We start from the raw sequence: 57,671 nt of genomic DNA, 5'->3' as shown, positions 1-57,671 counted from the left end.
GCAAGCAGCATATCGACCGTACAGAACAGCTCGCAACGCGCAGCAAGGCGTCCGCCGGGTTTGCGGGCACCCTTTGCCACGGCACGAACCTGCCGCCCCCGCTCGTCAAGCATCGTCAAGATCAGGTCGGTCTCTTTGAGCTTAGTCTTATCGAGCACGAGCACTTTCGTGCGATATGTCCGGGAGCCTGCCATGCGCGCCGCGCGTCCTTAGTCCTCGGCGTTGTAGCCAAAGCGGCGAATCTGGGCCTCGTCGTCACGCCAGCCGGCCTTGACCTTCACGTCCAGCTCCAAAAAGACCTGCGTGCCAAAGATGCGCTCAAGATCGCGACGGGCGTCGATACCGATATGCTTGATCATCTCGCCGCCCTTACCGATGATGATGCCCTTTTGGCCCTCGCGCTCGACGTAAATGGTGGCGTGCACGCGCAGCACCTTCTTGGTCTGCTCGAGCGCATCGCAGATCACGCCAACGGAGTGCGGAATCTCATCACGAGTACGGCGCAAAACCTTCTCGCGCACAAACTCAGCAACGAGCGTCTCGTCAGAAGCGTCAGTGCCCATGTCCTCGGGGAACCAACGCGGGCCTTCGGGCAAAAAGTGCGCAACGGTCTCGATAAAGGCATCGACGTTGAAGTTCTTGACCGACGATGTCACGATCTCGTCGTCATATTCCATGAGCTCGTGGGCGGCCTTAAGCTGCTCCATGACCTGTGCGGGGTCGGCCTCATCGGCCTTGGTAAGCACCAGGACCTTCTTGGAACGAGCGTTCTTGACACGCTCGGCAACCCAGGCGTCTCCCCTGCCGATGGGCTTGGTGGCATCAATCAAAAACGCGACGACATCGACATCGTTCAGCTCGAACAACGCGCTCTTGTTGAGCTCGGATCCCAAGCCGTCCTTGGGCTTATGAATACCGGGGGTATCGACAAAGACTAGCTGGTAGCCGGGGCGGTTGACGACGGCGCGCATGCGGCGGCGGGTCGTCTGGGCCACCGGCGAGGTGATGGCGACCTTTTTGCCATAGCAGGCATTAAGCAGCGTAGACTTGCCAGCGTTGGGACGACCGACCAGGGCCACAAAGCCGCTGCGGAAACCGGGCTCAACGTCACCAAAGCCCGCGAGGTTGTCGTCCTCGTCGCACAGGGCGTCGAGTTCCTCGTCGCTCATACCCTCAAACGGGTCGAACTCCTCGACATCCTCGAGCTCCTCGGTATCCACCGCGTCCAGGGACTCGTCGTCCAAAATCTCATCGGTAGGCTGCATATTGTCGGACATGGGAATCCCTTTCTAAATAAAGTCGAGCGCGTGGGCAAATACCAGTACGCCCACAATCGCGGCGGTGATGGAAAGCACGTATACAGAGGCGGCGGCGATGTCCTTCGCACGCTTGGCCAGCGGATGGAGCTCCTGGGTCGCTAGGTCGACGATAGCCTCCATAGCGGTGTTGCACAGCTCGCCGTGAATCACCAGGCCGCAGCAGATGATAACCGTGGCCCACTCGGCAATGTCGAGGCCGACGATGCAGCCGGCAATGACGGTACACACGCCGGCCGCGAGCATGACCTTGATATTACGCTCGGTTTTAACGGCGGTGACAAAGCCCTCCATGGCGTAGGAGAACGACTTTAAAAAAGACGGATGGTCCTTGTTCGATCCGGGAATCATAGACGGCTCCTAGTCGTGGGCATGGTTGGTGATGGGACCGACGTGGACCAACTTGGGGTCCTCGCCGCGCTCGAGCGCCAGATCGCGCAGGATGGCGTCCTCGCGGGCCTCCATGACCTCGGCCTCGTCGTCCTCGATGTGGTCATAGCCCAGCAGGTGCAGCATGCCGTGTACGAGCATCAGACGGCTCTCGTCAGCGGGGCTATTGCCAAAACCGGGGGCCTGACGGGCAATAACCTGCGGGGCCAAGATAATATCGCCGAGCTCGAGCGTCTCATCGGCGGGAATGTCATCGTCAAAGGCCGAATCGCACTCAAACGAGAGTACATCGGTGGTGCGATCGATACCGCGCCACTCGTGGTTGAGCTCGTGCATCTCGTCCTCGTCGACATACGAAAGGGAAATCTCGACTTCACGCTCAACGCCCTCGGCGGCAAGCACGACCTCGCAGATGTGCTCCACCTCCTGCGCGTCGAGCAGCGTATCGAGCTCGGCATCGTTGCTGATCAATACACTCAACGGGACTCCTTTCGGTCACGAACGCGTTTCTCGCGCACATCATCATAAGTATCGTATGCCTCGACGATACGACCCACCAGGGCATGACGCACCACGTCGGCACGCTCCAGATGAGAGAATGCGACATCATCGACGCGGCCTAAAATCCGCTCAACATCGGCAAGGCCGCCACGACGACCCACCAGGTCGCGCTGACTCAAGTCGCCGGTAATCACGAACTTGGAGTTGAAGCCCAGGCGTGTCAGGAACATCTTCATCTGCTCGGGCGTGGTATTTTGCGCCTCGTCGAGCACCACGAAGGCATCGCTCAGCGTGCGGCCGCGCATGTAGGCAAGCGGGGCGATCTCGATCACGCCACGATCCATAAGCTCATCGGTGCGCTCGCGATCCATCATGTCAAAAAGGGCGTCGTAGAGCGGACGCATATACGGATCGATTTTCTCCTCGAGGGTGCCCGGCAAAAAGCCCAAGTTCTCCCCCGCCTCGACGACGGGGCGCGTCAAGATCAAGCGGCCCACCTCGTGGCGCTTAAGCGCGGCGACGGCAAGCGCCATAGCCAGATAGGTCTTACCGGTGCCGGCGGGACCCAGGCCAAAGGTAATCGTATGCGAGCGGATGGCATCAACGTAGCGCTTTTGGCCAAGCGTCTTGGGACGAATGGCACGACCGCGATACGAAAGCAGCACGTCATCGCGCAGCGACGTGGCCTCGTGCTCGCCGTCGCGCAAGACGGCCAGGCAGCGCGAGACATCGTCTGCAGACAGCGTGCGCCCGGCGGCAGCCTCGCGAAAAGCATGTTCGAAAAAGCGCGCCACGAGCTCGACCTCGTCCGGGTCACCGCTCACGGCGATGCTATCGCCACGGGCGACCACATGGGCGCGGACCAAGCTCTCGAGCGCACGAAGGACGCCGTCGCCGGCGCCCAAAACGCGCGAGGGGTCAATCCCCTCGGGAACAGTAAGTCTAATCTTCGAGGCTTCCATGAACCTCCCTGCGCGCATGGACCAAGCCGGAATCATCGACTCCGATGATAGCAACATCGAGCAGGCACGGGGCTGTAAGTCCACAGGTATCGTCAAGACGGGCATGATGGAACGAACCGAGCGTCAGGTTGTCACCATACTCGAGCACGGCGCGCTCAACGGTTCCCACGCGACGACGAGCGTCGGCAATGGCGAGCTCCTGAGCAGCCGCGCGCATGCGGCGGCTGCGCTCGGCCATGACCTCAGGTGGTACCTGGTCGGCCATGTCGGCGGCGAGGGTGCCGGGGCGCTTGCTATAGCGGAACACGTGCATGCGCGAAAAGCCCACGCGACGGCATAGCGCCAGCGACTCCTCGAACTCCTCATCCGTCTCACCAGGAAAACCGACGATAACGTCGCACGAAAGAGACGCCTGCGGCAGGTTGGCGCGAATCATACGCACCGTGTCCTCAAAGGCCTCGGCGCTATAGGGACGGCCCATGCGATGCAGGGTCGCCGTGCAGCCAGACTGCACGGGCAGGTGCAAAAACGGGGCGATACGCTGCGGATAGCGCGCCATAACCTTAAGCAGGCGCTCAGAGATATCCATGGGCTCGACCGAGGAAATGCGCACATGCGGAATAGAGGTGCGCTCCATAATGGCCTCGAGCAGCTCATCGATTTCGACATGCTCGTCGGTCGCGCTCTTGCCGTCATAGGCGCCCAGGTTCACACCGGTCAGCACCACCTCGGGCACGCCGGCCTCCTGGGCCTCGCGAACTTGCTCGAGCACGGACTCGACGGGCACGGAGCGCTCGGGGCCGCGCGCCTTCCACACAATGCAATAGGTGCAGCGGTGGTTGCAGCCGTCCTGAATCTTCACGCCCAGGCGAGAGCGACCGAGCGCATCGACCACCTCGCCATCGCTGCAGGCGGGAACGCTATCGGACTCAACGCCCAGCACCTCGCAGACACGTTCGGCGACATCGATCTTGGACGGCTCGGCGATCACGCGATCCGAAAGCTCAAGCAGCTCCTCGGGATGCAAATTGACCACACATCCGGTCACGACCACATAGGGCTCGTTTTGATGGGCCAGCGCATGGCGGACGGCCTTACGGGTCTTGGCCTCGGCCTCACCCGTAACGGCACAGGTGTTAATGACAATCAGATCGGCATCCTGGGGCTCCACAATAGCAAAGCCCAGGCGCATAAGATCGGCAGTGATACGGTCAGACTCAACCCGGTTGACGCGGCAGCCGAGGTTGACGACGGAAATATGGGGTGCGAGCACGCGGGCTCCTTAATCGAGGATATCGTCGAGGGCACTCTTGATACGGTCGGTCACCGACTTCTTACCGGAAGCGACGTCATCGCCCATCTCATCGGCAAAAGCACGGAGCAGCTCGCGCTGCTTATTGGAAAGATTGGTGGGAACGACCACACGCAGTTGCACGATCAGGCGGCCACGCGAACCGCCACCGCCAATGCGCGGCATGCCGTAATTATTGACGCTCACGGTGTCGCCGTACTGGGCGCCGGCGGGAACCGTCACCTTAACAACCTCGTCGGGCATAATGCCCTCGACCTCGATCTCGCAGCCGAGCGCAGCCTGCGCAATCGAGATATCGCTCACCAGGTACAGGTCGTCACCGTTGCGCTTAAAGCGCTCATGGTCGGCAACGCGCACGTTGACAATCAAGTCGCCCGAAGGCTCGCCGCGAAGGCCGGCCTCGCCAAAGCCGCTCACACGCAGCTGGCGACCGGTCGAAACGCCGGAGGGAATATCGATGTCGATCTTTTCATGCGAAGGCGTGCGGCCCTGACCGTCGCAAGTCTCGCAGGGATGGTCGATAACCGTGCCCTCGCCATGGCAATCGGGGCAAGGCGAGGAAGACTGAACCTGGCCCAGGAACGAACGCTGAACCGTCGTGACATAGCCCGTACCGTGGCAGCGGCCGCACTGCTTTTCCTGTGCGCCCTCTGCCCTACCGGTACCATTGCAGTCCTCGCAAGGAGCAAGGCGATCATAGCTGATCGTCTTTTTGCAGCCGAGTGCCGCCTCCTCGAGCGTCACCGAAAGCGAAATGGCCATGTCACGTCCGCGACGACGCTCACGACGGCTGCGGGCGCCACCGCCGGCACCGCCGCCAAAGAACGACGAGAACAAGTCGTCCATGCCCATGCCACCAAAGATATCGTTGATATCGACGTAGCCCGAACCACCAGGGCCGTCCGCAGTGCCGTAACGGTCGTAGTTAGCACGCTTCTGCTCATCGGAAAGAACGGAATAGGCCTCGTTGAGCTCCTTGAACTTGGCCTCGGCCTCGGGGTCGTCCGAAACATCCGGATGTACGGTACGGGCCTTCTTTAGAAACGCACGCTTAATCGTCCGCGCGTCGGCATCCTTGTCGACGCCAAGCACCTCGTAGTAATCCCTATTTTCCGACACGACCGAATCCTTCCGACTTTCATTATTGTCACAGTGCGTCCTATACCCAAGCTGGGCCGACCGCAAACAGAGGGTTTAATGTTATTGCATTCCGTAAGGCGAAAGCATGGCCCGTTGCGAGCAGCTCGCAAACCAAACCGACACGAGCGCGAACATGAAGCCGTTGGCAAAACCGTTGGCAAACTGCATCGCACCGCGCTTCCACCACAGCAGGCTGCGATGAAGCACACCGTCCGAAAGCACCATGAACAGGCCCATGGTAAACGGAATAAAGCACATCACGGCAAAGGCCGAGAACACGCCCGAGATGGCCGACAGCACCAAAAACGGCGCCACGATGCCCATCAGGTAAAAACCGGTACGAGCTTTGCCTTCCAAGCGCTCGGCCTCAACATGGGCGCGGCCGACCAGGTCGCCGCCCGCGGCACCGTTGGTGCCAGCATGACCCATGCCGCTAATGCGGACCTCGTCGCCATCGTGCGTGCCGGCAGGAAACTCAATCGTCTGCTCGGAGGTTACGCGAGTACGACCGCTGCCACCGCAATCGGGGCAGGGGTCGGCCACGACCTTACCGGAACCGCCACACTCGGGACAGACCGACTGGAACGTGCCCGCACCAAACAGGAAGGACAGGTCGACGTCGATGTGGCCGCGGCCGCCACAGCTCGGGCAGGTATGGGCATGCTCGGAGGAGACAGAACCCGAGCCGCCACAGTGACCACAGGTATCGAAGCGCGTATAGCGGACGGTCTTGCGGGCACCGCCCTTGGCCTCCTTAGCGTCCAGTTTGATATCGACGACCACGTTGGCGCCGTTCTCGGGATTGTAGGCAGCCTGGCCGCGACGCTGCTGGCCCCAGGCGCCACCAAAGGGAAAGCCGCCCTCAAAGGGATTGCCATAGCCCGTGTTGCCGGCGTAGCCGCCACCATAGGGCGAAGCTGTAGGAGCACCGGTAAAGGGATTGCCAGAACGCATGGCGTCATAGCGCGCACGTTTTTGCTCATCCGAAAGCACGGCGTAGGCCTCGGAAACCTCTTTAAACTTTTCCTCGGCATCCGGCTCTTTGTTGACGTCCGGATGGAGCTTGCGAGCCTTTTGCTGGAAGGCCTTCTGTATATCACGCGAGGTAGCGTCCTTGGAGACACCCAGAATCTCGTAATAATCTTTTTCGTTCATCGTCGCCATGCGCGGCAACCTCCTGCTCACAGCAGCGTATATATTCCGGTAATTCTACCCGAGCGGCCTAAGCTAGATCCCAAAACAGCTCGAACAGAACATTTCCATCGAGCCAGCCCAGGTGTGTCGGCGCCAGACGAGCTCGAACATGGCCCGCGACGGCATCTGCCGAAGTAAAGGGCCCCTCATGGACCCCGAGCGTCTCGGGAACCCAAGTGGCAAGACCCAATTCGAGCGCGCGATCGCAGGCAGCTGTCAGCTCATCGGCCGGGATGACACGAGCCACGCGAACAAACAGGTCGGACGCGACACCGCGCGTCATGCGGCAAGAAAGTATCAGGTCTTCGGCCGCAGCCTCGCGCTGCGAGAGATATTCGGTCTCGAACGCCGTCGCGTCATCGTCACGTTGCACCAGACGCACGCGGTACGCATCGCCTCGAGAAGACGCGCCGGGGAACAAACCTGCAAGACGGTCGAAATCCTCGGTATCGAGCATACCGGCGGCAGAGCGACCCAAGCCCAGATAGCCCTGTCCAGACCAATAGGCAATGTTGTGGGCGCACTCATGGCCGTCGAGCGCGTAGCTCGCCACCTCATACGGGTGATAGCCGGCGGCACCCAGGAGCTCGCGTGCCAAGTCCATGCACGAAGCCTGAAAATCCTCGTCGGGCTCGAGCGACTCGTCGCGGCACGCCATGCGATAAAGGGGCGTCCCCTCCTCAAGCGTGAGCGGGTAGACCGACACATGATGCGGGGCCGCCGCCAGCACGCCATCGAGCGTGCGCTTCCAACTCGCTGCGGTCTGCCCGGGAAGTCCGCACATAAGGTCGCACGACACATCAAGCCCAGCGTTCTTGACCGTCGCGATGGCGGCGAGCGCCCGATCGGCATCGTGAATACGGCCGATGGCAGTAAGTTCGGCGTTATCGAGCGTTTGCACGCCCAGAGAGACGCGTGTGACACCAACCTTGACAAGTGCAGTAGCAAGCTCGGCGGTCAGCGACTCGGGATTGGCCTCGCAGGTAAACTCAACGGGGGCACACCACGCACGAATACGCCGCGCCAGCTCCACCAGGCGCTCCCCCGCCAGCGACGGCGTACCGCCACCAACATAGACGGTGCGGATCTGGTCAAGGGCATCAGCCTTGCCAAAAGCATCGAGACGCGCGAACAACTGCTCAAAATAGGCATCGAGCGCAGCGCTCAGGTCGCACGGAGCAAAACTGCGCGAGTCAAAGTCGCAGTACCGGCACTTTTGGGCGCAAAACGGCACGTGCACGTACAGTGCGGTAACGGCCACCCTTAAGCCTCCAGCGGATGAGGGGGCACCGATTCGCCGGCGGCAAGGGCAGCCTCACAGGCCACCACATCATGCTCGATCTCATCGACCAGCGCCATAAACTCCTCATACGTGGAGCAGCGCACCACCTGCGCGCGCCAGGCTGCAGCATGGGGCATGCCTTTTAAGTACCAGCTTGCGTACGTGCGGGCACGCGACATGAGCGGCAGGAGCTCATGCGTCAGCGTTAGGTGCTCACGCAGGGCGTCCAGGCGCTCAACGGAGCTGCGAGCCGGCACCGGTATGCCATCGAGCGCAAGGGCGCGAGCATCGCCAAACACCCACGGGTTCCCATAGATACCGCGCGCAATAAACACCGCGCTGGCACCCGAGTTGCGCAGATGCTCCGCGGCATCCTCGGCCGAGAACACATCGCCCGAACCAATCACGGGAATCTCAACGGCGTCGGCAACCTCATCGACGACCGACCAATCGGCCTGGCCCGTATAGAGCTGCGTGGCGCAGCGGCCATGCACCGCCACCGCGGCGGCACCGGCGCCTTCGAGCATCTGGGCAAATGTCGCGGCATTACGGTCCTCGGCATAAAAGCCCTTGCGGATCTTTACGGTCACGGGTACATGCGCCGCGCCCACCGCCGCCTCGACGATCTTCTCGGCCAAATCGGGCGTGCGCATGAGCGCCGAGCCCTCGCCCTTGGTAACAACCTTGCGGGCGGGGCATGCCATATTGATATCGATGAGCGACAGGCGATCGCCAACGCGCTCCTCGACGGCAGCGACGGCGCTCGCAAACTGATCGGGCTTGGAGCCAAAGAGTTGCACGCAAATCTGCTGCTCCTCGTCGGCCGGTAGCACCAGGCGCCAGGTCTTGTTGCTGGCATAGGCAAGGCCCGCCACGCTCACCATCTCGCTGTAGGCAAGGTTGGCACCGCGACGGCGGCACATGATGCGGTAGGCAGGGTCGGTCACGCCCGCCATGGGAGCCATAAGGAACGGCTGCTCGGCATAGGCGCCCAGCAGCCGCTTGCTGTATTCAGAAAGCGCCATAGACCTACTCGTCCACCTTGAGGATCGCCATAAAGGCCTCCTGCGGGACCTCGACCGATCCGATGGCCTTCATGCGCTTCTTGCCCTCTTTCTGCTTCTCGAGCAGCTTGCGCTTACGCGAGATATCGCCGCCGTAGCACTTAGCAAGCACGTCCTTGCGACGCGCCTTGACGGTGGAGCGGGCAATGATCTTATTGCCGATAGCACCCTGGATGGGCACCTCGAACAGCTGACGCGGGATGATCTCCTTAAGCTTGTCGCACAGGCCACGGGCCAGACCATAGGCCTTGTCCTTGTGGACGATAAACGACAGCGCGTCCACCTCGTCGCCCGAAAGCAAGATATCGAGCTTAACGAGCTCGGAGGGACGGTACTCGTTGAACTCGTAGTCGAGCGAGGCATAGCCCTTGGTACGACTCTTGAGCTGGTCAAAGAAGTCCAGGATGAGCTCGGCGAGCGGCATGTCAAAGCGCATCTCGACCGATTTGCTCGTGAGATGGATCATGTCGGTTGTAATGCCACGGTGCTCGATAGCGAGCTGCATGACGGCACCCGTATACTCGGGCGGGCAGATGATCTTAGCCTTGAGGTAGGGTTCCTCGATACGCTCGATGCGCGTGGCCTCGGGAAGATCCTGCGGGCTACGGACATCAATCATCTCGCCGTCAGTCTTGTAGACGTGATAGTCCACCGAGGGGCTCGTGGCAATGAGGTCCAAGTTGAACTCGCGCTCCAGGCGTTCCTTGACGACCTCCATGTGCAGCAGGCCCAGGAAGCCCACGCGGAAGCCAAAGCCGAGCGCCACCGAGGTCTCGGGCTCCCACACCAACGACGGGTCGTTGACGTGCAGCTTATCGAGTGCGTCACGCAGGTTCTCGTAGTCCTTGTTATCGATCGGGAACAGGCCCGTATAGACCATGGGCTTGGCCTCGCGGTAACCGGGAAGCGGCTCGGGGCAGGGGTTCGACGCCCAGGTAAGGGTGTCGCCCACGCGAACGGCCTCGGGGTCCTTCAGGCCCGTGACCACGTAGCCGACCTCGCCAACCGTCAGCGCGTCAACCGGGGTCTCGGCAGGACGCTTGACACCCACGCCGTCGACCAAAAAGTCGCCCTCTGCCTGCATCATGCGCAGGGTATCGCCCTTTTTGATGGAGCCGTCAAAGACGCGCACCGTGGCCACCACGCCGCGATACTCGTCAAAGTACGAATCCAGAATGAGCGCTTTGAGCGGAGCATTTGCATCGCCCTTAGGCGGAGAGATCAAAAAGACGATGGACTCTAGCAGATCGTGAATACCCTCGCCGGTCTTGCCCGAGACACACACGGCATCATCGGCAGGGATCGCCAGGTCATCCTCGATCTCGGTCTTGACCTCATCGGGATGGGCCGAGGGCAGGTCGATCTTGTTGATGGCCGGCACAATGTCCAAGTTGGCGTTCATGGCGAGCGTCGCGTTGGAAACGGTCTGCGCCTCGACGCCCTGCGTGGCGTCGACAACGAGCACCGCGCCCTCACAGGCTGCCAGCGAGCGCGAGACCTCGTAGGTAAAGTCAACGTGGCCCGGCGTATCGATCAGGTTGAACTGATACGTCTCGCCATCGTCGGCGTCATAGGAAACGCGGACGGCATTGGACTTGATCGTGATGCCGCGCTCGCGCTCGATATCCATAGTGTCGAGCAGCTGCGACTCCATGTCGCGCTCGTCGACGGTATGGGTGAGCTCGAGGATGCGGTCACTGATCGTGGACTTGCCATGGTCGATGTGCGCAACAATCGAGAAGTTACGGATGTGGGAAATATCAATTGAAGTATTCATGCGGACTATCTTACCCGAGCGGTACAAAAAATGGAGCCTGTTCCATAAAACAGGCTCCATTTATGCGCGTAATCTGTGTGATGTGAAATTTACAACTTAGGCGTTGATGCTGTTCACGAGCTTGGCAAGACCGGACTTACGGTTGGAAGCCTGGTTCTTGTGGATGACATGCTTAGCGGCAGCCATGTCGAGACGCTTGGTGACGGTCTTGAGGGCAGCCTGGGCCTTCTCGGCGTCGCCCTCGGCGACGGCGGACTGGACGTGCTTGGTCAGCGTCTTGAGCTCGGACTTGACAGCCTTGTTACGCATGCGAGCTGCCTCATTGGTGCGGATACGCTTCTTCTGAGACTTGATGTTTGCCACTTCTGGAGTTCCTTTCGAGTTCCTTGCAAAAAATGTATGACACCTCTGAGACACGGTGAGGTCATGCAAGCGCCTACTATAGCACGCTCCCCCTCAAAGGGATAGAACGAATTTGTCAAATAGGCAGGTATCATCACGATTTTCTCAAGATGTTCGTAATCCAGAGCAAAAGCGCGGTCTGAGAATCGGCCGAACCCTTCAGCGCGAGCTCCACATCGACCGCGCCCTCGAGCGCGGCAACGAGCTCTGCCATCGAAAAGCGACGTGCCCAGGTCAGGTGATTCTTGACCTGCCAGGACTGGAGCTTAAGTGTTGCGGCCAACTCACGACCCTGTCCGCGCGCCTCGAGCGCCTTGGCAACGATAAGCTCGCGGATGCGGCCGCACAGCAATGTGTAAGTCCACACGTAGCTCTTGGCGGGCAGTAGATTGAAGAGCTCGAGCGAGCGTCGCATGTCACGGGCCGAGACCGCATTGAGAAAGTCCCAGGGTTGAGCCTCGGCCGTACGTACAATCCAGCGCTCAACGTCGGCAAGCTCAATCTGCGGCGCCTCGACCATCTGGGCAAGCTTAGCCAAGTCGTTATCGAGCATGCGAGTGTTTTCACCCGAACGCGAGACAAGTTCCTCGGCGGCCGCCGTCGAGATCGACTTGCCATGCTGCGTCGCCATCTGCTGCACGCGGCGCGGAAGCTCCCAGCGCTTGGTGCCGGAGCAATCGATCACGGCCTTCTTGTCAATCTTGGCGATCGCCTTGTACAGGCGCGTGTTCTTGGCAAGCGAATCGGCGATTATGAGGCAAACCGTTGTGGGGCTGGGACTCGCCAGATACTCGGCGAGCGGCTCCGAGACCGCCTTGGCGAGCTTTGAGCAGCCATCAAGGATTACCAGGCGAAACTCGCTGCCCATCGGAAAGGTGTTAAGCGATCCGATAATCGACTCGATATCGGGGTCCTTGGTCATGTCGCGCTCGTCGAGGTTGAACTCGACCATACCCGACTTTTCCAGACGCGCTTTCATACGCGAGACGGCGTGATCGCGCTTGACTCCGTCGGTACCGACGATCAGATATGCCGGCAGCAGACCGGTTTCGGACATTGCGCTCCCCTCCCGCAGGCCTTCGTATTCGCTCCGTGCCATTCTAGCCCAGGGGCCCACCACACGCCAACGACGTCGTCACGGTCGCTGGCATCGCATCGCAAAGCCATTCGCAGTCGGCGTGACGGTAATGTCGCCGTGTTCGATAGTGCACGCGAACACGCCGCCCGCTTCCTTAACGGCATCGATGCAGGCGTCGGACGGATGGCCGTATCGATTCTCCTCGCCCGCGCTCGCGAGGGAAAGCTCGGGCTTCAGGACGTCCAGCAACTCACCATCGACTGAAACCTTAGAGCCGTGATGCCCAAGTTTAAGGACATCGATATCCCCCACCTCCTGAACGAATTCCCGTTCTTGGTCGAGCTCGGCATCGCCGGTGAGGAGCATACGCAGGCCCTTGCCTTCCTGAATATAAGAGAGCAGCAGGACAAGCGAGTCCTCATTTCCCTCGCCATCCACGGACTCGAATGGCCACATCACGCGGGCGCAAAATGAGCCGATGTCGACTGTATCCCCACGGCGCACCTGCCGATACTCCACGCCAGGTCGGTTCAATACCTCGGCAGGAGCATCCTCCAGCGCATCAGCCGCCGCGGCAATCGTTCCGACCGAAAACTGTTCGAGCACGGCAGGCAGACCACCCCAGTGGTCCTCATCCCAATGCGTCACAAAGACGGCATCGATATGGTGCACGTTATTGCGGACCAACGCCGCCACCACGCGCTCGTCGAGCCCGCAGTCGACGAGTGCTACTGCGCCGCCCTGGCGGATAAGAATCGCATCGGCCTGGCCCACATCGAGCACCGTCACCGAAGGCGGAGCGAATCGATCCCAGTAGACGTACGGAATCGCAGCCAAGAGCACCAGGCATGCAAGCCCCACCGCCATAGGACGTGCACGGGGACGCGGCCACCGGACAAGCAGAACCGCCAGCAAACACGGCACTAGGTAAATCCACATGCTATCGGGCGGCACGCTCACGGATGCACCCGGCACGGCGGCAAACAGCTGCTCGAAAAACAGCGCGCAACGGGCGGCAATCATGGGCACAACGAGCGCCCAAGTCCGCAACGGTCCCACGAGCGAAAAGGGAACCAGCACGATGGACACAGCAAGCAGTACGCTCACCACCGGACCGATGACCGCATTTGCCAACGGAGCAATGAGCGAGAACGTACCGAATGCAGGAATGGTAATGGGGAGCGTCGCCAGTTGCGAGCACAGCGTAACGGAAAGCATGCTGGCAACGCCCGTCGGCACACCCAGCTCACCCAAAGCGTAGGTCGCATAGGGGCAAAAGCACAGAATGGCTAAGACGCTGGCACATGAAAGCTGAAAGCCCATCTCGAACAGCACCGTCGGCCTCAGTAGCACAAAGATCGACATGGTTACGAAGAGTGCCGATGCGCCGTGCCGGCGACGCCCCGCGCCGTTTACGACAAGCGTCGCGAACACCATGCAGCACGCGCGCACGGCCGAGGGAGATGCGCCCGTAAAGGCAGCGTAGCCCACAAGCGTTATCGCCAATATCGCCCGCTGAAGGCCACGTGAGCACCGAGTCTTTTGCAATACACCCTCGATTACAAACCCCACAATAGCCAAATGGCTGCCCGAGACGGCGATAAGATGCGCCGTTCCCGTCACCGAAAACCAATCACCCGCCGACTGGGCGCGCAGCTCGGCCGAACGACCGCAGACGACACCGGCTATGAGCGCACGCGCCGGGTCGGTCGCAGGCGCGATGGACGCAAGCAGCCCTTTTCGCAGCCGAAGCAGCGTCCACGGAGAGCCCTCATCGACGGACAAAATCCGAACGGCTTTAACCTTACGCACCTCGCCTCGGAGCGCGCGCGATCGTCCATACGCATCGTTCTCAAAACGTGAAACGCGACCGATAACGCGCACGTGCGCCCCGACCTTGAGCTCGCGGTCACACGATAGGCGAACCGTTGCCAAGTTCTTACCGTCCGCGCGTGCCTCGCAGGTATAGGAATACACGTCGTCGTTTATGGATGGATCACCCTGCACAACAAACTCGAGGCTGCTTGCCGCTCGACCATCGAGCGCCTTCGAGGCACTGAGCGCGCCCACAGCCCACCACGCCGAGACGACCGCTCCCGCCACGAGACCGACGGACGCGGCATACAGCCACCGCTTCCAAGGGGCAAGCCGCGCACAAGATTGGGCCAGCACAACGAATACCGCCGCCGCAACGGGAATGGCCCATAGCAGCCCGACCGCCGGCGCCTGCTCCCTCAGCAGCGCATCAGCGGCCACGTTGAGCACCAAGGCGCAGCTCATGCACATGCCGGCACACAGGGCCATCGTCCACGGCATCAGGGGCCGCGGAGGCATCACATGTTCACGCTCGGTCGCACTCATACGCAGATGAAATCTTTGATTTTGGCAAGCTTCTTCTCGCCGATTCCCGACACACGCATCAGGTCGTCAACCGAGGCAAAAGCACCGTTCTTTGTCCGTTCATCGATAATCGACTGGGCCATGGAGGGACCGATGCCCGAAAGCGTCTGCAGCTCTTCTGCGCTTGCCGTATTGATGTTTACTAGGCCTGTTGCGCCACTCACGCCCGATGATGTGGAAGCCCCACCATCAACACCGGCTTCCGCAATGGACGCCTGCTGCTCCCCTACCATTGGAACGTGAATCTTCTGTCCATCGACGACCTTAGATGCCCGATTGAGCCCCGTAACGTCTGCCTCGGGCGCCAGCCCGCCGGCGGCATCAATCGCCTGAGCCACCCGCGCGCCGTCCTTGAGACGATATACACCGGGCGACACAACGGCGCCATCGACATCGACATAGACCTCTGCCGCGGCAGAAGCCTTAGTCGAAGAACCTTCGGATGTCTTTCCGCTCGAGGCATCACCGGATCCCGACTCCACCAACGAGCCCGAACCGTCAGTGCGCTCAAACGACACGCCACCGGCACCGCCGCCAAGGTTCGCCATCGCCAGTCCACTCGCCATCGCAATGACAACCAGTATCGCCATCACCACTGCCTTATGACCGAGCAGCTTGTCCGCCCAGCGGTCCATCTTTTTGACTCGTTCGTGTTGTTCGCGCTGCGCCATAGCAAAACCTCCCAACAACATCGTGTCAGGAAAAGAGCCCTGCAACAGCCACGCTCCAAAACCGGTTTTAGCGGTCAAACCAAAAACCGACCAAAACCTTGCACAAATCTGTCCATTTATTCAGGCACACGTCAGCAAATGAACACTTAGCCGCAAAATGCCCAGATAGCAAAAGACCGGCGATGCAGAAGCATCGTCGGTCTATGCACAAAATTACTCGTGATCTTGGTAAATCTCACGCGGAGCAAGCTCCGAATGTTTGCGTTTTAAGGTCTTAGGGGCCTTATACGTGTTGCTCTCGAAGTCGATGTACTCGGTCTGCTTGAGCAGGCGCTCGATCATCTCCTCGTGGTCGAACAACTCCCAGGCCTCATGCACGGCATCAAGTTTGGCATGCGTCTCGGGACGGCGCGGCATAAATAGCGTGCAGCAGTCGGGAGCGGCCTCAGTCGAGATATCGAACGTACCGATCTCCTCGGCGCGCGCGATGATCTCCTGCTTGTCCGAACCGATGAGAGGGCGGAACACGGGGATCTTCACGGCCTCGTTGACGGCCATGATGTTCTCAAGCGTTTGAGAGGCAACCTGCCCAAGCGATTCGCCCGTAACGATGGCCTTGGCGCCCTCGATGTGTGCAATGCGCTCGGCAACCGAATACATAATGCGGCGATACATGATCACGCGCAGGTTGCTGGGGCAGGTGACCGAAATCTCACGCTGGCAGTCGCCAAACGGCACCACGTACAGGCGGCCGATCTGGACACCCGGCTCAAGCGCACGGATGATGTCCTGCACCAAATACTCGCTCGTATCGGGCGTCTGCGGACGACCAGAGAAATGTACCGGCACGCACACCGCGCCGCGACGCGCGAGCATCCAGGTCGCCACCGGAGAATCGATACCCGACGACAGCAGCGTCACGACCTTGCCGGCAGAACCCACCGGCAGACCGCCCACGCCGCGCTCGGAGCGCGCATACACGTAGACACTACCCTGGACCACCAATACGTGCACCATCGCATCGGGGTCGTGCATCTGAACCTTTTTATCAGGAAACGCCTCACACAGCACCTCGCCCACCTGGCGATTGATGTCAATCGAGGTGAGCTCATAGTCGGTATTGGAGCGCTTGGCGTGCACCTTAAACGAATCGAAGGAACCAAACTCGCGCAGCGCCTTCACGGCGGCGGCACAGTACTCCTGAGGGTCGCGATTGGTGTGATACGCCAAAGACACGCGAGCAACGCCGGGAACGGTGCGAATGACACGCGCCGCCTCGTCGGCCTGATGCTCGTTAAAGGTCACGAGGATATAACCGGAAATTCGAGACACGGCATTCACGGAAAAGGCGGCCAAGGCCGCCTTGATGTTATCCATGAGGATATGCTCAAAATGTGCGCGGTTCTTGCCCTTCAGCCCAACCTCGTGATAGTGGACTAGGCAGACGCGAGCCGCCATTTAGGCTTCAGCAACCTTGTGGCCGAGCGCCTTCTCGTAACGGGCCTCGTCGTAAGAGATGTCACCGTCGACAATCTCGTCCATAGCCATCGAGATGGTATCGGCACCGGAAAGCCCGATGGTGATGTCATCGACATCCTGGACGGCAAGCACGCGGTTGTGCTGGCCACGCAGCATGCTATTGATGTCGCAGGCGCGCTTGGAGGCAAGCGAAGCGAGCAGGAAGCGGTTGTGATCGGTCTTCTCCAGAAGATCGTCAATGCAAGGCTTTACAACGGACACGGACCTCAGATCCTTTCATGCATATCGAGAACGCGAACGAGCTCATCGGTCGCGCGGTCGAGATCGTCATTCACCACGACGTCGTCGTAGCGGTCGGCAAGGGCAAGCTCATCGGCGGCGTTTGCCATACGCAGCTCAATCGTCTCGGGCGTCTCGGTACCGCGACCGACTAGACGCTCGCGGAGCACCTCAAGCGAAGGCGGCTTGATAAAGATCAGCACGGCCTCGGGGAAACGCTCCTTCACCTGCAGGGCGCCCTGGACATCGATCTCCAAAATCAGAGACGCGCCCGAGGCGAGCTTGGATGTGACCTCGCTCACCAACGTGCCGTAGCAGTTACCGTGGACCTCGGCCCACTCAACAAACTCACCGTTTGCCACGCGGCGGTCGAACTCCTCGCGCGTCAGAAAAAAGTAGTTGACGCCGTCGACCTCACCTTTGCGTGGTGCTCGCGTGGTAGCCGAAACCGTCAGACCCAGGTTCGAGCGGCGCTCGCGCACACGAGTGACGAGCGTACCCTTGCCTGCGCCTGACGGTCCAGAAATCACAAAGAGCTTGGAATCCTGAGCGCTCACTTATTTGGTCAGCTGCTCGAGGAGCTGCTCGCGCTGACGGACGCCGAGGCCCTGGACGCGACGAGTAGCGGAGATACCGAGCTCCTCCATGATCTTGGCGGCCTTGGCCTTGCCATAACCGGGGAGAGACTCGATGAGGGTGGAAACCTTCATGCGGGAAGCGATGGGGTCATCGGAGTTGAGCACGGACTCGAGGGACTTCTCGCCCTTCTTGATCTGCTCGCGAAGCTCAGCGCGGGCGTGACGTGCGGCAGCAGCCTTCTCAAGAGCCTGCTTGCGCTGCTCGTCGGTAAGCTGAGGGAGTGCCATTCGTACCTCCAAATAGTTGGGTTATATCTGATTCAATAATTGGCATTTTAGCACGTAGAACGTACAAAATGCCTAATCGCGGCTCCATAGGTTAGACGATACCCGCAAAAAGTGCAATATACTGCGCCCAAAGTTAAGCCCCTGACCTGCGATTCCACACAAAGGATGGGAAAGTTTACGCAGGCACAGGGGCTATTTTGTGCTAATGAGACCCAAAAGTGGTGACTTAGGGGAATCTTTTACGCGACGTTTTCGACCAGCTCGGCGACGATAGCGTCAAAGGCGGCAACCGGATCGTCGGCACCGGTGATGGGACGGCCCACCACAATGTGGCTTGCGCCACGCTCGATAGCCTGGGAAGGCGTCGCCACGCGGGACTGGTCACCAAGGGCGGCACCCACCGGACGCACACCCGGAGTCACGATCAGGGCATCAGGACCCAGCAGCTCACGCATGTCGTGAGCCTCCATCGGTGAGCACACGATGCCATCGATGCCGTTGGCCTGAGCAAGCTTTGCCAAGCGGGCGGCCTCCTCGGCCACGGGAGACTCGACGCCGATCTCGCTCAAGGCATCCTGATTCATGCTCGTGAGCACGGTGATGGCGACGAGCTTGGCGCGGTCCTCACGCGCCTCCTCGGCACCCTCGCGGCAGGCAGCGAGCATAGCACCCGAGCCCAGGCCGTGGACCGAAAGCAGGTCGGCACCGGCAAGCGAGGCCGAGCGGGCAGCGCCGCGCACCTGATGCGGAATGTCATGGAACTTAAGGTCGAGGAAGACCTTAAAGCCAAGGTCCTTAAAGGTCTTGACGATCTGAGGACCCTCAGCGTAATAGAGCGTCATGCCGACCTTGAGCCAGGCGGCATGGCCCGAAAGCTCGTGGGCGAGCTCGAGCGCGCGCTCACGGTCGCAGTCGAGGGCGACGATAACACGGTCGCGGGCATCATTCTCTAGCATTCGAAAGCACCCACCAGCTCGTTGATGTCCTTTACGCCCTGGGACTCGGCCCAGGCCTCGAGCTCATGCGCGATCTTAAGCGAAGCACACGGATCGACGAAGTTGGCCATGCCGACCGACACGCAGGTGGCGCCGGCCAGGATAAACTCAGCCGCATCCTCGCCAGTCATGACACCGCCGACACCGTTGATGGGGATATCGACGGCCTGGGCAACCTCCCAGACCATGCGCACGGCGATGTGGTGGCACAGCGGGCCCGAAAGGCCGCCCTTGGGCTTGGCCACGCGGGACTTGCGGGTATGGACGTCGATGGCCATGCCCTGGATGGAGTTGATGACCGAAAGGCCGTCGGCGCCGGCAGCCTCGAGGGCCTTGGCGATCTCGGCGACGTTGACCGGCGCCATCTTCACGAACAGCGGCTTATCAGTCACCTTGCGGCAGGCAGCCATAACGGAAGAGGCGCCCTCGGGCGTGGAGCCCATGGCGGCACCGCCGGCGGCGATGTTGGGGCAGCTCACGTTGATCTCGTAGCCGGCAGCCCAGGGGCATAGCTCGACATACATCTCGAGTGCGCGGACAAACTCGTCAACGGAGTGACCGGCAACCTGACAGATGACCTGGCAGCCGTCCTTGGACAGCTGTTCGAGCCACGGACCGGACTCGCGGGCAAAGGCGGCCACGCCGGGGTTCTGAAGACCCACGGAGTTGATCATACCGCCGGGAATTTCGGCCATGCGGGGCGCGGGATTGCCGGGCCAGGGCTCGGCAGCGCAACCCTTGGTGGTGATGGCGCCCAGCTGGGAAACATCAAAGAAGTTCTGGAACTGCCAACCGTAGCCAAAGGTACCGGCTGCGGTGTTAATGGGGTTCTGCATCTTGACGCCGCCGAAATCGACGGCCATGTTCACGGTACCCACTAGAAGACCACCACCTTAGAAGCATCGAACACGGGACCGCACATACAAGCACCCTTCATACCGTCGACCGTCTCGACATTGCAGGTGTTGCAGGCGCCAAAGCCACAGCTCATCATGCGCTCGAGCGACACCTCGCAGTACACACCGGCCTCGGCGGCAGCGGCGGCGACCTTCTTCATCATGACGGCGGGGCCGCAGCTGGCGACGTAGTCGTAGCCGCCCTCTCCAAGCAGCTCGGCTGCCGGATCGGTGCAAAAACCGTGCGTGCCGAGCGAACCGTCGTCGGTGCACACGTTAACCGTGGCGCCCAGCGCACGGAACTCATCGACACCCACGACTTTGGAAGCGGTGCCAAAGCCCAGGCACACGTCCACATCAACACCCTGCTCGGCAAGCATGCCGGCAAGACACAGCACAGGCGGAACGCCGATGCCACCGGCGACGAGCAGTGCCTTCCTGGTGCCCTCGGGTACCATCCAGCCACGGCCACCGGGGCCCAACAGGTTAGAGGTGGAGCCAGGGCCCATCTGGGACAAACGGCGGGTATCGTCGCCCACGACGGCGTACCACAGCTCGACGGTGCCGGCCTCGGCGTCGGCGCGATAGAAGCTCAGGGGCACGCGAAGCAGCGAGGAGGCATCGCCGGGCACGGCAATGTTCACAAACTGACCGGGCTTGAGCGCACTTGCAAGCTTGGGGGCCGAGATTACGAGCGAGAAGATGCCGTCGGCGATCTCCTGGTTCGAGACGACCTCGAAGTCGTGCATGCGTGCAGTGGAAGGTGTGGGCATAGACGCTCCAATCCCCCATGCGGTTGCATGGTCTAAACGAACAGAAAGCGCGGCACCGCAAGGGCGCCGCGCACAAAAGCGATAAGGCTATGCTAGCAGATGCAGCCGTCGGCGAGCGTCTGCTTGCCACCGACAAATACATCGGTGGCACGACCGGTGAGCGTGCGGCCGGCAAAACCGGAGTTCTCGGCGCGCGACTCGTAACCGTCCTCGCCAACCGTCCAGGTTGCGGAGGGGTCGAACACGGTCAGGTCGGCGACAGAGCCCGCCTTGACCTGAACCTGATCGAGGCCCAGAATCTCACGCGGCTTGATGGCCATGAGCTCGACCATGCGGCTCACGCTCATCTTGCCCGTGTTGACCAGCTCAGTGAGCACGAGCGACAGCGAAGTCTCGAGGCCAATCATTCCAAAGGGCGCGAGCTCGAACTCGCGGGCCTTCTCCCACGGGGTGTGGGGAGCGTGGTCGGTAACGATAGCGTCGACGGTACCGTCGATGACACCCTGACGGATTGCCTCAGCGTCCTCATCGGTACGCAGCGGCGGATTGACCTTGAGAGAGGTGTTGTAGGTCTCGTCCAGGTCGTTCTCGGTCAGGAACATGTGGTGCGGGGTGGCCTCGCAGGTAACCTGAACGCCAGCGGCCTTACCGGCACGCACGATCTCCAGGCCATGGGCGGTGGAGATGTGCTGGATGTGCAGCTTGGCACCAGTCAGCTTGGCGATCTCGATGTCGCGGGCGATCTGGAGCTCCTCGCCGGCAGCCGGCCAGCCCTCGAGAGCCAGACGGGTCGAGACCTTGCCCTCGTTGATCTGGCCGTGGCCGACCAGGTCCTCGTCCTGGCAGTGGCTCATAAAGACCTTGCCGAACATCTTGCCGTAGTCCATGCAGCGACGGAGCATGCCCGCGCCCTGCACGCCGCGACCGTCGTCGGTGAAGGCGACGGCGCCATGGGCGACCATATCGCCCATCTCGGACATGGCCTCGCCCTTAAGACCGCGGGTCATGGCGCCCGACGGATAGACGCGGCAGTGACCGACCTCGGCAGCGCGGGACTTGACGAACTCCACGACGGTGCCGTTATCGGTGACGGGATCGGTGTTGGGCATGGAGCACACACCGGTAAAGCCGCCCTTGGCAGCTGCGCGAGTGCCGCTCTCGATGTCCTCTTTGACCTCGTAGCCGGGCTCGCGAAGGTGAACGTGCATATCCACCAGGCCGGGGACGAGGTACTTGCCGGAAAGGTCGCGGACCTCGGCTCCCTCGACGGCGAGATTCTCGCCGACCTCGGCGATCTTGTCGCCGTCAATCAGGACGTCAACGACACCGTCAAGCTCGACAGACGGGTCGACGACGTGGGCATTCTTAAGAAGCAAGGCCATTATCGGCACCTCCAAGCAGCAGATACAGGATAGCCATACGCACGCAGATACCGGCGTAGACCTGCTCCAGGATGACGGAGCGTTGCGGGTGGTCGGCCATATAGGAGTCGAACTCGACGCCGCGGTTGATGGGGCCCGGGTGGCAGATGATCGTATCGGGCTTCATGAGCTTCTCGCGGTCCTTGGTCAGGCCGAAGAGCTTGTGATACTCGCGAATCGTGGGGAACGGAGCGCCCTCAAGGCGCTCCTGCTGCACGCGCAGCATGTAGACGACGTCCAGCTCGGGCAGGACGGAATCGAGGTCGCTCGTCACGTGGTCGCAACCCAGAACCTCGGGCGCCGGCGGCAGCAGCGTGCCGGGGGCGACAGCGTAGGTCTCGCAGCCCATGATCTTAAGGGCGGGGATCAGCGAGCCGCAGACACGGGAGTGCGCGATATCGCCGACGACAGCGACCTTCAGACCGTGGAAGTCACCCTTGTGCTCCCAGATGGTGTACAGGTCGAGCAGGGCCTGCGTAGGATGGTTGTGCTTGCCGTCGCCGGCGCAGATAACGCTCGCGGGCGAGTTCTGCGTGACGATGTAGGGAGCACCGGCGTGCTTATCGCGAACGACGATGCAATCAATCTTGTAGGCGTTGAGGGTCTCGACGGTGTCGACGAGGCTCTCGCCCTTGACCGTGGAGGTCGAGGAGCCGCCAAAGTTGAGGCTGTCGGCCGAAAGGCGCTTCTCGGCGAGCTCGAAGGAGCTGCGGGTGCGCGTCGAGGGCTCGTTGAACATGTTGACGATGGTCTTGCCCTTGAGCGTGGGGACCTTCTTGATCGCACGCTCGTTGACCTCGGAGAACGCCTTGGCGGTCTCGAGGATGAGCTTGATGTCCTCTTCGGAGTACTCGGTAATGTCGATCAGGTGCTTATGGTTGAACGCCACGGTACTACTCACCTCCCAGCGGCGCGGAGCCCACATGGGAACCCGGCGCGACGTCGTTAATCTCGACAGCGGTGCGGCCGTCTACTTCCTTCATATATAGGTGCACGTTCTCCTCATGCGACGAGGGAACGTTCTTGCCGACAAAGTCCGGCGAGATGGGGAGCTCACGGTGACCGCGGTCAACGAGAACTGCCAGCTCGATGCGGCTCGGACGGCCCAGGTCCATGACAGCATCCAGAGCGGCGCGGATAGTACGGCCCGTATACAGGATGTCGTCCACCAGCACGACGCGCTTGCCGTCGACGCTGAAGGGAATGTTGGTAGCGTGGATCGCGGGAGCAAAATTGGTAGCGTAGTCATCGCGGTAGAAGCTGATGTCGAGGCTACCGAGCGGAACGTCGACGCCCTCGATCTCCTTGATCTCCTCGGCGAGCTTCTTTGCCAGAAGGTCGCCGCGCGTGACGATGCCGACCAGAGCGAGGTCTTCACAGCCCTCGTTGCGCTCGAGAATCTCGTGCGCAATGCGGGTCATCGCTCGATTGACGGCGGTCTCGTCCATGATGACCGCCTTGGGGGAAGTCGTGCCCATCGATCTCCTTCCTCACATGTCTTGACTGCTGACACAGTCAAAAAAATAGATGCCCGACCGCTTAAGCGGACCAGACACCCACAGGAAAGGCTGCTCTTTGGCAGCTATGTAATTCCATGTGGGTATCTCGTACCCCTTTAATGGTCAAGGGATAGTGTAGCCAACCTCGAGCTTAATTGCGAGCATAAATACAGAGCAATCCGTAAACGTGCGCAGGCGCTCCATAAACCTATATATATTTGTGGGACGAGCTTGAAAACACACGCACGAGCTGGCATAATCCCCTCTGCTGCACGCAAATCGGATCTACGTCCAGGGCCGTAGCGTGGGCACTATCGCCAAAAGAGGAATATCTCTGTGTAGATTGCGCACAGGGAGCGACTTCTGTGCTATAGTTCAGGCTTGTTTGTTAACGCGACATGTTCGTTTGTCGCCCAAGGAGGGTCAGTTATGTCCAAAGTTTGCGAAGTTTGCGGTAAGCACCCCGTTGCCGGTCGCTCCATCAGCCACTCTCACCGCGTCACCAACCGTAAGTTCCGCCCCAACATCCAGCGCGTCTACGTCGTCGTCGATGGTCACCGTCGCAAGATGAACGTTTGCTCCACCTGCCTTAAGTCTGGCAAGGTTGCGCGCTCCTAAATAAGGTCTTACCAACAAGTACCTCGGACTCTCCGGGTCAAAGACCTCGCGTTCATATAGAACTTACCAAAGGCGTCCTCCCCCACGGAGGGCGCCTTTTTGCACTCATTGGGGACAGACTTACATGAGTGTTTTCACGCATTGGGGACAGACTTAGATGAATGCTTTCCTAAGCTCACAGTGCATCGATCGGCCCCAATCCATACCTCAGGCCGCCTCGTTCCAGCCTGTGGTGGCCTTGGTTACGCTTGTAGCGCCGATACCGGTGATACGGGCAATTTGCTTGACCGTAAGATGGGCCCGCCTGAGCCTTAGCAGACAGGCATCGCGTTCGGGGCGTGGCAGGGCCTTGAGCAGCGCAGGATCAATGCTCGGCAGGGCCTCGTGTGCGACGGTAAGGGCATCCTCGTCGGGAATCCGTCGACGCGGAAGAATCTCAACTGACCAGATCCGCTCGGCAACTTCCTTAAGATGCTCGCAATAGCGACGGGAACCCCCGACAATATCGAGCATGGGGGCCGCATCGCAGATATCAAAGGGATCGTATCCCAGCTGGTATGCCTTGTAGCTTGACCAGCGGTAGGCATCAAGCGAGTCGAGCGCACCTTTCACGGGATTGAGATGGATATAATCGAGCAACTGCACCGCCTGCGTGTCCGACTCGACCGCGACCCGCGAATAGCGATTATCAAACAGGTGGCCCGTTCTTCCGGTTTTCCCATTGAAATACTTGGCATAGGCCGTCAGCGCGCACTGCATTGCCTTTGAAAGGTTGTCAAATGGATCATCAACCATCAAATGAAAGTGGTTGTCCATAAGGCACCAAGCCAACACCGCCACTTCAAGGCGCGCAAACCTGTCCGAGATATCCGATAGGAAACGATAGCGGTCGGAATCATCTTCAAAAATAATCTGTTTGGAGTTGCCGCGGTCAAAGACGTGGTAATAGCCGGTAATCGAAACGGCGCGGGCGCATCGGGGCATAATCTCTCCTTTCAAAGCTGTACAGGCAACACCTAAAAGGAGAGAAGCAACGCGAAATGCTGAGCCTGTGACCTATTTATATCCAATGAGCGGCAAAAACAGGCCCAGAACGGCAAAATGGCAAATCGATGTCTGTCCCCAATGAGTGAAACCACTCATGTAAGTCTGTCCCCAATGAGCGGGACGATGCACTGGCAGATAGTTTTAGTTAAAACGCTTCAGTTTGTTAAAGCGTTTTAGTGTGCCTTTTACGGGAATCTTACCGTTCGCCGAATAATTTCTTGCTATCATGCAAGACGTAGGGTAAATCTCCGATCGCAAGGAGACACAAATGGTGAAAAAGTCACCGGAAAACACTACTCCCGCAATTGTGGACAACGTAGAGGCGCTTGAGGCTAAGCTCGCTCAGATGCGAGAGGCCCAGGCGCTTTTTGCTACGTACACGCAGGAGCAGGTCGACAAGATCTTCTATGAGGCCGCCATGGCCGCCAACAAGGCTCGTATCCCGTTGGCGAAGATGGCCATCGAGGAGACCGGCCGCGGCGTTCTTGAGGACAAGGTCATCAAGAACCACTACGCCGCAGAGTACATCTACAACGCTTACAAGAACACCAAGACCTGTGGTGTCCTGGAGCGCGACGAGGCCTACGGCATCACCAAGATCGCCGAGCCCATCGGCATCGTGGGCGCCGTCATCCCGACGACCAACCCCACCTCCACTGCGATCTTCAAGACGCTGATCAGCCTGAAGACCCGCAACGGCATCATCATCTCCCCGCACCCGGCAGCCGCCAAGTGCACCATCGCCGCCGCCAAGCTCGTGCTTGACGCCGCCGTCAAGGCCGGCGCCCCCGAGGGCATCATCGGCTGGGTCGATGTCCCCTCCATCGAGCTGACCAACATGGTCATGCGCGACGTCGACATCATCCTCGCCACCGGTGGCCCGGGCATGGTCAAGGCCGCCTACTCCTCGGGCAAGCCCGCCCTGGGCGTCGGCGCCGGTAACACCCCGGTCGTCATCGACGACACCGCCGACGTGCTGCTCGCCGTCAACTCCATCATCCACTCAAAGACCTTCGACAACGGCATGATCTGCGCTTCCGAGCAGTCCGTGACCGTCATCGACACCATCTATGACCAGGTCAAGGCCGAGTTCCAGAAGCGTGGCTGCTACTTCGTCAAGCAGGGTGCCGAGATGGAGGCCCTGCGTGCCGCCATGTTCAAGAACGGCGCCCTCGATCACCGCATCCCCGGCATGGCTGCCGCCAAGATCGCCGAGCTCGCCGGCATCGAGGTTCCTGCCAAGACCAAGATCCTGATCGCCGAGGTCACCTCCACCGACCCCGCCAAGGAGGAGTTCTCCCACGAGAAGCTCTCCCCGGTCCTGGCCATGTACCACGCCAAGGACTTCCAGGAGGCCGTCGACAAGGCCGAGCACCTGGTGCTCGCCGGTGGCCCGGGCCACACCGCCTCTCTGTACGTGCACCCCGCCCAGGCCGAGAAGATCAGCCTGTTCGAGCACGTCATGAAGGCCTGCCGTATCGTCATCAACACCCCGTCTTCGCACGGCGGCATCGGTGACCTGTACAACTTTGGCATGAAGCCGTCTCTGACCCTGGGCTGCGGCTCCTGGGGCGGCAACTCCGTCTCCGAGAACGTTGGGGTGAAGCACTTGATCAACGTTAAGACTGTGGCCGAGCGCCGTGAGAACATGCTGTGGTTCCGCGCTCCCGAGAAGGTCTACTTCAAGAAGGGTTCCACGCCCGTCGCCCTCGACGAGCTCGGTACCGTCATGGGCAAGAAGCGCGCCTTCATCGTCACCGACCAGTTCCTCTTCAAGAATGGCAACACCCGCGCCATCGAGGCCAAGCTCGACGAGATGGGCATCGCCCACGACTGCTTCTACGACGTCGAGCCCGATCCGTCGCTGCAGTGCGCACGTCGCGGCGCCAAGCAGATGGCTCTCTTTGAGCCTGACGTGATCATCGCCGTCGGCGGTGGCTCCGCTATGGACGCCGGCAAGATCATGTGGATGATGTACGAGCACCCCGAGTGCAAGTTTGAGGACATGGCCATGGACTTCATGGACATCCGCAAGCGCATCTTCACCTTCCCCGAGATGGGCAAGAAGGCCTACTTCGTCGCCGTCCCGACCTCCTCGGGTACCGGCTCCGAGTGCACGCCGTTCGCCATCATCACCGACAAGGAGACCGGCATCAAGTGGCCGCTCGCCGACTACGCGCTGCTCCCCAACATGGCTATCGTCGACGCCGACAACTGCATGACCGCCCCGCGCGGCCTGACCGCTGCCTCCGGCATCGACGTCATGACCCACGCCATCGAGTCCTACGTCTCCATCATGGCTTCCGACTACACCAAGGGCCTCTCCGAGCGCGCTGCTAAGCTCGTCTTTGAGAACCTGCCCTCCAGCTTCACGAACGGCGCCAAGGACCCACACGCCCGCGAGGAGATGCACAACGCCTCCTGCATGGCCGGTATGGCCTTCGCCAACGCCTTCCTGGGCCTCAACCACTCCATGGCCCACAAGCTCGGCGCCTTCCATCACCTGCCCCACGGCATCGCCAACGCCGTCATCCTGACGCGCGTCATGCGCTACAACGCCGCCGAGGCTCCCGTTAAGATGGGTACCTTCTCCCAGTATCCTTACCCCAACGCGCTGCATAACTACGCCGAGATGGCCAAGTACTGCGGCATCGAGGGCAAGGACGACAAGGAGGTCTTCGAGAACTTCATCACGAAACTCGAGGAGCTCAAGGACTTCATCGGCGTCAAGAAGACCATCGCCGACTACGGTGTTGACGAGCAGTACTTCCTCGACACCCTCGACGAGATGACCGAGCAGGCATTCAACGACCAGTGCACCGGCGCTAACCCGCGCTACCCGCTCATGAGCGAGATCAAGGAGCTCTACCTGGACGCCTACTACGGCCGCGAGCCTCAGGATTACGCCGTCTGCTAGTTTTAGCACGGTTTTTAACGGCGGGGGTGCACGGGTGTTTCATACACCCCCGCCGTCGCTTCTATCGCATCGTTGAAAGGATGCAACCATGCTGCTACCCGATTCCAAGACCGAGCTCGTCCGCCGTGGCAACAAGGTCGTTTACGACCTGGGCGACAAGATCGTCAAGGTCTTTAACGAGACCAAGCCCGTCTCCGACGTGTTCAACGAGGCTTTGAATCTTGCCCGCATCAATGAGTGCGGCATCCGCAGCCCCAAGGCTCTCGAGGTTTCTCAGCTCGAGAACGCCAACGGCTGGGCGCTCGTGACCGAGAAGGTTCCGGGCACCACCCTTGCCGAGAAGATGACTGCTGAGCCCCAGCGCTTTGGTGAGTATCTCGAGATGTTCGTCGACCTCCAGATCGAGATCCACGGCTATACCTCCCCGCTGCTCAACCGTCAGCGCGACAAGTTCGCCCGCATGATCGACAGCCTTGATCAGCTCAATGCCACCACGCGCTACAACCTTCAGGAGCGTCTGGACGGCATGACCAAGGAGTTCAAGGTCTGCCACGGCGACTTCAACCCCTCCAACGTCATCGTCGGCGACGACGGCCAGCTCTATGTGTGCGACTGGGCACACGCCACCCAGGGCTCCCCTGCTGCCGACGTTGCCACCACCTACCTGCTCTTCGCCCTCAACAGCAAGGACCAGGCTGAGGCCTACTTGGAGCTCTACTGCGACCGCGCCGACATGCCCATGCAGGTCGTGCGTCAGTGGACGAGCATCGTCGCCGCTTCCGAGCTCGCTCGTAAGCGCAACGTGAACGATGAGTTCCTGAAGAACTGGATCGACGTCGTCGATTATCAGTAATATCTGAGCGATTTATTTCGCATCGGAGGCACAAATGAAAACCCCGCAGCTCATTAGGGCTGTGGGGTTTTCCTTTTAGATATCGAGCATGCCACAAGATAAAAGGACGACCCCACATGTCCCCGATCTGGAGAAATGCGGGGCCGTCCCGTATTTCGAACTACATGTGAAATCGCCGATTAACGGCGTGCCGCCTTCACAAGCTTGGAAACCTTGGCGACGACCTCATCGATCGCCACGTCCTCGCGCTCGCCCGAGGCACGGTCCTTGAGCTCAACGGTGCCACTCTTAAGGCCGCGCTTGCCGAGCACCACCTGATACGGGAAGCCCATGAGGTCGTTATCGGCAAACTTAAAGCCGGGACGCTCATCGCGGTCGTCGACGACGACCTCGATACCCTCGGCGCACAGACCGTCGACGATCTGTTCACAGACGGTAGCGCACTCCTCCTTCTTGGGATCGAGCGGAATCACCGTGACCTCGTACGGGGCAACGGAGACCGGCCAGACGATGCCGTGTTCGTCGTTGTGCTGCTCCACGACGGCAGCAAGCGAGCGGGACACACCAACGCCGTAGCAACCCATGATAAGCGGCTTCTCCTTGCCGTCCTCGTCCATAAAGGTGGCGCCCATGGCCTCGGAATACTTGGTACCCAGCTGGAAGACCTGCGAGACCTCGATGCCGCGAGCAGCAGAGAGCGGCTTGCCGCAGTGCGGGCAGGGATCGCCGGCAACGACGGTTACCAGGTCGGCCCACTCGTCGACGGTAAAGTCGCGCTCGGGGCAGGCACCGGTAAAGTGATAATCGACCTCGTTGGCACCGCAGGCCCACTGCTTGGACTCGCGCAGGCTCTCGTCGCACACCAGGCGAATGCCCTCGGGCAGGTTAACCGGTCCGATAAAGCCCTTATGCAGACCGTAGGTCTGGAGCTCCTCATCAGTCATCATGCGATAGGCCTTGCCAAAGACATGCTCGGCCTTGCAATCGTTGAGCTCGTGGTCGCCCGGAACAATGGCCACGACGGGCTTGCCCTCGGCGTCGAGGAGTGCCAGAGACTTGCGCGTGCCGTTCTCGGGGAAGCCGAAGAACTTTGCAACGGCCTCGATGGTGCCCAAGCCCGGAGTCTCGACCTTGGTAAGCGTACCGTCGCCAGGACCCTCGGTCACAACGACCTTGGTGCTTGCGGCCTCATCGTCGGCAGCGAAGCCGCAATCGTCGCAGTAGACGAGCGAAGCCTCGCCAGCGTCGGCCAAAGCCATGTACTCGACGGAGGTATCGCCACCGATCTCGCCGGAGTCGGCGACAACGGGCAGAGCCTTGATGTAGCAGCGCTCGCAAATGTTGGCATAGGCCTGCTTCATCTTGTCGTACTCCTCCTGCAGGCTCTCCTGCGTAGCAGAGAAGCTGTAGGCGTCCTTCATGATGAACTCGCGACCGCGCATCAGGCCAAAACGGGGACGGAACTCGTCGCGGAACTTATCCTGGATGTGATAGAGGTTCACTGGCAGCTGCTTGTAGGAACGCAACTCATTGCGCACCAGGGCCGTGACGGTCTCCTCGTGCGTGGGGCCCAGCACGAACTCGCGACCATGACGGTCGTCAAAGCGCACAAGCTCCTTGCCATAGGCATCGATACGGCCGGACTCACGCCACAGCTCGGCATCGACCATGATGGGCATCATGAGCTCCTGAGCACCGGCGGCATCCATCTCGTCGCGCACGATGTTCTCGATCTTGCGGATCGAGCGCCAAGCGAGCGGCAGATAGGAATACAGGCCGGCGGCCTCCTTGCGGATCATGCCAGCGCGAAGCAGCAGACGGTGGCTCGCTAGCTCGGCATCCGCCGGATCCTCTTTGAGCGTCGGCGCATAGAGCTTAGACATATACATTGCTCGGGTCATTTATTTCTCCTCAATAAGTTTGTCGACCTCGGCCATAAGCGCGTCGACAATTTGATCCTCAGCTACTTTACCAATGATCTGGCCATGCGAAAAGAGCAGGCCCTGACCACGTCCGCAGGCAACACCCAGGTCGGCGTCAGATGCCTCTCCGGGGCCGTTGACCGCACATCCCATCACGGCGATCGAAAGCGGCGCGGAATAGTTCTTAAGCCGCTCGGTGACCTCCTCGGCGATGGGAATCAGGTTAACCTGGCAGCGGGCGCACGTGGGGCACGAGACAATCTCGGGACCACGGCGACGCAGGCCCAGCGACTGTAGAATTCCCCAGGCGACCGGCGGCTCCTCAACCGGATCGGCCGTGAGCGACACACGCATCGTGTCACCGATGCCTTCGGAAAGCAAGATGCCCAAGCCTACAGAGCTCTTGATGGTGCCCTGAAGCTTGGTCCCCGCCTCCGTCACGCCCAGGTGGAGCGGAACATGCGGTATCTCGCGCGACAGGGCGCGATAGGTATCAAGTGTCGTCTGTACGCTATGGGCCTTGGCGGATAGCACGATGTTGGTAAACCCACGGTCCTCAAAGTGCCGCACAAAGCGTTCGCTCGACATCACGAGCTTTTCGGGCTGCGTGAGGTCGTCGCGCTCGGCAATATCTTGCTCAAGCGAGCCCGCGTTCACGCCAATGCGAATCGCGCAGCCCGCGGCACCCGCGGCATCGATGACGGCATCGACCTTAGCCCAATCGCCGATATTGCCGGGGTTGATGCGCAGCTTAGAGGCACCAGCCTCGACAGCGCCAATGGCAAGCTTATGGTTAAAATGGATATCGGCGACGATTGGCACCGGAGACTCGGCACAAATCGTGCGAAAGCCCTCGAGCGCAGCCTCGGTAGGCACGCTCACGCGCACGATATCGCAGCCAGCCTGCGCCAACGCGCACACTTGCGCAAGCGTTGCCTGGGCATCAGCGGTATCGGTGCAGGTCATAGATTGGACCACCACCGGCGCGCCGCCACCGATCTGCACGCCGCCCACATGCACGGGGCGCGTCAGCTCGCGAGGCAAAGGATGGGATAAAGACAATCCAAACACTCCCCTACAAAATAAATCGAAGGATGTCGGAACGAAGCATATAGACAAACAGCAGCGCAAAGAGCGCGATGCCCACATAGCTCACAATCGCCTGGACCTTGAGCGGAAGCTCGCGGCCCGCAATCTTCTGAATGATCTCGATGACTAGCTTGCCGCCGTCGAGCGGGGGGATGGGCAGCAAGTTCATAAAGCCAAGCGAGAATGAAATGAGGGCGGCAAACGAAAGGAACGTGGCAGGGCCGGCAGCAGCAGCCTGCGAGGACATGACGCTAATACCCACGATCGAAGAGGACTGATCGAGGATCTCCATCGTATGCTGCGGCTGGAGCAGGCGCATCACGCCCTCCGCTGTCTGCGCAACATACGAGAAGGAGAGGCGCGCCGAGGTGATGGGGTCCAAACGGACCACCTGCGTAGAGGCATAAACGCCCAGACGTTCGTCCTCTTTGAGTGCGACCGAGGTCGAGCACTGCTTGCCATCGCGCTCATACTCAATAGCAATATCGTCCTTACCGGCAGCCTTGCCGATGGCATCGTAGACATCCATCCAAGTGGAACATGAGACACCGTCAACCGAAAGGATCGCGTCACCGCCCTCGATACCCGCCTTGGCGGCAATAGACCCCTCGTCAACCTGACCGATCACGTTGGTATCCATCGGCACGGTGACACCCGCAATGGAATAGATGCTCATAAGGAGCAAAAAACCCGTCAAGATATTGACGATAATGCCCGCGAGCAGCATAAAGGCGCGCTTGAGAAAGCCTTGGCCAAGATAGGTGTGCGAGCGCTCTTGCGCAAGGAACTCGGCCTCGCCGCACGGCAGCTCCCACACATCGCCCTCGGCAGTCGCATGTTCGCGATCGAAACGGCGACCATCAAAGGTGGTATAGCCTGCCTTGTCTCGCGGCAACGTCTGATATTTGGTGGGATAGTAGCTCGGCGAGGGCTTCTCCCCTTCCTCATACCAGGGCGCGATGGAGCCCCAGCCCAGCAAAAGGGCGCATGCCTCGAGCACATCCTCCTCGGAAAGCTCGAGCTCGACAGCAAGGTCGGCCACGGCCACGCGACCATGACGATAGATAGCCGCGAGCACGCGGTCGGCGCACGAAACATCGGTCGGATCCATACCGCAGATGGCAGCGTAGCCACCCAGCAGCAGCGGGGTCACGCCAAACTTGGTTCCAATGCGACGCGACGTGTAATGGATGTCAAAGCGGCACGGCAGACCCAAAAAGAACTCGGTCACACGGACGCCGCAGGCACGCGCCGCCAAAAAGTGGCCGCCCTCGTGCAAAAACACGAGGACGGAAAGCATCAGCAGGCCCCAAAAGACCGATGAGAGAACGCTCAGAACAGTATCCATAAAACGAAAAAGCAATCCTTATGGGTTAGGAACGGGTTGCGGCGAGCACCTGCGCAGCCTTTTCACGCGCCCACGCATCGATGTCGCGAAGCTGCTCAAACGAATCGACCACCTGCATATCGTGGGCGTCCATGCAGGATTCCACAATGCGATCGATATCGGTAAAGCTGCAGCCATCGTGCAGGAAGGCATCGACGGCGACCTCGTTGGCGGCATTGAGCACGCACGGCATGGTGCCACCCGTCTTGCCGGCACGCTCGGCCAGTGCCAGACAGCGGAAGGTATCCATGTCGGCAGCATCAAACGTGAGCTGCCCCAGCTCGCGGAAATCGATACGAGGCGCCGGAGTATCCCAACGCTCGGGATACGAGAACGCGAACTGGATGGGAATACGCATGTCGGATGCACCGAGATGCGCCATCACGGAGCCGTCGGCGAACTCGACCATAGAGTGAATCTTGGACTGACGCTGCACGACCACGTTAATGAAATCGAGGTCGCAGTTAAACAGATGCATGGCCTCAATGCGCTCCAGGCCCTTGTTCATGAGGGTGGCGGAGTCAATGGTGATCTTGGCACCCATGGCCCACGTGGGATGCGCGAGGGCATCGGCACGCGTCACGCGATCGAGCTCGTCGCGCGTGCGGCCAAAGAACGGACCGCCCGAGCAGGTGAGCCAAATGCACTGGGCCTCGCGCGGGTTCTCCCCCAGATAGCACTGGTAGATGGCGGAATGCTCAGAGTCGACCGGAATAAGCTGGCCCGGTTGCGCTAACGGCATAAGCAAGTCGCCACCGACGACGAGGGACTCCTTGTTGGCAAGGGCAAGGCGCTTATTCGAGGTCAAGGCCGCATGGCTCGCCTCGAGACCGGCGGCGCCCACAATAGCGACGAGCACGCAGTCGACATCGTCGCGACGCGCGAGCTCGCAAACCGCCTGCGCGCCAACGCCGAGCTGTGTGCCCTCGGGCAACTCCTGCAGCACGGCGTCATCGCCATGAGCGACATCGGCAACGGCAACCGCCGGAACCGAGAACTCGCGGGCAGCGGCAACGAGCTCCGAGGTGCTGGAATTAACGGACAGCGCCGTCACCTGCAGGCGATCGGCATGCTGGCGGCACACATCGAGCGCCTGGGTGCCGATAGAGCCCGTACAACCCAGGATGGCAACGCGAAGGCGTCCATCGGGGCCATACGTCGTCTGGAAGGACATTACAGCACGCCTCCGATCATCAGCAACAGCTGTGCGGTGATGCAACCGAAGATAAGCGAATCGCTACGATCGAGCATTCCGCCGTGGCCCGGGATAAGGTTGCCGGAATCCTTGACGCCCACACCGCGCTTGATGCGCGACTCGATAAGGTCGCCGATAACGCCCAGAATGGAAACGACCACGCCGCACAGCAGCGCATAGGGCAGGCTGAGCTTGTAGAAGTGCGTCGCCCACAGGATGAGCCAAATCAAAACCGAGCCCAAGATGCCGCCGGCAAACCCCTCCCAGCTCTTTTTGGGGGAGATCTTGGGAACCATCTTGTGCTTGCCGATACGGCTGCCCACGATGTAGGCAAACGAATCGGAGACCCAAAGGGACGCGCAAACGCCCACTGAAAGCAGGGCGCCGGCAAAACCGGGCACGGCATCGCGCAGCAGCACGATAGCCGACAGCATAAAGCCAGTGTAGATGGGACCCATGAGCGTCACGGCCACATCAGAGATGCGGGTACGCGGCGACCAGACATACCAAATGCCCACAGCGAGCATCAAGGCAAAAAGCAGGGCATTCAGCAACATCGAATCGCCCAACGCCGACAGCGGAAAGAGTACGGCGGCAGCGATACCCATGCGCTCGTTAGCCATCTTGCCATCGAGCCTTGTCATACGGAAAAACTCATAGCAGCACAGACCGCTCATGACAGAAACAAAGATGGCCGTGGGCACGATACCCAAAACCAGGCACAGGATAAAGACAACGGCGTAGACGATACCGGCGGCGGCACGGGTAATAAAGCCCGCCAGCCACGAACCGGTGCCGCTCTTCGCTGCAGGCGCTCCCGCAGTGGCAGCCTTGCGCGCAGGCGCCGCGGAAACTGGCGTCTTGGGAGCAGATGCCTTGGGACGATCGGACACGATTAAGCCTCCTCGGTCTTGCTCAGTCCACCAAACCTACGGTCACGGCCCTGATAGGCCAAAATGGCGTCGACAAGGCCCCAACGATCAAAGTCGGGCCAATAGGTATCGGTGACGTAGAATTCGGAATAGGCAACCTGCCACAGCAGGTAATTCGAAAGACGCAACTCGCCAGAAGTGCGAATCACGAGCTCCGGATCGGGAAGACCGGCGGTGTACAGGTGCGAAGCAACCATATCATCGTCGATAGCGGCGGGATCAATCTTGCCGGCAGCCGCATCAAGCGCGATCTGGCGGACAGCGCGGGTGATCTCAGCACGGGCACCGTAGTTAACGGCCAGCGCCAGCGTCATACCGGTGTGATCGGCGCACTCGGCAAGACCGCGCTCAAAAACGTCGCGAGTCTTCTTGGGCAGCGCGGAAATGTCACCCAAAAAGACTACGCGCACATTTTCGCGCTTCAGAAGCGGCAGCTCGTCGATAAACGTCTTGGCAAACAGGTGCATCAAGACGTTGACCTCGTGCTGCGGGCGGTTCCAGTTTTCGGTAGAAAAAGCATAGGCCGAAAGCACGTCGACGCCCAGACGCACGCAGGCGGTAATAATCTCGCGAAGGGAGACGATACCCGCCTTGTGGCCCTCAGTGCGCGCAAGACCGCGCGACGTGGCCCAACGACCGTTGCCGTCCATGATGCACGAGATATGGTGCGGAATGTTATTGAGGTCAAGGTCGGAAAAACCGACGCCCGCAGGGGCGTCGGCAAAGTACTCGACCAGTTTATGCTCGTCGTATTGCACCTTAGATCTCCATGACCTCGGCTTCTTTTTCCTTCAGAAGCTCCTCGACCTTGGCGACATACTCATCGGTGTGCTTCTGGACCTTGGCCTGCTCGCGACGGACATCGTCCTCGGTGAGTTCCTCATCGCGCTCGAGCTTGTTGTTGAAGTCGCGACGGATGTTACGGATAGACACCTTGGCCTGCTCGGCGTACTCGCGGCACTCCTTGACGAGCTCGCGACGGCGCTCCTCGGTGGGAGCCGGGAACGGCAGACGAACGACGGTGCCATCGGAGTTGGGGGTAATACCCAGATCGGAAGCGCCGATGGCCTTGACGATAGCATTGATAAGCGCCTTGTCCCACGGCTCGATGAGCAGCATGTGGGCCTCGGGGGTCTTGACGGCGGCAACCTGCGTGACCGGCGTGGGAACACCGTAATAATCGACGGTGATGTCGGACAGAATGTTAGCGTTGGCGCGGCCGGTACGAACCTTGGAGAAGTTATGCTTGAGGGACTCGAGCGACTTGTCCATATGGGCGGTGATGTTCTCTGCCATGCTTAATCCTCCTGATAGACGAGCGTGCCGACGGGCTCACCCGAAAGCGCGCGCTTGACGGTGTCCTCGCCATCGATGTTGAGGACCAAAATCGGCATACGGTTATCCTGGCACAGTGCCGTAGCCGTGGAATCCATAACCTGCAGACCGCGGACGAGCACCTCATGGTAGGTGATCTTGTCAAACCGGACGGCGTCGGCACACTTGACGGGATCCTTGTCGTAGATGCCGTCAACCTTGGTGGCTTTAATCAGAATCTCGGCGCCGATCTCGCACGCACGAAGAGCCGCGGCGGTGTCGGTCGTAAAGTACGGATTGCCCGAACCGGCGGCAAAAATAACGACGTTGCCCTTGGAAAGGTGATTGATGGCGCGACGGCGAATATAGGGCTCGCAGATCTCGTTCATCTGGATAGCGCTCATCACGCGGCAGGGAACATCGTTATGCTCGAAGGCATCCTGCAGGGCGAGCGCGTTCATAACGGTTGCCAGCATGCCCATGTAGTCGGCCTGAGCACGCTCCATGCCACCGGCAGCGCCGGCCATGCCGCGGAAAATATTGCCGCCGCCGACAACGACGCCGACCTCATGGCCAACGGCGAGCAGCTCCTTGACCTGTTTGGCAAGATGGTCGGTAACCTTGGGGTCGATGCCATATTGGCCGTCGCCCATCAGTGCTTCGCCGGAAAGCTTCAGAAGCACGCGTTTATATCGGATGTCGGACAAAGCGATCCTCCTTTAGATTGAACTCTCAACATTCTATCAAAGGCTCTAAGAAGAGCCATGAAAAAGCAGGCTGTGAGTAAAACCCACAGCCTGCTCATTACCAGCTACAAGAGCTTATTTACTCGCCACGGACCAGACGGTCAAAGGCAACGACGGTAATGGTGTCGCCGAGCTCCTTGGAGACCTGCTCAGCGTACTTCTTGATGGTGAGGGAGCTGTCCTTGATGAACTCCTGCTCGGTGAGCACGGACTGCTTGTAGAACTTCTCCAGACGGCCGACAGCCATCTTCTCCTGAATGGCCTCGGGCTTACCGGACTCGGCAGCCTGAGCCATGTAGATCTGCTTCTCGTGCTCGACGGTCTCGGCCGGAACCTGATCGCGGGTAGCGCAGATCGGGGCGACGGCGGCAACCTGAAGGGCAACGTCGTGAGCGAAGGTCTTGAAGGACTCAGCCTGAGCGGTCTCAGCCTTCTCGAAGGCGAACTCGACGAGAACGCCGATCTTACCACCCATGTGGATGTAAGAAGCGAGCGCACCGTTCTCAGCCTTGCGGGCAGCGAAGCGGGAGATCTTCATGTTCTCGCCCATGATGTGAATCATCTCGGTGAGCTCGGAGGAAACGGTCTCCTCGCCCATCGGCTTCTCGAGCAGAGCGTCGACGTTAGCAGGCTCGGTGGTAGCGACAACCTCGGCGACCTTGGAAGCAAAGCCGGTGAACTTGGCGTTGGAGCCAACGAAGTCGGTCTCGCAGGAAAGCTCAAGCAGAGCGCCGGTCTTGCCATCCTCGGAGACGAACGCGGCGACAGCGCCCTCGTTGGTCTCACGGCCAGCCTTCTTGGCAGCCTTGGCAAGGCCGTTCTTGCGCAGAACGTCGACAGCGGCGTCCATGTCGCCGTCAGCCTCGACGAGAGCCTTCTTGCACTCCATCATCGGGGAGTCGGTCATCTCGCGGAGCTGCTTGACCATAGCGGCGGTAATCTGGGCCATTGTGGTTCCTTTCAAAGAGATGAAAAAGAATTAACTAAGACTGATTTACTCGGCCTTGGGCTCAGCGGCCATCTCGGCCTCGGAGACCTGCTCCTTGCCGGAGCCAGCGAGGCAGGCGTCAGCCATGAGCTCGCACATAAGGGTGACAGCGGAGATAGCGTCATCATTGCAGGGGATGCCGTACTCGACCTCGTCGGGATCGGAGTTGGTGTCGATCAGAGCGACGACGGGGATGTTCAGGCGCTGGGCCTCCTTGATGGCGTTCTCCTCGCGCTTGGTGTCAATGACGAAGAGAGCCTGGGGCAGACCCTTCATGTCGCGGGCGCCACCGAGGTTGGTCTGGAGCTTGGTGAGCTCCTTGCCGAGCACAGCCTGCTCCTTCTTGGGGAGCACTGCCATGCGGCCGTCCTCGACCATAGCCTCGAGTTCCTCCATGCGGTTAATGCGGGAGCGGATGGTGACGAAGTTGGTCAGCATACCGCCGAGCCAACGCTGGTTGATGTAAGGCATGTTGGCGCGCTCAGCAGCGTTCTTGACGGCCTCCTGAGCCTGCTTCTTGGTGCCGACGAACAGCACGTTGCCACCCTTGGCGACGTTCTTGACGAAGGTGTAGGCCTGGTCGGCGTCGAGGATGGTCTGCTTGAGGTCGAGGATGTAGATGCCGTTGCGCTCACCGAAGATGAACGGCTTCATCTTGGGATTCCAGCGACGGGTCTGGTGGCCGAAGTGGCAGCCGGCCTCGAGCAGGGTGCGGATATTAATCTTGGTAGCCATGTTAAACCTCCTGTGGTTTGCCTCCGCGCGGGGTCATCCTCCAAAACCAACCCGGACATGTGCTACCAAAGCCCGGGCACCACGGTATGAAGTAGCCGCGCGTGCGTGATAAAAACCTGTTGCCGTGAAGCAACCCGATGAATGATAGCAGGAATGCATCTTCCTGCCAACCCGCAATCAAAACCACACACCTGAGTGCGGCGCGGGACGTCCCAGCCACTATTCGCCTCGGGGATGGGCTTGAGCCACGGCACGTTTGAGCCGATCGGGCGTGAGGTGCGTGTAGATCTGCGTCGTGGACAGGCTCGCATGACCCAGCAGCTCTTGAACCGAGCGCAGGTCCGCACCGCCCTCGAGCAAGTCGGTCGCAAAGGTATGGCGCATCGCATGCGGGGCGATGTCGGCCGGAATGCCGGCGAGTGTCGCCAGAGTATGGAACCGCCGCCTGAGCATGGCGGCACTCATGCGATTACCGCGCGCCGATATAAGCAGCGGATGCGGCCCGGTAGTGGGGTCACGGCGCTTTGCCTGAGCGAGCAACTCCGGCCGCCCCTCCTCGATATAGAGACGCGTCGCCTCGAGCGCGCGACGATACAGAGGGACGATACGTTCTTTGCTCCCCTTGCCCCACAGGCGCAGCGTGCGTTCGGACCACACAATGGACTCCACATTGAGTGCTGCGAGCTCAGAGATACGGGCGCCCGAGGCATAGAGCAGCTCGAGCATCGCCGCATCGCGCAGTCCCGCGGGTGTTGAGGTATCAGGCGTCTTGAGCAGCGCCTCCACCTGTTGGGTCGTCAGCACACCGGGTAGATCGCGCGGGAGCTTGGGCGAGGAAATTGCCGAGACCACATCGCCCTCCACGACCCCCTCGGCAGCCATCCACCGATAGAGCGAGCGAATGGCAGACAGGTGTGCCGCAAGCGTTCGGGGAGCCACCTGCTCACGCGAAAGTTCGGCAAGATAGCGACGAATGGTGCGCACGTCGGCAGCGAAAGCATCTATATCCTCACGCTCGCACCAGGCAGCAAAACGCTCCAGCCTCGAGCCATAGGCCGTCACCGTGTTGGGAGAAAGTCCCTCGACACGTGAGATATAGGCGATAAACGAGTCGACGGTGTCGTACAGGTCAAAGGCTATGACCGGTCGCCTCCAAACAAATCGGGGCGAGTGGCCAGATAGGCATCAAGGGCCTCGAGCGCACGGTCCGCATAGGCCTGGTAGCGGTCGCGCTTGCTGCGGCGCTTACCATCCTCGAGTGGCGGCACCAGGCCAAAGTTGACATGCATAGGCTGATAGCCCACGGTGGCAGGATCGGTCGCATAGCCCACGAGCGCACCCAGGGCGCCCACACGCGGCAGCTCGACGCCCGCGGCCCCGATAGCCTCGGCATAGGTGTTGAGCGCCGCGAGCAGACCCGTCGCCACGGCTTCCATGTACCCCTCGGTGCCGGTGATCTGACCGGCCAGGCGCACGCCGGTGCCGGGCACGGCAAAGGTGCCATCGAGCACGTGCGGGGCGTCGACAAAGGTATTACGGTGCATGACACCGTAGCGGAAGAACTCAGCGTTCTCCAGGCCCGGCACCATATGGAAGACGCGCTTCTGCTCGCCAAAGGTCAAGTTGGTCTGGAAGCCCACCAGGTTATAGGCGGTCTTCTCCTTATTCTCGGCACGCAGCTGAATCGCCGCCCAGGGACGACGACCGGTTCGCGGATCGGTGAGGCCGACAGGCTTCATGGCGCCAAAGCGAATGGCGTCCTTGCCGGTGCGCGCAACTTCCTCGGCAGGCTGGCAGGCCTGGAACAGATCGCCGCCCTCAAAGTCCTTGAGCACCACGCGGTCGGCCGTGGTAAGCGCCTCGATAAAGGCCTCGTACTCCTCCTTATTGAGCGGAGCGTTGAGATAGTCGCCGCTCCCCTGCTCCTCGTAGCGCGACTGCGAGAACAGCACGTCCATATCGAGCGTGGAGGCATCGACGATCGGCGCCGCGGCATCGAAGAACGCAAGGGCGTCGCCACCGACGAGCTTCATGACCTCTTCGCTCAGCGCCGGCGAGCACAAGGGGCCGGCAGCAATGACCACGTGACCTTCGGGAATCTGCGTGACCTCGCCGTGAATGATCTCGATATTGGGACGGGCGGCAACCTCGGCCTCGACAAACTCGGAAAACTTGACGCGGTCGACCGCCAAGGCGCCACCGGCGGGAACAGCCGCGCGATGGGCGCAATCGAGCAGGACTGAACCCATGCGCTCAAGCTCGGCCTTCAGCAATCCAGCCGCGGAATCCGGACGGGTCGACTTAAACGAATTGGAACAGACGAGCTCTGCCAGGTGATCGGTATGGTGGGCCGGGGAGCTAACCTGGGGGCGCATCTCGCACAGCCTTACGGCGAACCCGCGATCTGCCAGCTGAATCGCGCACTCCGAACCCGCCAGACCGCCACCGATAACCGTCACCTGATCAAACAGCATCTGCAAACACCTTTCTAATTGACATGTTTTCCATTGTGACCGAAGGGTGTCTGAGCGTGAAGGGCAAACTTGGAGGGCGCATACCTTCCATCCATCATGCGCTCGATAAGACCCTCGAGCTCAAGCGAACCCAGGAGTTTGAGTACGCCGACGACATCGAGCGAGACGAGCGCCGCGATGTCGTCGACCTTGAGCGGAGAGGCGATGAGCGCATGCATCACGGTCTGCTGTGTTTGATCCAGGTCGGCAATGCCGGGAGCATCGGGGCGCGAGTAGCGCAGGGTGCCGTAGATGCGTGAAATAGCCATCTCGATAGATTCCTCGTCGATGATGCAGCAGGCACCGTTCGCAATGAGGTAATTCGTGCCACGCGACTCGGGCGATAGGATCGACCCTGGCACGGCAAGAAGTTCTCGCCCCAAATCCATAGCAGCCTCGGCTGTAGAAAACGTCCCGGAAGGCATACCCGCCTCGGATACAAAGAGGGCTTGCGACAGGGCCGCGATTACGCGATTGCGGCGCGGAAAGGCAAACTTGCGCGGACCCATGCCCCACGGAGAGATCGACACGACCGCGCCACCCGTATCGAGCGTGCGCGTAATAAGCCCCGCGCTCGAACGCGGGTAGACCACGTCGGCACCCGTCCCCAGCACCACGACGTGTTTGCCGCCGGCGTTGACCGCAGCCCAACCCGAGGCCTGGTCACAACCGACCGCGCCGCCCGAAACAACCGTCACGCCCGCCTCGACCGCCACCTTTGCCGCAAGCTCTGCCACGGCAAGACCATACGGCGAGGCCTTGCGCGCGCCGATGATGGAGAGCGCAGGCGTCGAAAGCATCTCGGGGTTGCCGCGCACATAGAGCGTCTGGGGAACATCAGAAAGCTCCAAAACAGTCTCGGGATACAACGCGTCACCTGGATGCAGCTCGAAGGTCCCCTCGGCCATCACTGGTCCCTCCTTCCCTGGTACATCGCCGCCTCGAGCACGTGGTCCTGCGTCACCTGCTCGCTCTCGGCGACGTCGGCGATGGTACGCGCGATACGCACCAAGCGTACGATGCCGCGGCCCGTGAGATGCGTGCGCTTCGACAGGCCGAGCACACACTTCTCCGCCGCATCATCGAGCTCAAAGGTCGAAACGACGCCGTCAATGGACCGCGTCTCGTCATCCTCGGCCTCGGCATCCGCATCGTCCATACGGGATTCGCGCCAGACGCGAAAAGCGCGACCGCGCACAACGTAGTCACGCAACTCGGCCGACGACATACCCTCCGCACCCTCGATAATCACTTGGGGGTCGGGACGGGTCACATCGATCATCATGTCGATACGGTCGGCCAAAGGACCGCGCAGTTTAGACCGATAGCGCTCAACCATCGCCGCCGAGCAGCGACACGGCACCTCGCGATCGCCCAAAAAGCCGCAGGGGCAGGGATTGCTCGCAGCCAGCAGCTGAAAGCGCGACGGGAAGGTAAAAGCCCCGTCGACGCGTACGATCCTCACATAGCCGCGTTCGATGGGCTGACGCAGCGTCTGCAGCACACCCGTGGGAAACTCGGCAAGCTCGTCCAAAAAGAGCACGCCGCCATGAGCCAGGCTGATCTCACCCGGATGCACCGGGCGTCCTCCGCCAATGAGGCCCGCCGTTGAAATACTGTGATGGGGGGCTTCGAAACGGCCGATGACCTGCCAATAAGCCATCGATGTTCTCGCCCAAGACCGAATGGATGCACAGCGCCTCCTGCTGATCCTCAACGGAAAGCTCGGGCAGGATGCCGGTCATACGGCGCGCAAGCATCGTCTTGCCCGATCCCGGGGACCCAATCATGAGCAAGCCGAGTTCTCCTGCCGCCGCAAGCGCCATGCCGCGTTTGGCAACCTCCTGCCCCAGCACGTCGGCATAGTCGAGCTCAGGCTCAAAGGTCGCCTCGACGACCTCGGAATCCAGATAGTGCCGAGCCGCCTCGCCCATGCCATGGGCAAGCTGAGACAAATGATCGATAAATCCGCAATCCACGCCCGCAAGCGGCACATGCTGATCGGACCTGCCGGCGATAAAGGACAGCCCCATATCACGCGCCAATAGCTGAAACGCCACCTCGCCCTTGACGGGAAGCACCGTACCGTCCAAGCCGAGCTCGCCGGCGATAAGGCAGCGATCGAGGTTGTCACGGGGAATCTGCCCATCGGCCGCCAGAACCGCGATGGCGATGGGCAGATCAAAGCCGCTACCGGTCTTGCGAATATCGCCAGGCGCCAGATTGACCGTAATGCCCGAGCGCGGGATTTCGAACCCGGCGGAGCGCATCGCGCAGCGAATACGACCGCGTGACTCCATCACCTCCATACTCGGAATGCCGAGCATCTGAATGCCCGGAACGCCGCCGGCAAGCGAGACCTCGACCGTGACGTGAATCGCCTCGACGCCACGGATGCAGGCCGCGTGAACGGCAAACGTCTCGAACGCCATCACGACACCTGCCAATCGAACGCGTTGTACTGATGCTCGATCTCAGCGATATGCCCGCCGCGAATGGTGACACCCACGGCATCGAAGCGAATCGCCTTGAGCGGATAATGATCCATGAGATAGCAACTTGCGATGCGGCGGTAGCGGCGTTGCTTTTGGGCGTCCACGGCCTCCTCGGGAAAGACCCGCGTGCTGCAATCCAGTGCGACGCGTCTGGTCTTGACCTCGGCCATCACCACGACATCGTCGAGCTCATCGAGCAGCACCAGATCGGCCTCGCCCTCGGTGCAACGATAACCCTGCTCCAGCAAGGTGTAACCGCGCTCGTTAAAGTAGTCGATGGTGATCAGCTCGCCCAGCATGCCCAGCTCGCGGGGACTGAGCCCCTTGATAAACTCGGGCGTCATCGCCCCGCAGTCGAGCTCGCCGTTTTCCCAACGCTCCTTGAGCTGCTGCGTCTTGCTCTTTTTGCTTGCGGCACTCATGGGGTCTCCTTTCCCGCACGCTGCATTGCCCCGATGATGAGGGCACCTTTCATGCGGGTAAGTACCGGAAGCAAACCAAAAGCTGACCAAATGCCGTCAAAAAACGGGCCGTACGCAGCAATGGTGTTGCATACGGCCCGCTACCAGCAGGTTTATAAAACCCCTGAGGTCCCTGTCTCCACAATTGACCTAGAAAAGGCGCTCAGTCTGCAGAAAGTTTCCGCAAAAGCTCACGCGGTGCAGTGGACAAAGTCCATGTTTGCGAATGGCCTCGATATGCTCGGGGCTTGCATAGCCCTTCGACTCGGCCAGATGGTACTCGGGATACTCGGCGTCGTACTCGACCATCATCTCGTCACGCGTGACCTTGGCCATGATGGACGCCGCGGCGATGCAGGCGATTTTGGCATCACCCTTCACCACATCGCGCTCGTTAGGAACGGCGCCCAAGGGGTTGCCATCCATGAGGACGCAGTCGGGTTCAAGTCCCGTATCGGCCACGGCGCCCGCAACGGCAGTACGGATAGCACGGGCCATGCCCATCTCATCGATATCCGCAGGAGCGATATGGCAAAAGCCGATGGCAGTCGCCACCTCGGCTATCTTCACCGAGAGCAGCTCGCGGCGCGCGGGCGTGAGCTTTTTGGAATCGTTGATGCCCCAGATGCGCGGCTCCATCGGAAGACACACGGCACACACGGTCAAGGGACCCGCTACCGAGCCACGGCCCACCTCGTCGACGCCCACGACCACACCATCACCGCCGAGCTCATGCATAAGCTGATACATGCCGTTGACGCGCTCGCGCTCGGCAAGCTCTTTGGCATGGCGTTTGAGGGCACGCTCGCAAGCCTTGATCACCTGCTGGCGCGGATCCTCGCGATAATGCTCCACGAGGGCAGGAATCTCCTCAAACGTAGCGCTCGCCAACTCACCGGCAACCTGCGATGCCGAAACCGAGCTCGTCATGTTGGCCATACCAGGCCCTCCTTGCATGCAAATCAGATAAAAAGAAGGGCCACCCGAAGGTGACCCTTGTGTCCAAACGAGTGGACAGACGCTGCGATCTTCTTAGCGCTTCTCGGGGATGCGAGCAGCCTTGCCCACCTTGTCGCGGAGGTAGTACAGCTTGGCGCGACGGACGCGACCATGACGAACGACCTCGAGCTTGGCGATCTTGGGGCTGTGAAGCGGGAAGGTACGCTCAACACCGACACCGAAGGACATCTTGCGGACGGTGAAGGTCTCGCGGGCACCGGCGCCGGCCATGCGGATGACGTCGCCCTGGAAGACCTGGATGCGCTCGCGGTCGCCTTCCTTAATGCGGTAGTGAACCTTGACGTTGTCGGCGACGCGAACCTGAGGAATGTCCTCGCGGATCTGCTGACGCTCGATTGCGCGGATGTAATCCATGTGCAATTCCTTACTCTTCTAGAGGTGCCGTACCACCTTGGCCGGCACGTAGTTGAACAAACGTATTCGAGTATACACGCGCGGGTTTCTGCTGCAAGAACATTTTTTTACGCAGACAAAAAGACAAAACCCGCACATGATAACCGCCCGTCTCACTATGAGACGGGCGGCATGAAGGGGGCTACGCTAGGCGTCTAAACCCAAAACGTTAGGCGGAACGCTTGGCCTCGAGCTTGGCCTGGGCGGCAGCCAGGCGCGCGAGGGGTACGCGATAGGGCGAGCAGGACACGTAGTCCACGTCGGCCACGTTAAACAGGCCCTTGATGGACTTGGGGTCGCCGCCGTGCTCGCCGCACACGCCAAAGTGCATATCGGGATTGGTGGCGCGGCCCTTCTCGACGGCCAAGCGCACGAGCTCCAGCACCGCCGTGTCGATGGTCTCGAAGGGGTTGTCCTTCAGGATCTTCTTGTGCAGGTACAGCGGGATGAACTTGGCCTCGGCGTCATCGCGCGAGAAGCCAAAGGTCGTCTGGGTGAGGTCGTTGGTGCCAAAGCAGAAGAAGTCGGCATGATGGGCGATCTCGTCAGCGACCATGCAGGCACGCGGCAGCTCGAGCATCGTGCCCACGGGAATATTGAGCTCGACGCCTTCCTCGGCGGAAACCTCGGCGATCACGCGCTCGATAACCTCGCGGGTCTGGACATGCTCGGCCGTGATGGAAACGAGCGGAACCATGATCTCGGGGCGCGGGTCGACACCCTCCTTGATAAGGCGGGCAGCAGCCGTGGCGACGGCGCGAACCTGCATGAGCGGCAGATCGCTAAAGACGACGGACAGGCGCACACCACGCAGGCCCAGCATGGGGTTGGACTCGACCATGCTGTCAATGCGACGCAGGCGGGTGCGCAGGGCGGCAAGCTCTTCCTCGCTGGCGCCAGCGGCTTCCTTCTTGGTGATGGCGACCTCGAGCTCGCGAGGATCATCCAGGAACTCATGAAGTGGCGGATCGAGCAGGCGAACGACCACATCGCGACCGGACATGGTCTTGAACATCGCCAGGAAGTCCTCGGTCTGGACCTTGAGCAGGTCGGCCAGGGCCTGCTGCTTTACGGCCTCGTCATCGGACAGGATAAAGCTCTGGATGATGTTCTTGCGGTCGCCCAGGAACATATGCTCGGTGCGGCACAGGCCGATGGCTTCGGCGCCAAACTCGAGCGCGAGTGCAGCATCCTCGGGGTTGTCGGCGTTGACGCGCACGTGGTTGGCGTGGCCGCTGGTCTCGTCCAGACGGATCTCGTCGGCCCAGGACAGGATGGTGTCCAAGTCGCCGGTGAGCTCTGCAGAGACCAAGTCGACCGCGCCGTCGACGACGATGCCCTGGGTGCCGTCGATGGAGATGATGTCGCCCTCATGCAGCAGGCGGTCACTGCCCTCGATGTGCACGACCTTCTCGGCGGCGTCGATATGGAAGCTTTCGACACCGCAGACGCAGGGCGTACCCATGCCGCGGGCGATAACGGCGGCGTGGCTCGTCTTGCCACCATGGCTCGTCAAGATACCCTCGGCAGCGACCATGCCCTTCAGGTCGTCGGGGTTGGTCTCCCAGCGAACCAGAATGACCTTGTGGCCCTCGTTGGCGCGCGCGACGGCGTCATCACTCGAGAACACGACCTCGCCCACGGCGGCACCGGGGCTGGCGTTAAGACCGGTAGCGAGCGCCTCGTACTTCTTGGAGGCGTCGAACTGCGGGTGCAGGAGCTGGTCGAGCTGTGCAGGGTCGATGCGGCTCACGGCCTCCTCGCGGGTGATGAGGCCCTCCTCGACCATCTCGATGGCGATGCGCAGGGCGGCGGTGGCGGTGCGCTTGCCCACGCGGGTCTGGAGCATCCAGAGCTTACCCTGCTCGATGGTGAACTCGATATCGCACATATCGCGATAGTGGTCCTCAAGCGTCAGGAAGACACGCTCAAGCTCCTCACCTGCGGACTCGAGGCCTGGGGTGGTCTTGAGGTCGGCGATGGGCTCGGTGTTGCGGATGCCGGCGACGACGTCCTCGCCCTGGGCGTTGACCAGAAAGTCACCGTAGAACTCCTTGGTTCCGTCGGCCGGGTTGCGCGTAAAGGCGACGCCGGTCGCCGAGGTCTCGCCCTTATTGCCAAAGGCCATAGCCTGGACGTTGACGGCGGTGCCGAGCTCATCGGAAATGCCATGCTGCTTGCGGTAGATGCAGGCGCGCTCGTTCATCCAGCTGCCAAAGACGGCCTGGATGGCAAGGCGCAGCTGAAGCTCCGGGTCGTGCGGGAAGACGGGCTTGCCGTCAGCGACCTCGAGCTCGGGATACAGGGCAGCCTCGACGTTCTCGGAGAAGATGCCCTTGAAGGTCTCGACGAGTTCCTGCAGGTCCTCGGCCGAAAGCTCGGAATCGACGCGAACGCCGGCGACCAGGCGGGCCTGGGTCAGGGCATTCTCGAACAAGTCGGCATCGACACCCATGACGACGTTGGAGAACATCTGGATAAAGCGGCGGTAGCTATCCCAGGCAAAGCGCGGGTTTTGCGTCTGGGCGATAAGGCCCTGGACGGAATCGTCGTTGAGGCCCAGGTTGAGAACCGTGTCCATCATGCCGGGCATGGAGAACGGAGCGCCCGAGCGGACCGACACGAGCAGCGGATCAGAGGCATCGCCGAGCTTCTTGCCGCAGCGGGCCTCGAGGTCGACCTCGGCGGCAACGATCTCGTCGAGCGCGCCCTCCGGCCACACGTTGCCGGCGCCGGAGTACTCAACGCAAGTCTGGCAGGTAATGGTAAAGCCACCGGGAACCGGCAGGCCGATACGGCTCATCTCGGCAAGGTTAGCGCCCTTGCCACCAAGCACGAAGTTCATGGACTTGTCGCCCTCGGTGACACAGGTGCCCTGGGCGTCGGTTCCAAAACGGTAAACCCTCTTGCAATCGCTCACGATACTTCCCCTTCCATGCGCTTACGCGCACGACCGTGGTAACGAATCGACCCGCCGGATGCAGGCCGTGAGGGAACTATACGGCGGGTTTTGGGCAGGCTTGAGCAGAGGGTGCGCGGTTTGGTAAACGTGCTAAAACAGGCGGTAAACGGTAGGTAAAGTTGGTTACCTTATGAAGATACCACTACAAGAAGAATGCAGGTCAGATGCGATGTATTTGCTAAATCGCTTTATCAATTCAGGCTATTTAGCCACTCCGATGATTTTTCTGGGACGGGGATTAAAAAAATCATTGAGTACCTAATGATTTTTTTAATCCCCGTCCCAGAAAAATCATCACAGAAAGGACTACTGCTGTTGAGCGCGGCGGGCGGCACGGCGTGCTCTTGCCTCTTGAATCTCTTCGAGGTGAGCAATGATCTCGGCAGCGCTTTCCTCGATGGCTTTGCCGTCGGTACGCACTACAAAGCAGCCCAGGCGTTTCATGAGCGCGCGGGCTTCCGCAAGCTCACTACGCACGCTCTCGGGCTCCGCATAGGAGCCGGCAACGGCACGGGCGTAGTCATCGCTCAAGCGGCTATCGCGAATTTCGGAAATCACATCGACGGTCGAAATCAGGCCGAACAGGCGCATCGGGTCGACCTCATAAATCGACTTGGGCGGCTCCATGCCATGCGCCAGTGGGACATTGGCGACCTTGTAGCCCTGATAGGCTAAATACATCGACAGCGGCGTCTTGGATGTACGCGACACACCCAGCAGCACGATATCGGCACCCGACAGATCGTCGCAACCACGACCGTCATCGTGCTCAACGAAATACTCCATGGCCTCGATACGATGGAAATAGCGGTCATCGGTCTTGTGAATCACGCCCGCAACGCCCTTGGGCGGCACACCGATGAGCGACGACAGCACGGCAAGCGTCGGGCCGATCAGGTCGACCGAACGGATATGCAGCATACCCAGGTAATCGAGCACGCGGGCGCGAAGCGCCGGATCGACAATGGTGTGGAACACGGCAATATCGCGATGGTCCGCATCGACGCGCGGCCCCACAAATGACTTGACCTGCTCCACAGAGGTCACCTTAGGCAGACGCAAAACACGAAAAGCCCCTTCATCAAATTGCCCGGACGCCGCAAGCACCACCTCACAAGCGGTATCACCGAGCGAGTCGGAGATAACGATAACGGTGGGACGAGCGGTGACCGGGCAATCCATGCGGGGCTCCTTTTGCGCTTATGCGCAGGCTGGCTTACTTTTTGCGGGCAAGCTCACCGATGTTGGCGATGCCGGAGAAAACGGCCTCGAAGCGGTTGAGCAGCTTAAGGCGATTATCGCGAAGCTGCTCGTCCTTGTCCATGACCATGACCTCGTCGAAGAAGCGGTCGATGGGGGCACGCAGGGCGGCGAGGGCAGCAAATGCGGCCGGGTAGTCCTCGGCAGCAAGGGCGGCATCGACAGCGGTCTGAGCAGCCTCGGAGGCGTCGGCGAGCGCGAGCTCGACCTCGCCCATCAGGCTGCGGTCATACTCCGCACCCAGCTCGGGCTTGGAGATGTGCGCGGCACGGGCATAGGCGGTAGCCAGGTTGTCAAAGGTCTCGGCATCATTCTTGCGGGCCTCGTCGAGGGCGGCGCAGCGGGCGAAGAAGACGGACGGGGCGATGATGTGCACCGCGGAGACGGCGGCAACGGTATCGGCCGGAATCTTTTCGTCGCGGGCCATGCTCACCAGGCGGCCATGGAAGAAGTCACGAACCTGCTGGGCGACCTCGGCGGCGTCGAACTCAATGCCCTGCTCGCTGTAAAGCTGCAGAGCAAAGTCAATCAGCGACGTGGGGTCGATCGGCAGACGGTCGCGCAGGATGTTGATGATGCCGATAGCGGCACGACGCAGCGCGTAGGGGTCGGAGGAGCCGGTCGGAGGCTCGCCGATGGCAAAGATACCGGCGATGGTATCGAGCTTGTCGGCGCAGGCCACGATGCAGCCAGCGGTGCCCTCGGGCAGCTCGTCGCCGGCAAAGCGGGGACGATAATGATCGCGAATGGCGTGGGCGACCTCGTCGTTCTCCCCCATCGCGGTCGCGTAGTAACCGCCCATCACGCCCTGCTGGCTCGTGAACTCGACGACGGCGTTGGACACCAGGTCGGCCTTGCACAGGTGCGCGGCACGGCCGGCGTCGGCTGCCAGGTGAGCACCCAGGTGCGCCTCACGGGCGATAGCGAGCGCGAGCTGCTCGATGCGCTCGGACTTGGCGAGCACGCTACCGAGCTTCTCCTGGAAGGCAACCTTGGACAGACGCTCACGGAACTCGTCGAGGGAGATCTTCAGGTCCTCCTCGTAGAAGAACTTAGCGTCGTCCAGACGGGCGCGCACGACGCGCTCGTTACCGTCGATCACTCGCTCGGCGTTCTCGGGCTTGCTGTTGGAGACGACCACGAACTCACGCGTCAGCTTGCCCTCGCCGTCATAGATCGGGAAGTAGCGCTGGTTGGTGAGCATGGACTCGCAGATAATCTCGTGCGGGACCTTGAGGAACTCCTCGTCGAAAGTACCGACGAGCACCGTCGGCCACTCGCAGAGGTTAATGACCTCCTCAAAGACCTTCTTGGGCGTATCGACATGGCAGCCGGGGCGAGCGGCCTCGACCTCGGAGATACCGGCAAGGATGGCCTCGCGACGGCGCTCGGCAGAAAGCACGCCGGCGTCCTCGAGTACCTGCTCGTAGGCGGCGGGGCTGGCGACAACGTGGTCACCGGGGCCGAGCACGCGATGGCCGCGCGTGGTGTTGCCGCTCGTCACGTCGGCAAATGACACAGGCACAACATCCTCGCCCAGAAGGCAGCAAATCCAGCGGACCGGACGCACGAACGTCGCGTGCTCGTGGCCCCAGCGCTGGGAGCGGTAGTTGGGCCACTGCAGGCCGGCAATGGTCTTCTCGCACAGGGCCGTCAGGATCGGGGTTGCCGGTGCGGAGGGAATGTTCTTCTCGGCAAAGACATACTCGCGACCGTCGGTATCCTCACGACGGACCAGGTCCTCGGCAGCCACACCGCACTTGCGGGCGAAGCCCTGGGCGGCCTTGGTGGCGTTACCGTCAGCGTCGAAGGCGATGTTTGCCGCGGGGCCACGCTTGACCTCGTGAACCTCATCGGTCGCGGTGGCAACGTCGGCAACGAGCGCAGCCAGGCGACGCGGGCTCGAGATCACGCGGACCTCGCCGTGGGCCAGACCGGCCTCGTCGAGACCCTTGGCGATCATGGTACCAAGCTGCTTGACGGCATTGTTCAGCGGTGCAGAGGGCATTTCCTCCGTACCGATCTCAAACAGGAAATCCTTAGCGTCTGCCATGGCTTACGCCACCTCGCCTTCCTGGTCGGCATTCTCGTTCACTCCGGCGACCTCGGCCATGTAGGCCTCGCAGCACGCCTTGGCGACGGCGCGGACGCGCAGGATGTAGTTGGCACGCTCGACCGCGGACAGGGCGCCGCGGGCATCGAGCAGGTTGAAGGCGTGGCTGCACTTCATGACACAGTCGTACGCCGGCAACGGCAGCTTGCGCTCCAGGCAGGAATGGCACTCGGCCTCGTAGTCGTCAAACTTCTGACGCATCATCTCGACGTTGGCGACCTCAAAGTTATAGGCACTGAACTCGCGCTCGTTCTCGAGGAACACGTCGCCGTAGGTCATGGGCGTGCCGTCGGGCAGATAGCTCCACACCAGATCGTAGACCGAGTTGACGCCCTGAGCGTACATGGCGATACGCTCCAGGCCATAGGTGATCTCGACGGGCACGGGGTCGACCTCGATACCGCCCACCTGCTGGAAGTACGTAAACTGCGTGACCTCCATGCCGTTGAGCCAGACCTCCCAGCCAAGGCCCCAGGCGCCCAGCGTCGGGCTCTCCCAGTCGTCCTCGACAAAACGGACGTCATGGTCGTTGGGGTCCAGGCCAATGGCAGCAAGAGACCCCAGGTAAAGCTCCTGAGCATTAACCGGAGAGGGCTTAATGAGCACCTGGAACTGATAGTAGTGCTGCATGCGGTTAGGGTTCTCGCCGTAGCGGCCGTCGGCGGGACGGCGGCAGGGCTGCGCATAGCAGGTGCGCCATTCGGCGGGACCGAGCGAGCGCAGCGTAGTCGCGGTATGGAAGGTACCGGCACCGACCTCGGAGTCATAGGGCTGCATAATGACGCAGCCCTGCTCGCCCCAGTACTGCTGGAGGCGCAGGATGATGTCTTGGAAGGAAAGCGATGAAGCGTTCATGCCTCTAATATCCCCTCGTCGAAACGATTACACGGTTAGGTACTGTACTATAGCGGTTTTTAGTCGATAGCGCCGATGCGGTTGAGCGGCCAGTAGCGCACAAGCGCCACAGCGATCAAATCAGAGCGATCGACGGGACCAAAGTAGCGCGAGTCGGCAGAGTTTTCGCGGTTGTCGCCCATCACCCACACGCACCCGTCGGGAACGGTGTAGGGATAACTCACCTGGGCGCCAGGCGCTTGGACCGAAAGCGGCCAACTCATGCCGGTCGTATAGTCCTCATCGAGCGCCTGGCCGTCGACGACGACCTTGCCGTCCTGCAGGTCGAGCGTCTGGCCGGCCGTGGCGATGACGCGCTTTACCAGCACGTCATGCTCGGACGTGGCATCGGGATTATGGAACACCACGATATCACCCTGTTTGACGGGCTGACCGAGCTCGAGGCTCACCTTTTGTGCCAGGATCTGGTCGCCAATCTCGATCGTGTCCTCCATGGAGCCGGTGGGTACCACAAAGGGCTCGACCACAAAGGTGCGGATCAAGAAGGTGGCGGCGAGCGCGATAAGAATGACTAAAATCCACTCCAGAGCACCACGTAAAGTGAAAACGGACCTTTCGCCAAAATCATGTTCGAGGTGAACCCGTTGACGCCCTTTATCATCCACCATTCTATTCACCCCTTCCGGAAAGCAAATCTTGCGCGTATGCGCGCTCCTGGGGCGTAAGCCGCGCCGTCTCGATCAGGTCGGGACGCCAGCGGCAGGTGCGCTCGATGGCATTCTTACGGCGCCAGGCGTCAACCTTGGCATGGTCGCCGCTCACGAGCACCGGCGGCACGCCCTCGCCGTTGAACTCGGCGGGGCGGGTGTACTGCGCGTACTCGAGCAGGCCTCCGTCCTCGGCGGTCGAGAACGACTCGTCCACGTTGCTCATCTCGTCACCAAGGGCGCCGGGGATCAGGCGTACGACGGCATCGGCAACGACCATAGCGGGAAGCTCGCCGCCCGTGAGCACGTAATCGCCGATCGACAGGCGCTCGTCGGCATACGCATAGGCACGCTCGTCGACACCTTCGTAACGGCTGCACACAAACAGCAGGCGCTCGCTTTTGAGCAGGCGCTCGGCCACATGCTGCATAAAAGGCTCGCCGCACGGGGTGAAGAACACCACCGTCGGCTTGGGGCCCTCCGCGCTAATGGCCTCGATGGCCTCGGCGATAGGCTCGACCTTCATGAGCATGCCCTGCCCGCCGCCGTACGGCTCGTCATCGACGGTACGATGGCGGTCGTGCGTCCAGTCGCGCAGGTTATACGCCTTAAAATCAAAAAGGCCGGCCTTGCGGGCGCGGCCCAAAATCGATGTGGACATGACGGGCTCAAACATCTCGGGAAAGACCGAAAGGGTCTCAATCAGCATGTTGTCCTCCCTACTTGTCGATATCGATCAGGCCGTCCATAACGTGGACGGAAATTGTTCCTGTGTCGGGAAGATCGAGCACAACCTGCTCGATCACGGGAATCAGTACCTCGCCGTACCGATCGCCCTCGACATCCCAAACATCGTTAGCGGGCGTCGACATGATCTCGGCAATCGTACCGAGTGAACCGAAGCGCTCGTCGACCACCTCGCGACCCATCAAGTCGGAATAGGCGGCGTCGAGTGAATCGAGCTCAAAATCGTCACGATTTGCCAACACATAGCATCCCGTGATGCCCTCGGCGGCCGTCAAGTCGTCAATGCCCTCAAACGAGACCAGATCGCCATCGCCCGTATCGGTGACGGACACGACCGTGCAAAAGCGGTCGCGCTTGAGCGCCGGCGGCGTCAGGGCGACGCGCATACCCGGCTCTAATACAGAAGGAAGCCCCCGCAGCGGCTGCGCGAGGACCTCCCCCTTCCTTCCGTGCGGCTTGACCACACGGGCGATGTTTTTGTACTGGGACCTCAAGGTCCTAGCCCAGAACCTCTACCTCGACAGCAGTGTCGAGGCGAGCGGCCAGTGCACGGGCGAGCGTGCGAATGGCCTTGATGGTACGGCCACGACGGCCGATGACCTTAGCGACGTCATCCTCGGCGACCGAAACCTCAATCGTGGAGGCGTCGTCACCATCGATGACCTCAAGGCTCACGGAATCCGGGTCGTCGACGATCTGAACAACGAGATATTCGACGAGATCGGCGATGCGATCTGAGAGCATTGCCTCACCCTCGAGCTGTGCAGCGTCAACCTCAGGCACGATTTACTCCTCGGCGCCCTCAGCGGCCTCAGCGGCAGCCTTAGCGGCCTCGGCCTCTTTGGCGAGCTGCTTCTTGGACTTCTTGACGACGGTCTCGGTCTTCTCGCCCTCGTTGGCGGCCTTGACCAGAGCGGCGACGGCGTCGGTGAGCTGAGCGCCCTTGGACTGCCAGTCGGCGATCTTCTCGAGGTCGAGGTTGATGGTCTTGGGGGCGGTCATCGGGTTGTAGCGGCCAACCTCCTCGATGATACGACCGTCACGCGGGGCGCGGGAATCGGCGACGACGACACGGTAGTACGGACGCTTCTTAGCGCCGTGACGAGCAAGGCGAATCTTGACTGCCAAAGGAAACTCCTCCAACCAAGCAGCTTTAGGCTGCAACTACAAACAAACAGTTGAACATAATACGCCATCGACGCGGGCAGGTGAAGTCCGTGAGACCAACTTCTTCGGTGTAGTCGAGGGCAAATCCATATCTTAGACAAGAATTCGGGATTTGCAAGCACATACACGCACCCCACATGAGCTGCGCGGTATACTCATGACATGGAAAGACGCGAACATACATACGGTTATGAGGATGCCATGGGCGTCACGCCGCCTCCCTGGACGGGTCCGGCGGTGGGCCTGATGGACCTCGATGCGTTTTTTGCGAGCGTGGAGATGCTCGATCATCCCGAATGGCGCGGAAAGCCGCTCATCGTGGGCGGAGACGCCGATTCCCGCGGCGTTGTGTCCACCTGTTCTTACGAGGCACGTCGCTTTGGCGTGCACTCCGCCATGCCCTCAGCCGAGGCACGGCGCTTGTGCCCGCAAGCCATTTGGACGCACGGGCACTTTGATCGCTATCGCGAGGTGAGCGCGCAGGTCATGGCGATTCTTGCCGAGGAGACGCCGCGCGTTGAGCGCGTATCGATCGACGAAGCCTTTATCGATATCACACCGGGTCGCTTTGCGCCCGAGGACCCGCTGCTGGTTGCACGGCGTATAAGCGACCGCGTGGCAGCGCTGGGAGTGACGTGCTCCATTGGCGTAGGCTGCAACAAGACGGTCGCAAAGATCGCAAGCGAGCGGGATAAGCCGTTTGGGCTGACCATCGTGCGCCCCGGAACCGAGCAGCGCTTTTTGGCCGCGCTGCCGGTATCTGCCATGAGCGGCATCGGGCGCTCGGCCGAGGAGCGACTGCGCCGCATGCGCATCTACACGCTCGGCGAGCTATCACGTGCACCGGAATCCACCTTGGCCTCTATTTTTGGCGTCAACGGCGAACGCATGCGCCAGCGTGCGCTGGGACTCGAAATCTCCGAAGTCACGAGTCTCGATGAAGGGCGCGAGGTCAAGTCGGTCAGCAATGAACGCACCTTTGCGAAAGATTTGACTGAGCGCGGGGACATCGAAGCGGCGATTGCGCTGCTGGGTGAGTCGGTTGGACGCCGCCTGCGCCGTCAGGGACTGACGGGCGGCACGGTAACGCTCAAGCTCAAGTATTCGTATGGAAGCGGGCGTACGGCACAGCGCCGGCTGCCTCATCCGACCGACGATGAGAACATCTTCGTGGCCGTGGCGCTCGAGCTACTCGACAACATCTGGCAGGAAGGCATGCATGTTCGCTTAGCAGGCATCGGTATGAGCGACTTCGACCACCAAGGCGGCATCCAGACCGACCTGTTCTGCGAAGTCGACGACCGCGGAGCCCAATCGAGCGACCGTCGCGACCTCTCCGTCGCGATCGATGCCGTCCGAGACAAGTTCGGCGACACCGCCCTATCCTTCGGCCGCCAATCCCGCTTCAGCGATTAACCGCCTTTGAGCAAAAAGAAAGCCGGGCAGGTACGGAAAACCGCAACTGCCCGGCAAAATGCGCGAGGCTAACTAAGGCTTATAGGACAAAATGTGTGTCCCGATAGAACATCCGTTTCCAT

At 60.9% G+C, this 57,671-nt stretch carries 55 protein-coding genes and 1 pseudogene (1 of these 56 running past the window's edge); 4 read left to right on the top strand and 52 right to left on the bottom strand.

Translation table 11 applies throughout. The features are described from left to right. From recO to pyrR, 25 genes are all read right to left on the bottom strand, one after another. On the bottom strand, positions 1-194 hold the start of the coding sequence (gene recO, locus DW180_RS06875) for a DNA repair protein RecO (RefSeq protein WP_118238130.1). The gene continues 556 nt to the left of window position 1, outside the view; the window shows 194 of its 750 coding nt (coding positions 1-194); its start codon is at positions 192-194; its stop codon lies beyond the left edge, outside the window. Positions 195-209: 15 nt separating this feature from the next. Continuing rightward, entirely contained in the window at positions 210-1,277 is a 1,068-nt protein-coding gene (gene era, locus DW180_RS06870) for a GTPase Era (protein ID WP_199569931.1), read from the bottom strand. Between the two features lie 12 nt (positions 1,278-1,289). Then, complete coding sequence (locus DW180_RS06865) at positions 1,290-1,667, bottom strand: diacylglycerol kinase family protein (RefSeq protein WP_118238129.1); 378 nt, start codon at positions 1,665-1,667, stop codon at positions 1,290-1,292. A 9-nt stretch (positions 1,668-1,676) separates the two neighbouring features. Further along, complete coding sequence (ybeY, locus tag DW180_RS06860; RefSeq protein ID WP_118238127.1) at positions 1,677-2,186, bottom strand: rRNA maturation RNase YbeY; 510 nt, start codon at positions 2,184-2,186, stop codon at positions 1,677-1,679. Beyond that, on the bottom strand, positions 2,183-3,169 hold the full coding sequence (locus DW180_RS06855; protein WP_118238125.1) for a PhoH family protein: 987 nt from the start codon (positions 3,167-3,169) through the stop codon (positions 2,183-2,185). Before DW180_RS06855 ends, ybeY begins: the two co-directional genes overlap by 4 nt. Next, positions 3,150-4,442, bottom strand: a complete 1,293-nt coding sequence (locus tag DW180_RS06850) for a MiaB/RimO family radical SAM methylthiotransferase (RefSeq protein ID WP_118238123.1) — start codon at positions 4,440-4,442, stop codon at positions 3,150-3,152. Before DW180_RS06850 ends, DW180_RS06855 begins: the two co-directional genes overlap by 20 nt. Before the next feature lie 9 nt (positions 4,443-4,451). After that, positions 4,452-5,600 carry a molecular chaperone DnaJ gene (gene dnaJ, locus DW180_RS06845; protein WP_118238121.1) on the bottom strand — a complete coding sequence of 383 codons (1,149 nt, stop codon included), beginning with the start codon at positions 5,598-5,600 and terminating at the stop codon, positions 4,452-4,454. 81 nt (positions 5,601-5,681) lie between these two features. Further along, entirely contained in the window at positions 5,682-6,785 is a 1,104-nt protein-coding gene (locus DW180_RS06840; RefSeq protein WP_199569929.1) for a DnaJ domain-containing protein, read from the bottom strand. A 58-nt stretch (positions 6,786-6,843) separates the two neighbouring features. Next, complete coding sequence (gene hemW / locus DW180_RS06835; protein WP_118238119.1) at positions 6,844-8,076, bottom strand: radical SAM family heme chaperone HemW; 1,233 nt, start codon at positions 8,074-8,076, stop codon at positions 6,844-6,846. Between the two features lie 2 nt (positions 8,077-8,078). Continuing rightward, positions 8,079-9,122: a tRNA dihydrouridine synthase DusB gene (gene dusB, locus DW180_RS06830; RefSeq protein ID WP_117797777.1), complete on the bottom strand. Its 1,044-nt coding sequence runs from the start codon at positions 9,120-9,122 to the stop codon at positions 8,079-8,081. A 4-nt stretch (positions 9,123-9,126) separates the two neighbouring features. Next, on the bottom strand, positions 9,127-10,938 hold the full coding sequence (gene lepA / locus DW180_RS06825) for a translation elongation factor 4 (RefSeq protein WP_118238118.1): 1,812 nt from the start codon (positions 10,936-10,938) through the stop codon (positions 9,127-9,129). Positions 10,939-11,034: 96 nt separating this feature from the next. Beyond that, positions 11,035-11,301, bottom strand: coding sequence for a 30S ribosomal protein S20 (gene rpsT / locus DW180_RS06820; protein ID WP_022094714.1), 267 nt, complete (start codon positions 11,299-11,301; stop codon positions 11,035-11,037). A gap of 133 nt (positions 11,302-11,434) precedes the next feature. Next, a complete protein-coding gene (gene holA / locus DW180_RS06815; RefSeq protein WP_118238116.1) occupies positions 11,435-12,397 on the bottom strand; it encodes a DNA polymerase III subunit delta in 963 nt (320 codons plus the stop codon). 78 nt (positions 12,398-12,475) lie between these two features. Continuing rightward, complete coding sequence (locus tag DW180_RS06810) at positions 12,476-14,779, bottom strand: DNA internalization-related competence protein ComEC/Rec2 (RefSeq protein WP_118238114.1); 2,304 nt, start codon at positions 14,777-14,779, stop codon at positions 12,476-12,478. Then, positions 14,776-15,489 carry a ComEA family DNA-binding protein gene (locus tag DW180_RS06805; RefSeq protein WP_158570957.1) on the bottom strand — a complete coding sequence of 238 codons (714 nt, stop codon included), beginning with the start codon at positions 15,487-15,489 and terminating at the stop codon, positions 14,776-14,778. The genes DW180_RS06810 and DW180_RS06805 overlap by 4 nt, the downstream gene beginning before the upstream one ends. A 213-nt stretch (positions 15,490-15,702) precedes the next feature. Then, positions 15,703-16,947 (bottom strand): tRNA uracil 4-sulfurtransferase ThiI, encoded by a 1,245-nt coding sequence (gene thiI, locus DW180_RS06800; RefSeq protein ID WP_006235944.1) that lies wholly within the window; start codon positions 16,945-16,947, stop codon positions 15,703-15,705. Continuing rightward, the gene (locus tag DW180_RS06795; protein ID WP_035138532.1) at positions 16,948-17,229 is read right to left on the bottom strand and encodes a DNA-directed RNA polymerase subunit omega; all 282 of its coding nucleotides are present in this window, start codon (positions 17,227-17,229) and stop codon (positions 16,948-16,950) included. A gap of 5 nt (positions 17,230-17,234) precedes the next feature. Further along, positions 17,235-17,804, bottom strand: a complete 570-nt coding sequence (gene gmk, locus DW180_RS06790; RefSeq protein WP_006236131.1) for a guanylate kinase — start codon at positions 17,802-17,804, stop codon at positions 17,235-17,237. Continuing rightward, positions 17,805-18,113 (bottom strand): integration host factor, actinobacterial type, encoded by a 309-nt coding sequence (gene mihF, locus DW180_RS06785; protein WP_006236130.1) that lies wholly within the window; start codon positions 18,111-18,113, stop codon positions 17,805-17,807. Between the two features lie 239 nt (positions 18,114-18,352). Beyond that, positions 18,353-19,069, bottom strand: a complete 717-nt coding sequence (pyrF, locus tag DW180_RS06780; protein ID WP_117564271.1) for an orotidine-5'-phosphate decarboxylase — start codon at positions 19,067-19,069, stop codon at positions 18,353-18,355. Further along, on the bottom strand, positions 19,063-19,971 hold the full coding sequence (locus DW180_RS06775) for a dihydroorotate dehydrogenase (protein WP_006236128.1): 909 nt from the start codon (positions 19,969-19,971) through the stop codon (positions 19,063-19,065). Before DW180_RS06775 ends, pyrF begins: the two co-directional genes overlap by 7 nt. Before the next feature lie 14 nt (positions 19,972-19,985). Next, the gene (locus DW180_RS06770) at positions 19,986-20,753 is read right to left on the bottom strand and encodes a dihydroorotate dehydrogenase electron transfer subunit (protein WP_118094258.1); all 768 of its coding nucleotides are present in this window, start codon (positions 20,751-20,753) and stop codon (positions 19,986-19,988) included. Between the two features lie 116 nt (positions 20,754-20,869). Next, positions 20,870-22,159, bottom strand: a complete 1,290-nt coding sequence (locus DW180_RS06765; RefSeq protein ID WP_118094259.1) for a dihydroorotase — start codon at positions 22,157-22,159, stop codon at positions 20,870-20,872. Further along, positions 22,143-23,123 (bottom strand): aspartate carbamoyltransferase catalytic subunit, encoded by a 981-nt coding sequence (locus DW180_RS06760; RefSeq protein WP_222847472.1) that lies wholly within the window; start codon positions 23,121-23,123, stop codon positions 22,143-22,145. The genes DW180_RS06765 and DW180_RS06760 overlap by 17 nt, the downstream gene beginning before the upstream one ends. After that, positions 23,092-23,676, bottom strand: a complete 585-nt coding sequence (pyrR, locus tag DW180_RS06755; RefSeq protein ID WP_117654814.1) for a bifunctional pyr operon transcriptional regulator/uracil phosphoribosyltransferase PyrR — start codon at positions 23,674-23,676, stop codon at positions 23,092-23,094. Before pyrR ends, DW180_RS06760 begins: the two co-directional genes overlap by 32 nt. Before the next feature lie 450 nt (positions 23,677-24,126). On the opposite strand from pyrR, the gene rpmB reads away from it, so the two are divergent. Beyond that, a complete protein-coding gene (rpmB, locus tag DW180_RS06750; protein ID WP_022094725.1) occupies positions 24,127-24,315 on the top strand; it encodes a 50S ribosomal protein L28 in 189 nt (62 codons plus the stop codon). A 207-nt stretch (positions 24,316-24,522) separates the two neighbouring features. Here rpmB and DW180_RS06745 read toward each other — a convergent pair whose 3' ends face one another. Beyond that, the gene (locus DW180_RS06745; protein ID WP_118094261.1) at positions 24,523-25,299 is read right to left on the bottom strand and encodes a transposase; all 777 of its coding nucleotides are present in this window, start codon (positions 25,297-25,299) and stop codon (positions 24,523-24,525) included. 331 nt (positions 25,300-25,630) lie between these two features. Here DW180_RS06745 and adhE point away from each other — a divergent pair, with 331 nt between their 5' ends. Together adhE and DW180_RS06735 are read left to right on the top strand one after the other, a co-directional pair. Beyond that, complete coding sequence (gene adhE / locus DW180_RS06740; RefSeq protein WP_118238110.1) at positions 25,631-28,279, top strand: bifunctional acetaldehyde-CoA/alcohol dehydrogenase; 2,649 nt, start codon at positions 25,631-25,633, stop codon at positions 28,277-28,279. Positions 28,280-28,367: 88 nt separating this feature from the next. Continuing rightward, positions 28,368-29,132, top strand: coding sequence for an aminoglycoside phosphotransferase family protein (locus tag DW180_RS06735; protein WP_006236119.1), 765 nt, complete (start codon positions 28,368-28,370; stop codon positions 29,130-29,132). Between the two features lie 179 nt (positions 29,133-29,311). On the opposite strand, the gene DW180_RS06730 is transcribed toward DW180_RS06735, so the two are convergent. From DW180_RS06730 to rpsP, 26 genes and pseudogenes are all read right to left on the bottom strand, one after another. Beyond that, positions 29,312-31,033: a proline--tRNA ligase gene (locus tag DW180_RS06730; RefSeq protein ID WP_233545211.1), complete on the bottom strand. Its 1,722-nt coding sequence runs from the start codon at positions 31,031-31,033 to the stop codon at positions 29,312-29,314. Continuing rightward, positions 31,034-32,116 carry a flavodoxin-dependent (E)-4-hydroxy-3-methylbut-2-enyl-diphosphate synthase gene (ispG, locus tag DW180_RS06725; protein ID WP_117564267.1) on the bottom strand — a complete coding sequence of 361 codons (1,083 nt, stop codon included), beginning with the start codon at positions 32,114-32,116 and terminating at the stop codon, positions 31,034-31,036. 13 nt (positions 32,117-32,129) lie between these two features. Beyond that, positions 32,130-33,491, bottom strand: a complete 1,362-nt coding sequence (locus DW180_RS06720) for an RIP metalloprotease (protein ID WP_118238108.1) — start codon at positions 33,489-33,491, stop codon at positions 32,130-32,132. A gap of 25 nt (positions 33,492-33,516) precedes the next feature. After that, positions 33,517-34,704 carry a 1-deoxy-D-xylulose-5-phosphate reductoisomerase gene (gene dxr, locus DW180_RS06715; protein ID WP_118238106.1) on the bottom strand — a complete coding sequence of 396 codons (1,188 nt, stop codon included), beginning with the start codon at positions 34,702-34,704 and terminating at the stop codon, positions 33,517-33,519. Further along, positions 34,704-35,618: a phosphatidate cytidylyltransferase gene (locus DW180_RS06710; RefSeq protein WP_233502344.1), complete on the bottom strand. Its 915-nt coding sequence runs from the start codon at positions 35,616-35,618 to the stop codon at positions 34,704-34,706. Before DW180_RS06710 ends, dxr begins: the two co-directional genes overlap by 1 nt. A 2-nt stretch (positions 35,619-35,620) precedes the next feature. Beyond that, the gene (locus DW180_RS06705) at positions 35,621-36,415 is read right to left on the bottom strand and encodes an isoprenyl transferase (RefSeq protein ID WP_117735162.1); all 795 of its coding nucleotides are present in this window, start codon (positions 36,413-36,415) and stop codon (positions 35,621-35,623) included. Position 36,416: 1 nt separating this feature from the next. Further along, positions 36,417-36,953 carry a ribosome recycling factor gene (gene frr / locus DW180_RS06700; RefSeq protein WP_006236112.1) on the bottom strand — a complete coding sequence of 179 codons (537 nt, stop codon included), beginning with the start codon at positions 36,951-36,953 and terminating at the stop codon, positions 36,417-36,419. A 2-nt stretch (positions 36,954-36,955) separates the two neighbouring features. Further along, on the bottom strand, positions 36,956-37,678 hold the full coding sequence (gene pyrH / locus DW180_RS06695; protein WP_035138557.1) for a UMP kinase: 723 nt from the start codon (positions 37,676-37,678) through the stop codon (positions 36,956-36,958). 118 nt (positions 37,679-37,796) lie between these two features. Then, the gene (tsf, locus tag DW180_RS06690; protein ID WP_118238104.1) at positions 37,797-38,666 is read right to left on the bottom strand and encodes a translation elongation factor Ts; all 870 of its coding nucleotides are present in this window, start codon (positions 38,664-38,666) and stop codon (positions 37,797-37,799) included. Positions 38,667-38,711: 45 nt separating this feature from the next. After that, positions 38,712-39,440, bottom strand: a complete 729-nt coding sequence (rpsB, locus tag DW180_RS06685; RefSeq protein WP_006236109.1) for a 30S ribosomal protein S2 — start codon at positions 39,438-39,440, stop codon at positions 38,712-38,714. A gap of 219 nt (positions 39,441-39,659) precedes the next feature. Next, entirely contained in the window at positions 39,660-40,568 is a 909-nt protein-coding gene (locus DW180_RS06680; protein ID WP_369831526.1) for a tyrosine recombinase, read from the bottom strand. A gap of 8 nt (positions 40,569-40,576) precedes the next feature. Then, positions 40,577-41,914, bottom strand: coding sequence for a methylenetetrahydrofolate--tRNA-(uracil(54)-C(5))-methyltransferase (FADH(2)-oxidizing) TrmFO (gene trmFO, locus DW180_RS06675; RefSeq protein ID WP_117766657.1), 1,338 nt, complete (start codon positions 41,912-41,914; stop codon positions 40,577-40,579). A 14-nt stretch (positions 41,915-41,928) separates the two neighbouring features. Further along, the gene (locus DW180_RS06670) at positions 41,929-42,861 is read right to left on the bottom strand and encodes a DNA-processing protein DprA (protein ID WP_118238102.1); all 933 of its coding nucleotides are present in this window, start codon (positions 42,859-42,861) and stop codon (positions 41,929-41,931) included. Then, positions 42,861-44,385: pseudogene (locus DW180_RS10585) on the bottom strand (YifB family Mg chelatase-like AAA ATPase). The gene DW180_RS06670 and the pseudogene DW180_RS10585 overlap by 1 nt, the downstream one beginning before the upstream one ends. Continuing rightward, positions 44,385-44,870: a YraN family protein gene (locus DW180_RS06660; protein ID WP_118238100.1), complete on the bottom strand. Its 486-nt coding sequence runs from the start codon at positions 44,868-44,870 to the stop codon at positions 44,385-44,387. Before DW180_RS06660 ends, DW180_RS10585 begins: the two are co-directional and overlap by 1 nt. Positions 44,871-45,059: 189 nt before the next feature. Then, complete coding sequence (locus tag DW180_RS06655; RefSeq protein ID WP_118238098.1) at positions 45,060-45,848, bottom strand: ribonuclease HII; 789 nt, start codon at positions 45,846-45,848, stop codon at positions 45,060-45,062. Positions 45,849-45,941: 93 nt separating this feature from the next. After that, positions 45,942-46,283 carry a 50S ribosomal protein L19 gene (gene rplS, locus DW180_RS06650; RefSeq protein ID WP_006236098.1) on the bottom strand — a complete coding sequence of 114 codons (342 nt, stop codon included), beginning with the start codon at positions 46,281-46,283 and terminating at the stop codon, positions 45,942-45,944. A gap of 208 nt (positions 46,284-46,491) precedes the next feature. After that, positions 46,492-49,242 (bottom strand): pyruvate, phosphate dikinase, encoded by a 2,751-nt coding sequence (gene ppdK / locus DW180_RS06645; protein ID WP_118238096.1) that lies wholly within the window; start codon positions 49,240-49,242, stop codon positions 46,492-46,494. Between the two features lie 348 nt (positions 49,243-49,590). Beyond that, entirely contained in the window at positions 49,591-50,466 is an 876-nt protein-coding gene (locus DW180_RS06640; protein ID WP_118238094.1) for a pyruvate, water dikinase regulatory protein, read from the bottom strand. A 34-nt stretch (positions 50,467-50,500) separates the two neighbouring features. Continuing rightward, positions 50,501-52,597, bottom strand: coding sequence for a glycine--tRNA ligase subunit beta (gene glyS, locus DW180_RS06635; RefSeq protein WP_118238092.1), 2,097 nt, complete (start codon positions 52,595-52,597; stop codon positions 50,501-50,503). Between the two features lie 3 nt (positions 52,598-52,600). Then, positions 52,601-53,512, bottom strand: coding sequence for a glycine--tRNA ligase subunit alpha (locus DW180_RS06630; RefSeq protein ID WP_006236091.1), 912 nt, complete (start codon positions 53,510-53,512; stop codon positions 52,601-52,603). A 59-nt stretch (positions 53,513-53,571) separates the two neighbouring features. Further along, positions 53,572-54,180, bottom strand: a complete 609-nt coding sequence (lepB, locus tag DW180_RS06625) for a signal peptidase I (RefSeq protein ID WP_233545210.1) — start codon at positions 54,178-54,180, stop codon at positions 53,572-53,574. Position 54,181: 1 nt separating this feature from the next. Next, the gene (trmD, locus tag DW180_RS06620; protein WP_118238090.1) at positions 54,182-54,928 is read right to left on the bottom strand and encodes a tRNA (guanosine(37)-N1)-methyltransferase TrmD; all 747 of its coding nucleotides are present in this window, start codon (positions 54,926-54,928) and stop codon (positions 54,182-54,184) included. Positions 54,929-54,938: 10 nt separating this feature from the next. Beyond that, the gene (gene rimM, locus DW180_RS06615) at positions 54,939-55,430 is read right to left on the bottom strand and encodes a ribosome maturation factor RimM (protein WP_233545213.1); all 492 of its coding nucleotides are present in this window, start codon (positions 55,428-55,430) and stop codon (positions 54,939-54,941) included. A gap of 34 nt (positions 55,431-55,464) precedes the next feature. Then, positions 55,465-55,710, bottom strand: a complete 246-nt coding sequence (locus DW180_RS06610) for a KH domain-containing protein (RefSeq protein WP_171021534.1) — start codon at positions 55,708-55,710, stop codon at positions 55,465-55,467. Between the two features lie 42 nt (positions 55,711-55,752). Continuing rightward, positions 55,753-56,094 carry a 30S ribosomal protein S16 gene (gene rpsP / locus DW180_RS06605; protein ID WP_022094749.1) on the bottom strand — a complete coding sequence of 114 codons (342 nt, stop codon included), beginning with the start codon at positions 56,092-56,094 and terminating at the stop codon, positions 55,753-55,755. Between the two features lie 201 nt (positions 56,095-56,295). Here rpsP and dinB point away from each other — a divergent pair, with 201 nt between their 5' ends. Continuing rightward, on the top strand, positions 56,296-57,549 hold the full coding sequence (gene dinB / locus DW180_RS06600) for a DNA polymerase IV (RefSeq protein ID WP_199569921.1): 1,254 nt from the start codon (positions 56,296-56,298) through the stop codon (positions 57,547-57,549). The last annotated feature ends 122 nt before the right edge of the window (positions 57,550-57,671 follow it).

The sequence above is a fragment of the Collinsella sp. AM16-21 genome, from assembly GCF_003471905.1.
In the GTDB taxonomy this organism is placed as follows: domain Bacteria; phylum Actinomycetota; class Coriobacteriia; order Coriobacteriales; family Coriobacteriaceae; genus Collinsella.
This window is presented reverse-complemented; position numbering and strand designations above follow the sequence as displayed.

Excerpts from the sequence above, each read along its gene's own strand:
- era (WP_199569931.1), bottom strand. The coding sequence starts at position 1,277 with ATGTCCGACAATATGCAGCCTACCGATGAGATTTTGGACGACGAGTCC.
- DW180_RS06865 (WP_118238129.1), bottom strand. The coding sequence starts at position 1,667 with ATGATTCCCGGATCGAACAAGGACCATCCGTCTTTTTTAAAGTCGTTC.
- DW180_RS06855 (WP_118238125.1), bottom strand. The coding sequence starts at position 3,169 with ATGGAAGCCTCGAAGATTAGACTTACTGTTCCCGAGGGGATTGACCCC.
- DW180_RS06840 (WP_199569929.1), bottom strand. The coding sequence starts at position 6,785 with ATGGCGACGATGAACGAAAAAGATTATTACGAGATTCTGGGTGTCTCC.
- dusB (WP_117797777.1), bottom strand. The coding sequence starts at position 9,122 with ATGGCGCTTTCTGAATACAGCAAGCGGCTGCTGGGCGCCTATGCCGAG.
- lepA (WP_118238118.1), bottom strand. The coding sequence starts at position 10,938 with ATGAATACTTCAATTGATATTTCCCACATCCGTAACTTCTCGATTGTT.
- holA (WP_118238116.1), bottom strand. The coding sequence starts at position 12,397 with ATGTCCGAAACCGGTCTGCTGCCGGCATATCTGATCGTCGGTACCGAC.
- DW180_RS06810 (WP_118238114.1), bottom strand. The coding sequence starts at position 14,779 with ATGAGTGCGACCGAGCGTGAACATGTGATGCCTCCGCGGCCCCTGATG.
- DW180_RS06805 (WP_158570957.1), bottom strand. The coding sequence starts at position 15,489 with ATGGCGCAGCGCGAACAACACGAACGAGTCAAAAAGATGGACCGCTGG.
- thiI (WP_006235944.1), bottom strand. The coding sequence starts at position 16,947 with ATGGCGGCTCGCGTCTGCCTAGTCCACTATCACGAGGTTGGGCTGAAG.
- mihF (WP_006236130.1), bottom strand. The coding sequence starts at position 18,113 with ATGGCACTCCCTCAGCTTACCGACGAGCAGCGCAAGCAGGCTCTTGAG.
- pyrF (WP_117564271.1), bottom strand. The coding sequence starts at position 19,069 with ATGCTAGAGAATGATGCCCGCGACCGTGTTATCGTCGCCCTCGACTGC.
- DW180_RS06775 (WP_006236128.1), bottom strand. The coding sequence starts at position 19,971 with ATGGCCGTCGATTTCGGCGGCGTCAAGATGCAGAACCCCATTAACACC.
- DW180_RS06770 (WP_118094258.1), bottom strand. The coding sequence starts at position 20,753 with ATGCACGACTTCGAGGTCGTCTCGAACCAGGAGATCGCCGACGGCATC.
- DW180_RS06765 (WP_118094259.1), bottom strand. The coding sequence starts at position 22,159 with ATGGCCTTGCTTCTTAAGAATGCCCACGTCGTCGACCCGTCTGTCGAG.
- DW180_RS06760 (WP_222847472.1), bottom strand. The coding sequence starts at position 23,123 with ATGTGGGCTCCGCGCCGCTGGGAGGTGAGTAGTACCGTGGCGTTCAAC.
- pyrR (WP_117654814.1), bottom strand. The coding sequence starts at position 23,676 with ATGGGCACGACTTCCCCCAAGGCGGTCATCATGGACGAGACCGCCGTC.
- rpmB (WP_022094725.1), top strand. The coding sequence starts at position 24,127 with ATGTCCAAAGTTTGCGAAGTTTGCGGTAAGCACCCCGTTGCCGGTCGC.
- DW180_RS06745 (WP_118094261.1), bottom strand. The coding sequence starts at position 25,299 with ATGCCCCGATGCGCCCGCGCCGTTTCGATTACCGGCTATTACCACGTC.
- adhE (WP_118238110.1), top strand. The coding sequence starts at position 25,631 with ATGGTGAAAAAGTCACCGGAAAACACTACTCCCGCAATTGTGGACAAC.
- DW180_RS06735 (WP_006236119.1), top strand. The coding sequence starts at position 28,368 with ATGCTGCTACCCGATTCCAAGACCGAGCTCGTCCGCCGTGGCAACAAG.
- DW180_RS06730 (WP_233545211.1), bottom strand. The coding sequence starts at position 31,033 with ATGACCCGAGCAATGTATATGTCTAAGCTCTATGCGCCGACGCTCAAA.
- DW180_RS06720 (WP_118238108.1), bottom strand. The coding sequence starts at position 33,491 with ATGGATACTGTTCTGAGCGTTCTCTCATCGGTCTTTTGGGGCCTGCTG.
- dxr (WP_118238106.1), bottom strand. The coding sequence starts at position 34,704 with ATGTCCTTCCAGACGACGTATGGCCCCGATGGACGCCTTCGCGTTGCC.
- frr (WP_006236112.1), bottom strand. The coding sequence starts at position 36,953 with ATGGCAGAGAACATCACCGCCCATATGGACAAGTCGCTCGAGTCCCTC.
- tsf (WP_118238104.1), bottom strand. The coding sequence starts at position 38,666 with ATGGCCCAGATTACCGCCGCTATGGTCAAGCAGCTCCGCGAGATGACC.
- rpsB (WP_006236109.1), bottom strand. The coding sequence starts at position 39,440 with ATGGCTACCAAGATTAATATCCGCACCCTGCTCGAGGCCGGCTGCCAC.
- trmFO (WP_117766657.1), bottom strand. The coding sequence starts at position 41,914 with ATGCTGTTTGATCAGGTGACGGTTATCGGTGGCGGTCTGGCGGGTTCG.
- DW180_RS06670 (WP_118238102.1), bottom strand. The coding sequence starts at position 42,861 with ATGGCCGAGGGGACCTTCGAGCTGCATCCAGGTGACGCGTTGTATCCC.
- DW180_RS06660 (WP_118238100.1), bottom strand. The coding sequence starts at position 44,870 with ATGAGTGCCGCAAGCAAAAAGAGCAAGACGCAGCAGCTCAAGGAGCGT.
- DW180_RS06655 (WP_118238098.1), bottom strand. The coding sequence starts at position 45,848 with ATGGCCAACATGACGAGCTCGGTTTCGGCATCGCAGGTTGCCGGTGAG.
- rplS (WP_006236098.1), bottom strand. The coding sequence starts at position 46,283 with ATGGATTACATCCGCGCAATCGAGCGTCAGCAGATCCGCGAGGACATT.
- DW180_RS06640 (WP_118238094.1), bottom strand. The coding sequence starts at position 50,466 with ATGGATTGCCCGGTCACCGCTCGTCCCACCGTTATCGTTATCTCCGAC.
- glyS (WP_118238092.1), bottom strand. The coding sequence starts at position 52,597 with ATGGCAGACGCTAAGGATTTCCTGTTTGAGATCGGTACGGAGGAAATG.
- DW180_RS06630 (WP_006236091.1), bottom strand. The coding sequence starts at position 53,512 with ATGAACGCTTCATCGCTTTCCTTCCAAGACATCATCCTGCGCCTCCAG.
- lepB (WP_233545210.1), bottom strand. The coding sequence starts at position 54,180 with ATGGTGGATGATAAAGGGCGTCAACGGGTTCACCTCGAACATGATTTT.
- trmD (WP_118238090.1), bottom strand. The coding sequence starts at position 54,928 with ATGCTGATTGAGACCCTTTCGGTCTTTCCCGAGATGTTTGAGCCCGTC.
- DW180_RS06610 (WP_171021534.1), bottom strand. The coding sequence starts at position 55,710 with ATGCTCTCAGATCGCATCGCCGATCTCGTCGAATATCTCGTTGTTCAG.
- dinB (WP_199569921.1), top strand. The coding sequence starts at position 56,296 with ATGGAAAGACGCGAACATACATACGGTTATGAGGATGCCATGGGCGTC.